The 55,351-nt window shown below is 57.7% G+C and carries 64 protein-coding genes and 1 pseudogene (1 of these 65 cut by a window edge); 27 read left to right on the top strand and 38 right to left on the bottom strand.

Features of this window, described 5'->3' with window-relative positions; genetic code table 11:
• The 7 genes from CU103_RS25080 to CU103_RS25060 form a co-directional block, all read left to right on the top strand.
• A protein-coding gene (locus CU103_RS25080; RefSeq protein WP_106666759.1) for an alkaline phosphatase family protein crosses the window boundary here: on the top strand, positions 1–440 show its 3' end. It extends 1,057 nt beyond the left edge of the window; only the last 440 of its 1,497 coding nucleotides appear in the window; its start codon lies beyond the left edge, outside the window; its stop codon occupies positions 438–440.
• 77 nt (positions 441–517) lie between these two features.
• Positions 518–2,011 carry an amidase gene (locus tag CU103_RS25075; protein WP_106666758.1) on the top strand — a complete coding sequence of 498 codons (1,494 nt, stop codon included), beginning with the start codon at positions 518–520 and terminating at the stop codon, positions 2,009–2,011.
• Positions 2,012–2,029: 18 nt separating this feature from the next.
• Positions 2,030–2,209 (top strand): thioredoxin domain-containing protein, encoded by a 180-nt coding sequence (locus tag CU103_RS31195; RefSeq protein WP_146147862.1) that lies wholly within the window; start codon positions 2,030–2,032, stop codon positions 2,207–2,209.
• Between the two features lie 20 nt (positions 2,210–2,229).
• Positions 2,230–2,436 carry a M14 family metallopeptidase gene (locus tag CU103_RS31190; RefSeq protein ID WP_146147861.1) on the top strand — a complete coding sequence of 69 codons (207 nt, stop codon included), beginning with the start codon at positions 2,230–2,232 and terminating at the stop codon, positions 2,434–2,436.
• A gap of 60 nt (positions 2,437–2,496) precedes the next feature.
• Complete coding sequence (locus CU103_RS31600) at positions 2,497–2,982, top strand: alpha/beta hydrolase family protein (protein WP_170117123.1); 486 nt, start codon at positions 2,497–2,499, stop codon at positions 2,980–2,982.
• 154 nt (positions 2,983–3,136) lie between these two features.
• Complete coding sequence (locus CU103_RS31595; RefSeq protein WP_170117122.1) at positions 3,137–3,505, top strand: Rid family hydrolase; 369 nt, start codon at positions 3,137–3,139, stop codon at positions 3,503–3,505.
• Between the two features lie 156 nt (positions 3,506–3,661).
• On the top strand, positions 3,662–4,948 hold the full coding sequence (locus CU103_RS25060; RefSeq protein ID WP_106666755.1) for an NAD(P)/FAD-dependent oxidoreductase: 1,287 nt from the start codon (positions 3,662–3,664) through the stop codon (positions 4,946–4,948).
• Positions 4,949–4,966: 18 nt separating this feature from the next.
• On the opposite strand, the gene CU103_RS25055 is transcribed toward CU103_RS25060, so the two are convergent.
• From CU103_RS25055 to CU103_RS31585, 7 genes are all read right to left on the bottom strand, one after another.
• Positions 4,967–5,269, bottom strand: coding sequence for a RidA family protein (locus CU103_RS25055; RefSeq protein WP_425350650.1), 303 nt, complete (start codon positions 5,267–5,269; stop codon positions 4,967–4,969).
• Positions 5,182–6,387: a hypothetical protein gene (locus tag CU103_RS32910; protein WP_425350657.1), complete on the bottom strand. Its 1,206-nt coding sequence runs from the start codon at positions 6,385–6,387 to the stop codon at positions 5,182–5,184. The genes CU103_RS25055 and CU103_RS32910 overlap by 88 nt, the downstream gene beginning before the upstream one ends.
• A gap of 252 nt (positions 6,388–6,639) precedes the next feature.
• Positions 6,640–7,419: an alpha/beta fold hydrolase gene (locus CU103_RS25045; protein ID WP_280954631.1), complete on the bottom strand. Its 780-nt coding sequence runs from the start codon at positions 7,417–7,419 to the stop codon at positions 6,640–6,642.
• 34 nt (positions 7,420–7,453) lie between these two features.
• Positions 7,454–7,900, bottom strand: a complete 447-nt coding sequence (locus CU103_RS25040; RefSeq protein ID WP_170117120.1) for a uroporphyrinogen decarboxylase/cobalamine-independent methonine synthase family protein — start codon at positions 7,898–7,900, stop codon at positions 7,454–7,456.
• A gap of 399 nt (positions 7,901–8,299) precedes the next feature.
• A complete protein-coding gene (locus CU103_RS25035) occupies positions 8,300–8,566 on the bottom strand; it encodes a hypothetical protein (protein WP_146147858.1) in 267 nt (88 codons plus the stop codon).
• Between the two features lie 84 nt (positions 8,567–8,650).
• Positions 8,651–9,079, bottom strand: coding sequence for a type II toxin-antitoxin system VapC family toxin (locus CU103_RS25030; RefSeq protein WP_106666749.1), 429 nt, complete (start codon positions 9,077–9,079; stop codon positions 8,651–8,653).
• Positions 9,080–9,086: 7 nt separating this feature from the next.
• Positions 9,087–9,254 (bottom strand): hypothetical protein, encoded by a 168-nt coding sequence (locus CU103_RS31585; protein ID WP_170117119.1) that lies wholly within the window; start codon positions 9,252–9,254, stop codon positions 9,087–9,089.
• A gap of 543 nt (positions 9,255–9,797) precedes the next feature.
• On the opposite strand from CU103_RS31585, the gene CU103_RS25025 reads away from it, so the two are divergent.
• From CU103_RS25025 to CU103_RS25015, 3 genes are all read left to right on the top strand, one after another.
• Entirely contained in the window at positions 9,798–10,088 is a 291-nt protein-coding gene (locus CU103_RS25025) for a hypothetical protein (protein ID WP_106666748.1), read from the top strand.
• Between the two features lie 339 nt (positions 10,089–10,427).
• The gene (locus CU103_RS25020) at positions 10,428–11,387 is read left to right on the top strand and encodes an ArdC family protein (RefSeq protein ID WP_106666747.1); all 960 of its coding nucleotides are present in this window, start codon (positions 10,428–10,430) and stop codon (positions 11,385–11,387) included.
• Between the two features lie 38 nt (positions 11,388–11,425).
• Positions 11,426–11,761 (top strand): hypothetical protein, encoded by a 336-nt coding sequence (locus CU103_RS25015; RefSeq protein WP_106666746.1) that lies wholly within the window; start codon positions 11,426–11,428, stop codon positions 11,759–11,761.
• Positions 11,762–12,509: 748 nt separating this feature from the next.
• Here the strand turns inward: CU103_RS25015 and CU103_RS31185 are convergent.
• Positions 12,510–12,830 carry a hypothetical protein gene (locus tag CU103_RS31185; RefSeq protein WP_146147857.1) on the bottom strand — a complete coding sequence of 107 codons (321 nt, stop codon included), beginning with the start codon at positions 12,828–12,830 and terminating at the stop codon, positions 12,510–12,512.
• Here CU103_RS31185 and CU103_RS25000 point away from each other — a divergent pair.
• The 13 genes and pseudogenes from CU103_RS25000 to CU103_RS32270 form a co-directional block, all read left to right on the top strand.
• Positions 12,821–13,081: a type II toxin-antitoxin system prevent-host-death family antitoxin gene (locus CU103_RS25000; protein ID WP_106666873.1), complete on the top strand. Its 261-nt coding sequence runs from the start codon at positions 12,821–12,823 to the stop codon at positions 13,079–13,081. The two genes, CU103_RS31185 and CU103_RS25000, sit on opposite strands and share 10 nt — an antisense overlap.
• On the top strand, positions 13,071–13,496 hold the full coding sequence (locus CU103_RS24995; protein ID WP_106666743.1) for a hypothetical protein: 426 nt from the start codon (positions 13,071–13,073) through the stop codon (positions 13,494–13,496). Before CU103_RS25000 ends, CU103_RS24995 begins: the two co-directional genes overlap by 11 nt.
• A gap of 971 nt (positions 13,497–14,467) precedes the next feature.
• Positions 14,468–14,794 (top strand): DUF736 domain-containing protein, encoded by a 327-nt coding sequence (locus tag CU103_RS24985; protein ID WP_106666741.1) that lies wholly within the window; start codon positions 14,468–14,470, stop codon positions 14,792–14,794.
• Between the two features lie 90 nt (positions 14,795–14,884).
• The gene (locus CU103_RS24980) at positions 14,885–15,256 is read left to right on the top strand and encodes a hypothetical protein (RefSeq protein ID WP_106666740.1); all 372 of its coding nucleotides are present in this window, start codon (positions 14,885–14,887) and stop codon (positions 15,254–15,256) included.
• Positions 15,256–16,206 carry a Fic/DOC family protein gene (locus tag CU103_RS24975; protein WP_106666739.1) on the top strand — a complete coding sequence of 317 codons (951 nt, stop codon included), beginning with the start codon at positions 15,256–15,258 and terminating at the stop codon, positions 16,204–16,206. The genes CU103_RS24980 and CU103_RS24975 overlap by 1 nt, the downstream gene beginning before the upstream one ends.
• 605 nt (positions 16,207–16,811) lie before the next feature.
• Positions 16,812–17,183 (top strand): DUF2958 domain-containing protein, encoded by a 372-nt coding sequence (locus tag CU103_RS24965; protein ID WP_146147856.1) that lies wholly within the window; start codon positions 16,812–16,814, stop codon positions 17,181–17,183.
• A 25-nt stretch (positions 17,184–17,208) separates the two neighbouring features.
• Entirely contained in the window at positions 17,209–17,505 is a 297-nt protein-coding gene (locus CU103_RS24960; RefSeq protein WP_106666737.1) for a hypothetical protein, read from the top strand.
• Between the two features lie 73 nt (positions 17,506–17,578).
• Complete coding sequence (locus CU103_RS31180) at positions 17,579–17,794, top strand: hypothetical protein (protein WP_146147855.1); 216 nt, start codon at positions 17,579–17,581, stop codon at positions 17,792–17,794.
• 969 nt (positions 17,795–18,763) lie between these two features.
• Positions 18,764–19,531, top strand: a complete 768-nt coding sequence (locus CU103_RS24950) for a ParA family protein (protein ID WP_170117118.1) — start codon at positions 18,764–18,766, stop codon at positions 19,529–19,531.
• Positions 19,528–19,938, top strand: a complete 411-nt coding sequence (locus CU103_RS24945) for a hypothetical protein (protein WP_106666734.1) — start codon at positions 19,528–19,530, stop codon at positions 19,936–19,938. Before CU103_RS24950 ends, CU103_RS24945 begins: the two co-directional genes overlap by 4 nt.
• Before the next feature lie 2 nt (positions 19,939–19,940).
• Positions 19,941–20,339 (top strand): hypothetical protein, encoded by a 399-nt coding sequence (locus CU103_RS24940; protein ID WP_106666733.1) that lies wholly within the window; start codon positions 19,941–19,943, stop codon positions 20,337–20,339.
• On the top strand, positions 20,302–22,365 hold the full coding sequence (locus CU103_RS24935; RefSeq protein WP_106666732.1) for a relaxase/mobilization nuclease domain-containing protein: 2,064 nt from the start codon (positions 20,302–20,304) through the stop codon (positions 22,363–22,365). Before CU103_RS24940 ends, CU103_RS24935 begins: the two co-directional genes overlap by 38 nt.
• A gap of 180 nt (positions 22,366–22,545) precedes the next feature.
• Positions 22,546–22,739, top strand: a pseudogene (locus tag CU103_RS32270) (class I tRNA ligase family protein); the annotation flags it as partial.
• A 43-nt stretch (positions 22,740–22,782) separates the two neighbouring features.
• Here the strand turns inward: CU103_RS32270 and phnN are convergent.
• The 15 genes from phnN to CU103_RS24855 all read right to left on the bottom strand — a co-directional run bounded on the left by phnN (position 22,783) and on the right by CU103_RS24855 (position 36,602).
• Positions 22,783–23,352, bottom strand: a complete 570-nt coding sequence (phnN, locus tag CU103_RS24925; protein ID WP_245448997.1) for a phosphonate metabolism protein/1,5-bisphosphokinase (PRPP-forming) PhnN — start codon at positions 23,350–23,352, stop codon at positions 22,783–22,785.
• Positions 23,352–24,119: a DUF1045 domain-containing protein gene (locus tag CU103_RS24920; RefSeq protein WP_245448996.1), complete on the bottom strand. Its 768-nt coding sequence runs from the start codon at positions 24,117–24,119 to the stop codon at positions 23,352–23,354. Before CU103_RS24920 ends, phnN begins: the two co-directional genes overlap by 1 nt.
• 40 nt (positions 24,120–24,159) lie before the next feature.
• Entirely contained in the window at positions 24,160–25,047 is an 888-nt protein-coding gene (locus CU103_RS24915) for an ABC transporter permease (RefSeq protein WP_106666869.1), read from the bottom strand.
• Complete coding sequence (locus tag CU103_RS24910; protein ID WP_106666731.1) at positions 25,047–25,988, bottom strand: ABC transporter permease; 942 nt, start codon at positions 25,986–25,988, stop codon at positions 25,047–25,049. The genes CU103_RS24915 and CU103_RS24910 overlap by 1 nt, the downstream gene beginning before the upstream one ends.
• On the bottom strand, positions 25,988–26,995 hold the full coding sequence (locus tag CU103_RS24905; RefSeq protein WP_106666730.1) for an ABC transporter ATP-binding protein: 1,008 nt from the start codon (positions 26,993–26,995) through the stop codon (positions 25,988–25,990). Before CU103_RS24905 ends, CU103_RS24910 begins: the two co-directional genes overlap by 1 nt.
• A complete protein-coding gene (locus CU103_RS24900; RefSeq protein WP_106666729.1) occupies positions 26,980–28,011 on the bottom strand; it encodes an ABC transporter ATP-binding protein in 1,032 nt (343 codons plus the stop codon). Before CU103_RS24900 ends, CU103_RS24905 begins: the two co-directional genes overlap by 16 nt.
• Before the next feature lie 7 nt (positions 28,012–28,018).
• Complete coding sequence (locus CU103_RS24895; protein WP_106666868.1) at positions 28,019–28,879, bottom strand: phosphodiesterase; 861 nt, start codon at positions 28,877–28,879, stop codon at positions 28,019–28,021.
• A gap of 123 nt (positions 28,880–29,002) precedes the next feature.
• Positions 29,003–30,550: an ABC transporter substrate-binding protein gene (locus CU103_RS24890; RefSeq protein ID WP_106666728.1), complete on the bottom strand. Its 1,548-nt coding sequence runs from the start codon at positions 30,548–30,550 to the stop codon at positions 29,003–29,005.
• Between the two features lie 186 nt (positions 30,551–30,736).
• Positions 30,737–31,459: a phosphonate C-P lyase system protein PhnL gene (phnL, locus tag CU103_RS24885; RefSeq protein WP_106666727.1), complete on the bottom strand. Its 723-nt coding sequence runs from the start codon at positions 31,457–31,459 to the stop codon at positions 30,737–30,739.
• 17 nt (positions 31,460–31,476) lie between these two features.
• Positions 31,477–32,274 carry a phosphonate C-P lyase system protein PhnK gene (gene phnK, locus CU103_RS24880; RefSeq protein ID WP_106666726.1) on the bottom strand — a complete coding sequence of 266 codons (798 nt, stop codon included), beginning with the start codon at positions 32,272–32,274 and terminating at the stop codon, positions 31,477–31,479.
• A 2-nt stretch (positions 32,275–32,276) separates the two neighbouring features.
• Positions 32,277–33,158 (bottom strand): alpha-D-ribose 1-methylphosphonate 5-phosphate C-P-lyase PhnJ, encoded by an 882-nt coding sequence (locus tag CU103_RS24875; RefSeq protein ID WP_106666867.1) that lies wholly within the window; start codon positions 33,156–33,158, stop codon positions 32,277–32,279.
• Positions 33,159–33,166: 8 nt separating this feature from the next.
• Positions 33,167–34,270: a carbon-phosphorus lyase complex subunit gene (locus CU103_RS24870; protein ID WP_106666725.1), complete on the bottom strand. Its 1,104-nt coding sequence runs from the start codon at positions 34,268–34,270 to the stop codon at positions 33,167–33,169.
• A 2-nt stretch (positions 34,271–34,272) separates the two neighbouring features.
• Positions 34,273–34,905 carry a phosphonate C-P lyase system protein PhnH gene (phnH, locus tag CU103_RS24865; protein ID WP_106666724.1) on the bottom strand — a complete coding sequence of 211 codons (633 nt, stop codon included), beginning with the start codon at positions 34,903–34,905 and terminating at the stop codon, positions 34,273–34,275.
• Positions 34,902–35,384, bottom strand: coding sequence for a phosphonate C-P lyase system protein PhnG (phnG, locus tag CU103_RS24860; RefSeq protein ID WP_106666723.1), 483 nt, complete (start codon positions 35,382–35,384; stop codon positions 34,902–34,904). The genes phnH and phnG overlap by 4 nt, the downstream gene beginning before the upstream one ends.
• A 30-nt stretch (positions 35,385–35,414) precedes the next feature.
• Entirely contained in the window at positions 35,415–36,602 is a 1,188-nt protein-coding gene (locus CU103_RS24855) for an alpha-D-ribose 1-methylphosphonate 5-triphosphate diphosphatase (protein ID WP_106666866.1), read from the bottom strand.
• Positions 36,603–36,730: 128 nt separating this feature from the next.
• On the opposite strand from CU103_RS24855, the gene phnF reads away from it, so the two are divergent.
• Positions 36,731–37,459, top strand: coding sequence for a phosphonate metabolism transcriptional regulator PhnF (phnF, locus tag CU103_RS24850; protein WP_106666722.1), 729 nt, complete (start codon positions 36,731–36,733; stop codon positions 37,457–37,459).
• Between the two features lie 147 nt (positions 37,460–37,606).
• Here the strand turns inward: phnF and CU103_RS24845 are convergent, their stop codons facing one another.
• The 13 genes from CU103_RS24845 to CU103_RS24785 form a co-directional block, all read right to left on the bottom strand.
• On the bottom strand, positions 37,607–38,698 hold the full coding sequence (locus CU103_RS24845) for an FAD-binding oxidoreductase (protein ID WP_106666721.1): 1,092 nt from the start codon (positions 38,696–38,698) through the stop codon (positions 37,607–37,609).
• A 20-nt stretch (positions 38,699–38,718) separates the two neighbouring features.
• Complete coding sequence (locus CU103_RS24840; protein WP_106666720.1) at positions 38,719–39,966, bottom strand: aromatic ring-hydroxylating oxygenase subunit alpha; 1,248 nt, start codon at positions 39,964–39,966, stop codon at positions 38,719–38,721.
• A gap of 443 nt (positions 39,967–40,409) precedes the next feature.
• Positions 40,410–41,420, bottom strand: a complete 1,011-nt coding sequence (locus CU103_RS24835; protein ID WP_106666719.1) for an IS30 family transposase — start codon at positions 41,418–41,420, stop codon at positions 40,410–40,412.
• 766 nt (positions 41,421–42,186) lie between these two features.
• Positions 42,187–43,074, bottom strand: coding sequence for a DMT family transporter (locus tag CU103_RS24830; RefSeq protein ID WP_106666718.1), 888 nt, complete (start codon positions 43,072–43,074; stop codon positions 42,187–42,189).
• A gap of 376 nt (positions 43,075–43,450) precedes the next feature.
• On the bottom strand, positions 43,451–43,771 hold the full coding sequence (locus CU103_RS24825) for a 2Fe-2S iron-sulfur cluster-binding protein (protein WP_106666717.1): 321 nt from the start codon (positions 43,769–43,771) through the stop codon (positions 43,451–43,453).
• A gap of 61 nt (positions 43,772–43,832) precedes the next feature.
• The gene (locus tag CU103_RS24820) at positions 43,833–45,068 is read right to left on the bottom strand and encodes an NAD(P)/FAD-dependent oxidoreductase (protein ID WP_106666716.1); all 1,236 of its coding nucleotides are present in this window, start codon (positions 45,066–45,068) and stop codon (positions 43,833–43,835) included.
• A 19-nt stretch (positions 45,069–45,087) separates the two neighbouring features.
• Positions 45,088–46,023 (bottom strand): 3-hydroxyacyl-CoA dehydrogenase NAD-binding domain-containing protein, encoded by a 936-nt coding sequence (locus CU103_RS24815; protein WP_106666715.1) that lies wholly within the window; start codon positions 46,021–46,023, stop codon positions 45,088–45,090.
• A complete protein-coding gene (locus CU103_RS24810) occupies positions 46,023–46,778 on the bottom strand; it encodes an SDR family NAD(P)-dependent oxidoreductase (protein WP_106666714.1) in 756 nt (251 codons plus the stop codon). The genes CU103_RS24815 and CU103_RS24810 overlap by 1 nt, the downstream gene beginning before the upstream one ends.
• A 16-nt stretch (positions 46,779–46,794) precedes the next feature.
• The gene (locus CU103_RS24805; protein WP_106666713.1) at positions 46,795–48,216 is read right to left on the bottom strand and encodes an aminobutyraldehyde dehydrogenase; all 1,422 of its coding nucleotides are present in this window, start codon (positions 48,214–48,216) and stop codon (positions 46,795–46,797) included.
• Complete coding sequence (gene kce / locus CU103_RS24800) at positions 48,216–49,145, bottom strand: 3,5-dioxohexanoate:acetyl-CoA acetone transferase (protein WP_106666712.1); 930 nt, start codon at positions 49,143–49,145, stop codon at positions 48,216–48,218. Before kce ends, CU103_RS24805 begins: the two co-directional genes overlap by 1 nt.
• 1 nt (position 49,146) lies before the next feature.
• Positions 49,147–49,947, bottom strand: a complete 801-nt coding sequence (locus CU103_RS24795) for an SDR family NAD(P)-dependent oxidoreductase (RefSeq protein WP_106666711.1) — start codon at positions 49,945–49,947, stop codon at positions 49,147–49,149.
• Between the two features lie 135 nt (positions 49,948–50,082).
• Positions 50,083–51,222, bottom strand: a complete 1,140-nt coding sequence (locus tag CU103_RS24790; protein ID WP_106666710.1) for an aromatic ring-hydroxylating oxygenase subunit alpha — start codon at positions 51,220–51,222, stop codon at positions 50,083–50,085.
• Between the two features lie 130 nt (positions 51,223–51,352).
• On the bottom strand, positions 51,353–52,375 hold the full coding sequence (locus tag CU103_RS24785) for a GlxA family transcriptional regulator (protein WP_106666709.1): 1,023 nt from the start codon (positions 52,373–52,375) through the stop codon (positions 51,353–51,355).
• 293 nt (positions 52,376–52,668) lie between these two features.
• Between CU103_RS24785 and CU103_RS32905 the strand changes: the two genes are divergently transcribed.
• Together CU103_RS32905 and CU103_RS24775 are read left to right on the top strand one after the other, a co-directional pair.
• The gene (locus CU103_RS32905) at positions 52,669–52,935 is read left to right on the top strand and encodes a glycine betaine ABC transporter substrate-binding protein (protein WP_425350656.1); all 267 of its coding nucleotides are present in this window, start codon (positions 52,669–52,671) and stop codon (positions 52,933–52,935) included.
• Between the two features lie 14 nt (positions 52,936–52,949).
• Positions 52,950–53,957, top strand: a complete 1,008-nt coding sequence (locus CU103_RS24775) for a GlxA family transcriptional regulator (protein ID WP_106666707.1) — start codon at positions 52,950–52,952, stop codon at positions 53,955–53,957.
• 45 nt (positions 53,958–54,002) lie between these two features.
• Here CU103_RS24775 and CU103_RS32900 read toward each other — a convergent pair whose 3' ends face one another.
• On the bottom strand, positions 54,003–54,161 hold the full coding sequence (locus CU103_RS32900; RefSeq protein ID WP_170117116.1) for a hypothetical protein: 159 nt from the start codon (positions 54,159–54,161) through the stop codon (positions 54,003–54,005).
• Here CU103_RS32900 and CU103_RS32895 point away from each other — a divergent pair.
• Positions 54,155–54,358 (top strand): acetoacetate--CoA ligase family protein, encoded by a 204-nt coding sequence (locus tag CU103_RS32895; RefSeq protein ID WP_146147853.1) that lies wholly within the window; start codon positions 54,155–54,157, stop codon positions 54,356–54,358. The genes CU103_RS32900 and CU103_RS32895 overlap by 7 nt on opposite strands.
• Before the next feature lie 58 nt (positions 54,359–54,416).
• Here CU103_RS32895 and CU103_RS24770 read toward each other — a convergent pair whose 3' ends face one another.
• Positions 54,417–54,890, bottom strand: a complete 474-nt coding sequence (locus tag CU103_RS24770) for a thioesterase family protein (RefSeq protein WP_245448993.1) — start codon at positions 54,888–54,890, stop codon at positions 54,417–54,419.
• Positions 54,891–55,351: the final 461 nt, after the last annotated feature.

Genomic DNA, 55,351 nt, shown 5'->3' with positions numbered 1-55,351 from the left:
ATGCGCGAGCCCCCGACGTCTACTTCTGCTTCCGGGCCGACGACGGCGTCGACGAATTCGGTCTTGCCGGCGGAACGTTCTACGACAACAATCGACGACCTGGATTGGGAGTCCACGGCGGCTTGCATCCGAAAGAACTAGCGGCCGTAGGCATCATCGCGGGATCGGCTTTCCTGAATGGCGGGCAGATCTCACACGTGCCTAGCGGCATCTGCGACATCGCACCTACGATCCTATCGCTGATCGGCGCGAAGGTTCCGGAGAGCATGAACGGTCGCATTTTAAAGGAAGTTCTTGCAACCGCTGCGGACAGGCCGGTTCCGAATGTCTCGAAGCCACATGTTTTCGAGACCGGGCTCAACCATTATCGCCAGTCCCTTCAGCGAGTGAGTGTTGATAAAACCGTCTATATTGATGGAGGCTGGTCTTCTAATTTCTGAACCGAGCCCCCATTGGGCAAGGCCCGAAGATGGCCACACAAGCAGTCCCCACACGCACCTGACTTAAGGAGACAACAGTGACTCGATCGACCAATACATTCCGCAAAGCGGACGCTGCCCAGACCCCGGACTATCGGACCGCGACGGAACTTGTCGCAGGTCTGGCGTCCCGCGAGATCTCGTCCCTGGAATTGGTCGAGCATGCTATCGCTCGCATCGAGGCGGTCGATGGGAAGATAAATGCGGTCGTGGTGCGGGATTTCGATCGGGCTCTCGACGCGGCGCGCGAGGCGGATGCAAAACTTGATCGCGGCGAGCGTACTGCGTTGCTCGGCGTTCCAATGACCGTCAAGGAGCATTTCAATCTGGCTGGTCTGCAGACAACATGGGGAATTCCGAAATATCGCGATTGGCGGTCGGAGAGCGACGCGCTCTCAATTCAGCGGCTGAAAAAGGCCGGCGCGATCATTCTCGGTAAAACCAATGTGCCGAACCAAGACGGTGACTGGCAAAGTTATAATGACATCTATGGGACGACCAACAACCCCTGGAACCTCGCACATACCCCGGGCGGATCGTCCGGCGGAGGAGCAGCGGCAATTGCTGCGGGCTACGTACCACTGGAGCTTGGCTGGGATGGCGGCGGCTCATTGCGAACACCAGCGCATTTTTGCGGTGTGTTCTCGCATAAGGCAACGCTCGATCTCGTGCCTCTTCGAGGTATGAGCCTTCCGGAGGCACCCATCGTGCCGAGGCGCGATGAAGGAGCCGTGATCGGCCCGATGGCGCGTAGCGCGATGGATTTGGAATTGGCTTTATCGGTCATTGCAGGACCTGACGAGTTGTCGGATGGAGTTGGTTATAGTCTTTCGCTGCCATCGGCACGTCATGCAAAGCTTGCTGATTTCCGCGTGCTCGTGATCGACCAGCATCCGCTATGCCCTACCGACGATAGCATTCGTACTGCCTTGAACGACCTGGGCGACCGCCTTCACAAGGCCGGCTGCACCGTGCTGCGCCATAGTTCAATGCTCCCCGATATAGCACACACGTCTCAGGTCTTTGAGAAGCTCAGTTTCGCTAAGAGGAGCGGAAAACTGCTACCTGAAGAACGTAGCGAAATCGAACGACGGGCGCTGGCCTTGGCCCCGCAGGATCAAAGCCTGGTCGCTTGTATGTTGCAGGGCTACTTGATGAGCCACGCCGAGTGGTTGGCTCTTTGCCAGCTTCGAGATGACTTGCGAGCCCGATGGCATGCCTTATTTGAAGATGTCGACGTTGTATTGTGCCCGCCATCATCCGTCCAAGCGTTCAAGCATGACCATTCGTCGATGCTTTCTCGCAAAATTGAAATCAACGGCACGTCGAGGCACTACCGCTGTGATTTACACGCCTGGGCCGGTATCGCCAACATGATCGGGTTACCCTCGACGACCATGCCCATCGCGGAGAGCAACGGACTGCCGATCGGAATGCAGATCATGGGCGGCTTTCTAGAAGACCGGACGACCCTGGGTTTTGCTGCGCTTGTCGAACGAGAGTTCGGCGGGTTTAGACCACCGCTGCTATAGCCCGACGCGGCGGAATTCGTGAGTTTTCCCACGTTGCTCTACGTCAACGTGTTCAGTTCCCGGATCGCTGGCATGACCGGCGATCCGGCAGAGATCAGCCCAGCCGGTGAAGAGTGGGCCATCCATGAAGCCGACAGCAAGAGACAAAGCTCGCCCGTGCCGACGGACCAATCCTCTCGGACTGTCGGCATTCCTTAGCAAACGAAGAGGAAGCAACAATGAGTTCTACCAGCGTCTGGACAGACATCGATCTGGAGCGCGAAGGCCGCTCCCAAGGGTATATCCGAGTACCCTATTCCGGAAACGACACCGGCCACGGCTGGATCCCCGTGCCGGTCGTCGTATTCAAGAATGGAGAGGGGCCAAGCGTTCTCTTGATGGCCGGTAACCACGGCGATGAATACGAGGCCAGGTCCTCCTCATGAAACTTGTGCAGAACCTTTCGGTAGACAGGATTCGCGGACGGCTTGTGATTGGAACGCCGCTTGACGACCACTGACCGCGCAAATGCTGCAGACGACGCCCACATGTCGCGGCGTCTGCAGGGATCAGATGGCGCAAGCGAGCAACGCAATACCGAAGGAAGCAAGAACATGACGACGATCGACCCAGACATGTTGGCGGCGATCAAGAAGCACAAGGAGCTTCAAGAGGCTGACGGTGGGGTTCCCGATGCGTTGATCGGGAACCGCCGGCAGCAAGATCGCCTGGCATCGTATTGGTCCGACGGAGCGCCGGCCATCGCGGACATTGAGAACCGGAGGATCCCCATTCTGGGCGGAGAGCGAGAGATCCGAATCTATCGGCCTCGCAACGTGAAGTCAGATGCGGTCATTCTGTTCTTGCATGGCGGCGGTTGGGCAATCCGGCATCAAAGATTCGGGGCCAAGCTCGGCCACTACCGTCAGGTCCTTCGACGCGCGCAGGTCGGAGATGTCACTTACATCGATGACGGTACGGCCGAGAGTTAGTTTCCTGTCGCCTACTTCGTGGTGCGGTTGGCACGCGGTCATAAAGGCAAACAGCCTTTCGAAGGCCGTCAACTGGCAGTGGCGACCGAGCCGCATCATCCCACACGTTTTGGTCGGCTGCTCGTCGACCGTCAACCAGAATCGGAGCAATCATATGGAAATACAGCGTCTTCCTGGTAAGGCACCCGGCCGATCTGCCGGCTCGGCTTTCGGATCTCTTCTCTTTATTGCAACAGTTGCTCATGATCGAAAGGCTGATCTGGTCCTTCAAAGCCCGGATTTGCTGTCTCGCCTCGAGGAACAACTTGACGCGCTTGGGAGCGACAAGAGCTGTATTCTTTCCGCGACGGTCTATCTCGCCGACATGTCGCGGAAAAACGAATTCGACAAGATTTGGATCGAATGGATAGGCGAGGATCAACGCCATTGGCCGCAGCGCGCCTGCGTCGGTGCTGTCCTGGCCGAGCAGACGGCGGTGGAGATCTCCGTCATTGCGGTGCGTCGTGACGAGATCTCAGTCTGAAAGCTTAGGTAACCCGTCTCTTCTTGTATTTGGCAGAGGCGGGCGTTCGACCGAACAATTGCGGAACACCCCAGTGCGGGGCGGGCTTTTCGACGAACAGGTTTGTCGGGAAGCCAAGACATCTGCGGGACAGCCGCGAAAGGTAGAGATTAGAAAATGCCTCGTGTAGCGATAATTGGTGCCGGCGTAATCGGTGTTATGTCGGCGTATTCACTCCTTCAATCAGGGTACACCGTCACCCTCATTGATCCTGCTGAACCGGGAAGTACCAGAGCATCGAGCTTTGGGAACGGCGGATGGCTCAGTGCAAGCCTGGTCTTGCCGGGCGCCATGCCGGGACTTTGGAAGCAAGTCCCGAAGTTCCTTCTCGATCCAAAGAGCCCTTTGACGATCGACAAATGGCGGCTGCCGAAACTTACGCCATGGCTGTTGAGCTTTCTATGGAATGGCGCGACCGAGAGCCGTGTACGGTCTACAGCTGTTGCGCTCAGCTCCATGGTTGGGAGCTGCCCGAACCTCCATCAAGAGGTTGCCCGGCAGATCGGCGCGCCGCATCTTGTTGAGGCGAGTGGGCTCCTGTACCTCTACCGCAGTCGAGAAGCATATTCGCGCGAGGTACTCCCTTGGGCGCTTCGTCGAGAGATGGGAGCAACATGGACAGAGCTTGACGAGCAGGAGCTGCGGCTCAGGGAACCGAATGCGCCCGACGGATATCGGTTTGGCGTGCTCGTTGACGGAGGTCATGCACTTGATCCTGGCCCATTCGTTGCGGAAGTTGCAAAATTCCTGTTCGCCAACGGCGTTCGCTATCTGAAGGCCAATGCACTCGATTTCGTTTTCGATGGCGGCCGGCTTGCGGCCGTGAAGACGGATCATGGTCAGGTTGAATGCGATAAGGCCGTGATCTCGGCGGGTGCATGGTCCGCCGAACTCGCAGCCTTGGTTGGTGACAGGATTCCGCTGGAAGCGGAGCGCGGACATCACATCATCATTTCCGGTGAAGGCCCAGATCTTCGATACCCGCTCCTACTCACGGATCGGAAGATCACCGTGAGGAAGGTTGCTTCCGGCACCAAGAGCACCGGACAAGTGGATTTTTCCGGCCTGGATGCGCCAGCAGACCCCTTGCGCTTTAAGATCCTTCACGAGCTGGTGACCGAGGCGTTTCCCGCCTTAGGCGAAGGACCGGAGCGGCATGTATCGAAATGGATGGGGCGCCGTCCGTCGTTGCCCGATGGGAAGCCCGCTATTGGGCGAAGCAGACGTTCGGCGGACGTTGTTCATGCATTCGGTCACGGGCACATGGGGTTTGCCTCTGCTCCCGAAACGGCTCGTCTCGTGACGCAACTGATAATCGATCCTGCCGCAGAGGAAAATACGGCCTTCTCACCGCGGCGCTTCGCCCGACAGAGAACGTCGCCGACAGGCAAGGCACCCCACTGATCGTCGGGTGCCTTTGCACTAAACCGCTGCGATCACCGCAATTTCGACGAGGGAGTGCCCCTGTAGGACCGATTGAACGCAAGAGCGTGCCGGCCGTCGGCCTGGGGTAAGCCACTCATTCCATACTGCGTTTAGTTCCCCGACGTCGCGGATGACTTCGGGCATCCAGATCGTCGCCGAAAGCAATCTGGATTTATCTGTTCCGACCTCGGCCAGCCTTCGGTCGATTTCACTCAAAACGTCTTTCGTCTGTTCGGCTCCGGAAGCGGTCTTGTTCGGCGACTTGATACCCGACAAATAGACGACGCCGTTATAGACCACCGCGTCCGACCGGTGAAGAAACTTGCCGCTATCGAAATAGACCGGTTCTTTACGTTGAGTCTGCATGGTTCTTCTTTCTGAGATGTGAGACCGGCACGGCACTGATTGTATCTCACGGAGGCCGTCCGGGTTTTTAAATTTGTTGGCGCACGAGATTTGTCCCAGCGACGAGGGCGCTGACCTTTCCGAAAGCGACCTGCCGCGGCAAGTTCCACATGCCGCAATCCGAACATGGATGGAGGCGCTCGGGAGGAACGATCGCAAGCGCATCCTGTAGTCAACATGTTCCGGGGTCTCGATTTCCCGGTTCGCCAGATCCAGCAGTCCAAGTACGATGTGTTTAGACCCGCAATAGCGCAGGATGTTTGGATTGTGTTTCGGTTGCCATATTCGAGGCTGATGCCCTGGATCGGGCAGTCAGCCAGAATTTCCAGCACTTCCGGGTAGGTCGGGCTGACCTTCTTTATCTTGTGAGCCAGGGCGTAGCCATAACACACGTGGACGATCACCGGCACTTCGATGCTCTTCACCAGCGTTTCGATCGCCTCACGTCCGTATTTCCGAGCAGCACTCAGTCTCGTTTGGAAGTATGGCTCGTCGATCTGAAGAACGTCGGCACCAGCGTTCTGAAGCGCGAGCAGCTCCTGATGGAGCGCTTTTGCAATTGCGATTACCAGAGCTTTTTCATCGCCATAGGCATGATCGCTGACTTGACCGGCAAGCGTTATCGGACCCACAAGGTTTGCCTTTACCGGGCGACTTGCGTGAGCCTTTGTGAATTCGAGCTCGTCGACGGTTAAAGGGCCGGCCCAGGAAATTTCCGAGACAACACGGGCTTTCGTCGCGCTATTACTGAAATATTCATCTAGGCCTGTCGAGTCCGTCTTAAAGCTCGTCACTTCGGAGCTCGTGGTAATGTGGTCTGGATGGGTATAATCGATGCCGGTCAGGCATTTAAGAAAGTGTCGATCATAGGAGGCGCGTTGCGCCTCTCCGTCGTTTACCAGATCGAGACCAGCTCGCTCCTGTTCGTAGAGGGCTAGAAGCGCAGCGTCGTGCTTCGCCTCCGCCAAAACGTCAGGGTCGGGACGCCACCAGCTTCCATCGAGCGCCCGCATTTTCAAGTGTCGCGCCAGCCAATGCGGCTTGGTATAGCTTCCGACGATTTGGGTGGTAAGAGGTTGGATAGGCATGTACGGGTCCCTAAAAACTGAGGTCGGACGGCGCAACCTTCTCGGGGGAGGAAGCTTCTTAACGTCCACAGAGGTGAGTCTGGTTTAGGCTTTCTCGTCGACCGGCTGCGTTTCCAGGAGCAATCCACTCTTGTTTAGAATCGGATACCTGTAGCTGTAGCCCGTGCTCCGACGAGGTCAAAAATCGTCACTCCTCGTCTTCGGTCTCCGTCGGCCACCCGGCGTGCCGTAGACTTCGTTGAAGAATGCAGTCAATTCGGCCGCGACGCGTGACGCATCGTCGATCATCGGCCAGTGGCTGGCTCCGGCGATAGTCCGGTTCGCCAGGCCCCTTTCTCTTATCCAGATTGCCGTTTCGGGGTTCGTGTTCTCTGGATTCCAATAATAGAGACATGATACACCGAGAGCCCGCAGCGGCTCTCCCGGCGCAAGCGCCTCGCTCGTCCGAATAGTATCGAGCGCCAATTCCCATAGACTCCTCGGATCGGCTCCATCGACTGCTTGACGGTATCTGGCGAGTGTCGGATCGCCTTGTGCAAGTTGATCGAGCTCTTTCAGGAAAGCACTCTTGAGCGCCGCCGGATCGCTGTGCGAGGCGGCCTTTCCTGTGAAGTACAGGTCGTGCCGCGTCAGGTTTCCCTCAATGGAAAAGAGCCCGGCAGCACCTCTTCCGAGATGACGGATTGCTTCTACGGCAATCATCGACCCGACCGAATGGCCGACCAGGCCCACTGACGAACCCGGACAAGCGCGGATTATCAGCTCCGCCAGAAACCTTCCGTGCTTGGCGATTGAAAGCACGCCGTCCCGCGCAGGACGTGAGCCAAAACCCGGCAAGTCGACGAGGAGAAGGCGAAACTGGTCGGCTACGCCTGTGGTCAAAAGTCCGGAAAATGCGGACATGTCGTCCCCAAATCCGTGAACGAGGACCAGCGTTCTGGGACCCGTCCCGACCATCCTCAGAGCGTTGTCAGGTGAGAGCAGCATCGCGCTATGGCTTTAGGAGAGGCCGTTGCTCGGAACGGACGATCGCTGTGCCCTCGACCAGCGCCTTTAGTTTGGCGAACGCGATGTCCTTGGGGAAATGCCACATGCCGCCATCCGTGCTCGGATGAAGTCGTTCTAGGGGAACAAAGTTGAGGGCATCACGAATGCGCGCAGCAATGTTTTCAGGAGTTTCGACGTCGTACGTGCCGAGATTCAGCAGACCCACAATGACATGCTTGTCTCCGCATGCCTTCAGCAGATCTCCGGTGTAGCGAGGCTCCTCGTACTCCATGCTGATGCCGTCGATTCCGACGATGCGAGACATGATCTCGAGCACCTCGCGATAGCCGTCGTGGCGCTGCTTGTTTGTGGAGCCGAATGAGGAGCCATAGTTGGTGTGCAGGACCAACGGAACCGAAATGCCGTCGGCCAGTTCCTCGATTGCAGCCACGCCGATCTTTTCGGCTTTCTCTGGAAAGAAATGGAATATTAGTTTCGCTGCGCTTGTTGAGCGTGAGTTCGGGGGGTTCAAGCCGCCACTGGACATCTGACAGTTGCGACGCATCCACTTTAGGCCATCATGAATTTGGCACCGGCCTAACCGCGCCGTTGCCAAGCATCATCATTGCGAGGTCTTCGACGCTTCTACTTATCCTAAATGCATCCTGCTCTCACGCTCGTCGTTCGCTTATCGCGAATTCCAGCACTTCAGGCGGGATTCAAGGTCAGCGACGCTTCTTTAGGTCAGGGTATGGGTCTCGCCCCAACCCTTTTGTAATCTTGTGCCAGTCCCGTCCGCCCATTCCAGGTATCCGCAGCATCTCTGCTGCGGATACCTGCAGCGCCGACCTCACCAGCTCGGGCCGGCACGATGACCATGAGCGTGCTCAACGCCGTCGCACAGTTCGTAATACGATGCTGGTTGGGATGTCCTCGGTTTGAGCTTCAGATTGTCGAAATCAGCGTCGATGATGCCTGTTTCGGTAAGCTGCTCGATCCGCCGTTCTGCAACGGCAACGATAAGCGGCACGTCGCCCTTGTAGGCATCAGCACCTCGGCAGACTTGAATCGCTGTCCGGGCTGAGGCAGTAGAGAAAATCAGGGACGGAAGCATCACCAGCTATGTCTATGATCCGAAGGCGGCGGCATTGGTTCGCGTGTCAGAACCTGATTCGGCGACGATTGGTCGTGCCCAACCAGTCTAGCATCGGATGAGATCGAGGTAATTCGGTCGATCGGCCATACCGACCATGACGGTATCGCGAGAGATGATTGGAATCTTCCGGACACGCGCGGTCGCGATCAGGTAACAATCTCCCGGGTCCTTGTGACCCGTCGCCGTGACCACTTCAGCAGCCTCTATTGCAACCGTCTGGTTGATCGGGGCGACTTTCGCAGTCGTCGCCCGCACCGCGTCGCGAAACCACTTCCCCACGGTTCCATCACCTAGTTGAGGCGCGTTGTTCCGCTTACGTGCAGCAAGCGACAATCCCCATGCAGTGATCGGAGACACGTAGAGGGTTCCGGCTTCCTGGTTTTCACCAATGGCGATTAGGGCGTCTTCGGAAAGCGCCTGTTCCCCGCTCACCAGCCAATAGAGCGCATGCGTATCGAGCAGAACTCCCGGCAAGGACCGCTCAGCCCTTGCGCTTCAAGGTCTGGGAAGCGATAGGCTTGGTCAGGTCGACGCCCTTCTTGATCTGCAAATCGCTGCCTTTTAGCGAGCCAGCGCCGCGCACGGTGACGAATTTCCCCGTCTTCGAGTTGCGTACCGTCACCGTCGATTGTGTCGTTGTTTTTGCCATAAGGTATATATAGCGCGTTTTCCCGCTCAGCGCGAGGCGTCCGCCTCGCTGTGTCAAGGAATTGCAGCCTGCAACTTCGAAAAATCCGCTAAAATCACGCCGATATGACGATGCCGACCTACATTAAACCTTGCTTGCCGAAGCTGGTAGGCCTGGCGCCGACCAGCGACAGGTGGTTTCATGAAATCAACCACGATGGCTAACGACTAGCCGTCCGGATCGATGCCGGCGACATCCGCCTTCTATCGCGGCGCGGCCTGAATTGGAGGTCTCGCTTTCCGATCGTCCACCAATCAGCACGCGAGCTGCGCTACATTGATGGCGATAGATATGCCGGGCAAGCCGCTTCGCGACCGCGCTCTATGCTGCGCGCCGAGCCTCAAAGCAGTCTCGGCCCATTCGGGTGGCGATCGCTCTTTCGAAAAAACAGTCGTGCGTACACCTTACCAATCGCGCTCCGGACTAACCCTAGGAGTTTATGGTAAACAAGGCGTTACCGTGAACGCTTGCCCGACCAGACCAAATCATTTTAAAACTCGGGCCATGGCACAGCACTCTGACGATTTGCGCGATTTTCTCAAGCAAGACGATTTTGGCTACTTCCATATGTCGCTCGTTGACGGCAAGTCCATTGCCTTTGCTCCTTCCATGGATCAGCAAAACCCGCCTGCCGGCAAGGCACTTGTCGCCGCGGCGGATGGCCCGGTGCTCATGCGCCTTACCGAAACACTGAAACTGACCGGCCACAACGTCTTCCTGATGAACATCGAGGACTTCGACGAATTTGCCGAAATGATCCTCGCCGGCGACATCAAACCGGTTCTCCCGAACTGACGCGCAAGCGCGACATTCCTCCATAATGCACTGAGGCTCCGGCCTGGCCTTTCGGCTCGCCGGATCACCACCGCGTATCAGGGGCCTCCCCCTCTTTTGCAACCATCCTGCGGGGGTGTCCCCGTTCTTCCGCCTTGCCGTCGCGGGCTTTGCCCAACGCCGCGCTGCGTCGTGCAGAACCGGCGCGGATCCGCATGCGCGGATTTTCCGCCGGCCCTGCGGGCGGGTGATCCCCCTCCCCCTCCGTCAAGTTGCAAAATTCACCCCAGTCTCGCCGACGGGCAAGGGTTCCGGACGGGGCCTGAACCCTGCCAGTCCATTTCTTTTGGAGAAAAGCCGATGACCGCAACAGCCAAGACACCACGCCGCGACCTCTATCAGGAAATCACCGACAAACTCATTGTGGAACTGGAAAAGGGCGTCTTTCCATGGGCGCGGCCATGGAAAAGCGTTGCCGAGACACCGGAAGCGCAATCGCTTGCCTCTTTCTCCATGCCGCGCAACGCCAGGAGCCAGCGGCTCTATTCCGGCATTAACACCCTGTTGCTGTGGATTGCCAAGGATGAAGGCGCTTATAAAAGCAACCGTTGGCTGACCTTCAATCAGGCCAAACAGCTTGGCGGATGCGTCAGGAAGGGCGAGCGCGGAACCCTTGTTGTTTACGCTGACAGGTTCATTCCGAAAGAGGAACGGCAAGCAGCAAAAAAGGAAAATCGCGATGCAAATCCGGTTTTCTTCCTCAAAGGCTTTACCGTTTTCAACCTCGATCAATGCAACGAACTGCCGGAAGAAGCCTTTGTCACCGTTGCACCGGAATCCGCAACCGTGCCGGAACGCAGCGCCGCCATCATTGCCGCCGCCAAGATTGATCTGCGCATAGGTGGTGACACTGCCTATTACACCCAGCAAGGCGATTTCATCGCCATGCCGCACCCGTCACAGTTTCCAGACCGGCTCGACTTCGATCGGACTTTTTTCCATGAAGCGGTTCATTGGGCTGGTGCAACCAGCCGCCTTGACCGCGACTTGAGCCGCTATCACTCCGATAACAGCGAGCGCGCGCGCGAAGAGCTTTGCGCCGAGCTTGGCGCAAGCTTCGTTGCCGCCGCCATGGGAATTGAACCCACGGTGCGCCATGCGTCCTATCTCAAATCATGGCTCACCGTTTTGAAGGCTGACAAGCGCGCAATCTTTCAGGCTGCGCGGCTTGCCAGCCAATCCGCCGATTACCTGCTCGCCTTTGAAACCAATGCCGAACCCCAATCCGAGGAAGCCAAGGACCTGACTGAGGCCGCTTGATAGCGGCTTCAACCCTTGCCCCGAGAAAGGATCATACCATGAGCATGCTTACCCCCGAAAAGACCACCTTCACGACCACCGACCCGCGCACCGGACAAAGCTACACGTTCGAGAACGCCGAAAAAGTTGGCAACCTCTACATTCACCCGCGACTGCCGCTCGATACGCCCGACTACACCGTTTCCAACGTCAAGGGCGTCATCATCTGCCACACGCGCAATCTCAGCCATGCCCGCACTGCCGCACAGATTATACAGGACGCCATTAGTTCAGATCAGACCAATTGGGACGGCAACACCATTGGAGAAACATTCCGGACCATGGAAGCGCGGCGCATCAGCCGCGACCTCACCCGCCATTTGACCAGGTTTTGATGCGCCTCCCCTCTTTTGATGCAAGGAAAAAAACGGATGATCCGCACACCCGCGAACAGCGCCAAAGCCTTTTCAAAATCTGGATCAGGCACAATCAGGGGATGACCTATCGGTCTTTCCGCAAGACCGTACACGGCACCATCGGCATGGAGTTTGTCATTGCCGTTCCATGGTGCGGCATGTGGCTTGCCATCGAGCCGGACGGTCAAACCCACAGCTAAAAACAAGGACGACAACCATGAACAACACCCATAGGCTCTTCCCGCCGGAACAAATTCAGGAAATCCGCGAGATCATAGATCCATAGAGTTTCGAGGCGGCAAATGTGCACCTTGGGATCGACGATGCACCTCATCCCGACAAAGCCGCCCATGCATGCCGCAAGCTCATCCGTGCCTATGCCAAGGTCCCCGAACGGGTCTAATGGAATGACGTGCAGGACGCGCTTGCATCCGCCCTCGCCGCCTTCGACCTGCCGGAATGGTTTCTGGATGTTCCCATGATTGATGGCGACCGCGGCCCCAATTCAGACTGCGAGGACTAGCCAGATGCTCACGCGACCCGCACACAAGAATCGGAGTTTCCTGCACGTCTTGGTATCGATGCTGACTGTGTCGCCAAGACCGGCTATGTCTATGCAGGAGATACCTACATCGAAGACAATCCTGACGATCCGCGGGGCAAATATTACCTTCTCATCGAAAGGTCCGATTGGATCAGCAGCGATCTGGACCAACTGGAGGCGATTTTATGGGCAATGGCCTACATCCACTTCGATCCAGCATCTTATGAACAGGCTGAAGATGGCGGCCTGTTGATCAGCGGCGAAATGCTCGACAACTATATTGTCGCAATTTGCACGGCTTTCAAAATGCCGGTTGACGGCGATTTGTTCGCCGCACTGTTCGGCGGAGACAATCAGGCAGTGCCGATCAATCGGGCTTTTCGCATTATCGTTGACGCGATCGAGTTGCAGCGTGCAAGACCACGACCATTCTTGCTTATTTGGAATATATGGAATATATAGATATTCTGAATTATCAGCAGAAAGGTTCTGCCATGCGGACATTTAGCACCGTCGAACTCACGCAGCAAATCGGCACTGTAACCCATGTTGCCAGCAAGGAGCCGGTCACGATCACGCAGCACCGAAAGCCTCGCTTCGTTCTGATGAGTATTGAGGATTACGAAAAGATGCAGGGACGCGGCCGACCCCGCCGCGTTTATGGCGTTGGTGAAACACCGTCGGAACTGGCTGACATGCTCGCGACAGAACTTGAACAGCGCATTAACGACGGTTCGTCCGACTATGACGATTGACCAGTATAAGGAAGGCCACATTGTCCGGTATGCCTATTTGTGGAAATGGCAACGCGACCTTGGGCGTGATGAAGGGGAAAAGGATCGTCCGGCCTGTGTTGCCTTGACCTTCAGGAACGATGCGCAAAATCTTACCCATCTCGTCATGCTTGCTATTTCCGGCACACCGCCGACAGCCGACCAGACGGCAATCGAAATCCCGCAACTCGAATTGAAACGGGCCGGACTGACCGATGCGAAGCGGGGCTGGATTACTGTTTCGGAATACAATTACGATATCCTTGAACAGTCATGGGATTTTCCCATCAACAGTCCACCGCAAGGCCGGTTCAGCCGCCCCTTTCTGAAAAAGGTGCAGGCCGCCGCTCTTGTGACCATACGCAGCAAGAAGGGGCGTGTTGACCGCACGCGCTGATCCTTTCTGGGTTTGCGGGAGGCATCGAGCCTCCCCGCAACCCCACACTTCGTTTGAAGCGCGCCGTGCCAAGCTGTACACGCCCGCCTGGATCATCGTGGATGAATTCAACAGCGACGATCTGGAAACATTTTTCGCATTGAGGACGCCGACCCTCTTGGAGCGTTCAGTCGAAAATTTATGGCGCGCGTTGCGGCCGCAGCCGTATTGCCATCCGCAAAGGATTGATCCGGGCCATTCTCCGGCGCTGAGGCATTCCACATCCTGCTTTGCGCAAACATCGGTTTGAACGGTCGGTGTCCCGACACCCCGCAGTGACGATCGTCTTGTCTGTCACAGCGCACCGCAGTCCAAATCATGGCTTGCCCGTTTAAGCGACCAGCCGCCCCTGTCGCTGGCAAAACCATGTGCCGACCGCGACCATGTGGGATCGTTCAGATGGCGCCTGCCGATTTGCTATGAACGGCGCAGCCGAGCAGCGTCCCGATCAATACCGTACAGTGTATGGCACAGCGAATGGCGCTCACCTCGCCGTCCTGCTGTGCAGCTGATGGAGGCTGGAGATATCACTGACCATGCGGATGAGGGCCTTGTGGTCAAAACGTTATCGAGCAGCCGGGAACACGGGAGTAGCCATAATTTCTCTTCGATGGAACGCGGATTCATTCCCATAACGCCCCTGATCGAAGCGCCGCCGCCGTGCCGATCAACCCGCTTCATTTCCCTTTCGGGCGGTATCCCCATAATCGCTGCGCGATCACTGCTGCGCCGCCCCTGCGGGGTGGGTGATCCCCCTCCGCCCTTCAGGTCATTCCGGGGTCAAGCCCCAATCCAGCCATGCATCCGGCTCCTTGCCCCCAAGAGGGCAATCCGCCGTCCGCCTATCTGTTCTGGTGTGACCAGCTCGACTGCTTGGCGCTTTTCCTAGGGGCGTCAACGGGAATGATCCCGGCCAATCAGGAGATTTGTAAATGGCTTCCACACTCGCAACCCTCTCCCGCACCGAAAACGGCTTCCGCGGCACCCTCTCCACCCTGACGATCAAGGCTCCGATCGCCGTCCTCGAAAACCGCACCAAGAAGGATGGCAGCGACGAACCCGACTTCCGCGTCATCGCTACGAAGAACGGCTTTGAAGTCGGCGCCGCCTGGACCCGCACTTCGAAGACCAGCGGCAAGGACTACATTTCCGTGTCCCTCACCGCCCCCGAATTCGGCAAGATCTTCGCCAACATCGCACAGGCGCCCGGCGGCAAGGAAGACGAATACGTCATGATCTGGAACCCCGGCGAGAACTAACGACAGCACGAGAGACCCCGCCTCGGCGGGGTCTCATCCTCTTGATTGCACCGCACAAAAAGGCATTGTTCCACGGAAAGGAACAAGACAATGGCGCAGCTTGAACGCCCGCAAACCACGGAAAACCTTGACTTTTCTGGTCTCGTATGCTATAAAACAGCCTCACGGAGACCTGTCATGGACGCTGAATTCTCAACTGTCATTGCCACCAAAGAAGAAGCCGTCGAACTGTTCGAAAAGTATTTTCGTACGCTTGACGAAGGCGTCTTCGCGCCGATGATCCGGGGTATGACCACGCCTGATGACGAGGGCGTGTTTGCCATCATGCGCGGTTCCGGCAACGACATGCGCCCCTTCACGATGGCCTGCTATCTCGTTAACACGCGCAACATACTCTCTGTTGATGAATCAATGATCTTCGTCGATCTTGAAGCGGCGGCACGCAAGGCGCGTGCCGCCTAATGAGCAACGGCGATCCTTACGTCTATCCCGGCACCAATGTCCTGAAGAACCTGTTCAACGAGCAGGACAAGTCCAAGCTTGATACAAGGGAACAGATTGTAACAGCTATTGCGTTGGATGATCTTCGGAAGAACCCCGTCAAAGGTGAGTTTGACGGGTCGCATCTGAAGGAAATACACAAACGCATCTTCGAAAAGATTTATCCGTTCGCGGGCCAGAACCGCACCATCAATCTCAGCAAGGTGGAGCCGGTATTGGGCGGCAAATCCGTCAAATACGGGAAAGCGGAGTTTCTGGACGAGATGCTGGGCGAGTACACCAAGCCGCTCAAGACATTCAAATGGGACGATAACAACAAAGCCGCTGCCGCCAAGGTCTTCGGCCAGATCATGGCAAAGGTCTGGCAGGCTCATGCCTTTCGTGAGGGCAATACCCGCACGACGTCCGTCTTCATGCACCAGTACGCGAGCGAGCGCGGTTTCGACCTCGACCGTTCCGTTACTGCCCGCTATCCCTCTGAAACGCGAGATATCTTTGCCAAGGCGACTGTCGGCGATCTGAGGGAACTGACAAACATGCTTGTCGAAGCGCGTGAAACTGCACTCGAACGTAATCATCCGACCATTGGCCATCTTGGTGAAGAGGCAGGCCAGGTCTTGAAGCTGATGGGAAAACCACCGATCGCCATTCCCTCTGTCGGCGAAAATGTGCGCGGCCAGGTCCTGGCGACCAGCTACAAAAATGTCCTTGTTGCGCAGGGGCGCGACGTCAAGGCCGTCGCGCTTGCCAATTTTGACAAGGCGCCGGCAAACAATGACCGCATCAACATTGTCGTCAAGGAGCCTGTCAAGACAATCGAGCAGGACAACAAGCCTCAGGAAAAGTCGAACAAGACCCGCACTGTCAAAGTGGCTCCGCCGAAGTCAAAGAACCACGATCGCGGCCGCTGATGGGCAGGGTTTGGCCGTTCCAACAATTCGCCTACAATTCCCGGCCACGATCCGGCGACATGTTACCGGCGAGCTATTCACGGACAATGCAACACTCATGAAAATTCGTAGGCAGCACTAGTCAAACCCGGATCGGAAAGTCACCTTCGCCGAACGGGTCGAAGCGCTCATTGGCTGCATTATCTGTGGAATCACCATGTATAGCAGCGCGTACGGGTTTGCACAGATGCTGGCTTTCTGAGACACTTTATCCATCCTCCTGTTCCCCCCAGCCGAGCTGCTCGTTTGCACCCGGCCAGCTAGCACCAGCTCCTCCTCCTGCGAGCTGGTGTTTCTTTGCAATGGCATTGCCGGCCTGCCGACCGGGTACGGACACGCCCGCTTGTCGCGGGCGTGGTTCCCTCTCTCTATGACTTCCCAGTCTACTTTTCCCTCCTCGCGCCTCAAGGAGGAACGGTCGCCCCCAATTTTTCCATGCCCTGCGCTGCGCGCGGTTCCTGAAAAATCGGTTCCCCCGTTCCCGGCGTGGCCGCCGCTTCGCGGTCCTTGACCCTCTCGTCGTGAAAAGTTTGGGGACTTTCGTCATCGAGACGAAGGAGAAAATCATGACACTTACAATCACTAACCTGATTCCGGCCGAGGCTTTGGCACGGTTGAAGGATAATCATCTGGTGAATGAGCGCGCTGCGCTTGTGGACAACCCATCGGTTGATCTGCGGCCTGTGGTTAAATTGTTCCTTCCAACATCTGCTGCGGTCTGGCTGATTACCGAATTCGACGAAAAGGAGGGCCTGCTCTTTGGCCTCTGTGATCTTGGCCTCGGGTGTCCGGAAATCGGCTACGTGGCGGTCAGTGATCTACTGACGGCCATTGGACCGCTCGGCATCAGGGCCGACCGCGATACCACGTTCATCGCCCAAAAGAGCTTGAATGGTTACGCCGCCGAGGCTCGCTGGCTTGGCTACATCAATGCCTAATCCCTCTCATTCAAAGGATCCGACCATGAAAATCATCCTCATTGCTATCGCACTTTTGTCAGTTGGCTTGTCCGCCAATCATACCATCAACAATCCCGTTCCAAAGCCCATCTCCGATTATTGCGGTGCTGGCAATCGCGGTTGCGCTGCCGCCCTGGAGAAGGACTACATGCACATCGGTTACAAGGGCTTGCCGAACACCTCTTCCTCGACCATCGCGCATTTTGCCCGCGCTTGCGCCACGCATCCGGATTGGCACGATGATTGTGTCACTGCACCGGAAAAGGTGCTTGCGCGCATCGGCTTCACGGCGGACGACTGATCCGCTCCCTCGCCGCTTTGTCCCAAGGCTTTTGCTTAACCGCAGGAGCCTTTCTTCATGACAGGAGATCGACATGACCATAGTATACGGCGGCTGCATCGAACCCGGTGGCATAGAGCTGGAGGACGATACGGTAACCGTGAAGTGTCCCGCCTGCCAGGGCAGTGCTGTTCAAAGGTATTGGGAGTGCTGCGAAGGCGGCTCGATCAACCAGTATAGCGCGCTTGCCTGCAGCGATTGCGGGCATGCTGAGGGCGATCTGCCGGACTGGTGTTTCGACGATAGCTGACAACACACAGCTAGTAAAACTATGCGAGGCAAGAGGGCGATTGTCCGCTTGCCTCGCATCTTCTCCTCTTGGCTGCTCACGCGCATCGAACGCATTCCGCCGCCTTGAGGGGCGAGACTAGCCGCCTCTCCCATCAATCACCCCTCTCCTTTTTGAGGCTTTGCCGGGCGGCCTTTCGGGGCTCCTTGGATGGACGCTGCCGCGACTTTCAAACTCAGGTCGATGATCAAGCCTGTCATTTCGCATCGCCTGTCATGCTTCCGGCTCGTTTCATTTGGGTGATCATCTGCGTTGCGTTCGCCGTTTCTTCCCGTCGCACCATCTCAAACCAACCCCACTCTGGTGTCTGGTTTTCATCGTGACGCTCGGGACAACAGCTCACTTCTGACCTATAAGCCTATGACCGTCGCGCATCTATCTGATTCCAAGCCGACCTACGGCTCACCAACGTGCTTGGTATTCACCTTGGTCTGATCGCTTGGGAAAGAGTTCGCGCCTATAGGCTTATAAATGGCAGGATAGCACTTCTGGTGCCAGATGTGCGTTTCGCCCGCGGGGCGATAAAAAGTGCTCCGCCGACAGTTCGCGAGAACTGCGATTTTCCAAATGTAAGCAAGAACTGTTTGCAGGCGAAATTATCAGACTCCCAGACTCTGAAACTCTCAGACTCCGCAACTCCCAGAGTCTCTGACTTTCAGATTCTCAAACTCTCAATCTATCAGAGTCTCAGAGTTTCAAAGTCAGGGATTCTGTAACTCTGACACTTTCGGACTCACAGAAGCTCAATTTTTCAGATTCCGAAATTCGCGGACTCTCAAACTCTTGATTTCTGATTAACTGAAAACCGAAACAGGGTTGCGTCTTCGCGCAAATCGAATTATCACACTCTAGTGTTAGTTTTTAAAGTCATCAACGATACACCAAGCTCGTTCAAGTCCGCCCATCTGCAATCGCACGGAAGCTGATCACGTGAACGCCAGACCTGATACCAACCATGACAACGCAGCCGGGTTGACGCTCGCCATCACCAACCTCAAGGGTGGTGTCGGCAAGTCGGTCTTGACCAGCTTGATCGCGGCTGAATTTGCCCAGCAGGGCGCCACTGTCCATGTCGTCGATTGTGATGAACAACAATCCACAACGAGATGGCATACGGTCTCGCGGCAGCGTGGTTACAGGCTTAAGGGCATCGGTCTTACGGCCATTTCCGCTGCCAATGACTTTCACGCTGCTGTGGCTGCGCTACCGGCCAGCGATATACGTCTCTTTGACGTGGGCGGCTTTTTCCATGACAGGGCAGTCGAAGTCTACAAACAATGTGACGCTGTTCTCATTCCCGTCATCAACGAGGCGACTTCCGCCACACAAGCTATGGCGATCCGGAGCATACTTGAGACCAACGCCAAAGAGATGCAACGGCCGGTGATCCCCTACAAGGCGATTTTCAATAACCTTCATCCCTTCAATGTCAATTCGCCGGCCGTAGCTGAAACGGCCAAGATCCTGGTCAACGCAAAATTTCCCTTGGCCAAGCCCATTATCAAGACCCGTGACTACTATGCCCGTGTCGCGGCCGGTTGGGGTACCCTCTATGACTGGCGCGCCCAATTCGAAAATAACCCGAAGCTGACTCCGTCATTGAGGCGGAAGGCGCTTGAGCCCGTTTACGGCGCGATTGAAGGCGTCAAAATCCTCAACAATGAAATCGTCCAACTCCTGAGGGAGGCGCAGACATGAATGAGGAGAGCGATGAAGCGATCCCGGACAACAGCATCCTGCAATTTGCCAGAAAACGTCGTGCGCCGTTGGTGCCTGATGTGAGGATTGCGGCTGGAGACGATCCCGGTCTTGCCTTCACGCCACCTTCACAGGCTGCAGCCTACTTCGCCAAGAAAGAACATAAGCAAGTCGCACCTGATCGCGCAAACGCCGGGCCACCCAAAAGATCGGCGGCACAAAGCCGTGTGAAAGATTATGCGGAAGGTGTTGAGCGTACCGATGCGGCACATGCTCGACTGACCTTGCGCTTGACCGAACCGCTACTATCCCAAGTGTGGGGATTATCGCAGCAGTACCGCGAGATCCCGACTAAGACGGTGTATCGCCTGCTCAGGGAAGCGCTGGAATCCAGAAAGTTGCTCTGACTATGCCAAACCCCCGAATATTCTTCCGTGTCAGTCACTCGGTCGCGAACGATCTGCAAGCCCTGGCGAAACGCTTCAGGACCACACCCGGCAGCATCGCCAAACTGATCGTTGTGCGCGAGGTTTTACACATCCCTGCGCTGCTCGACGCGCATGACCAGGCGCTGCAGGAAATCCAGCAGTTCCACCGCGACCTGGTGGCGACGCTGGAAGACTATCTGGAGGAAATGGACGATCCGGAAAAGCGTTCGGGTGTTCACCAAATCATCGCAGAATTAAATGAGCAGTCGCAAACGATCGAAGCCATCCGCAGCGCCGCCTCCCCTCGCCCCTCCCCTCTCATTGCCATGCTTATCGAGCGCCATGACCAAGAGCCCGTCCAAACTTCTTTCGCGTATTGAGGCGGCCAACCGGGCATTGCCGACCTATTTCGAGAACATCGAGGACAAACGCCGTAGTCGTGGCGGCGGCGGCGGAAGTGGATCGAACGGCGGCGGCAAGCGCCCTCTCGGCTCCCCTGCAATACCGTCACAGCGCGCGGCGCACAACTTCGGCGTCGCGACTGCCGTGAGCCGTGCGCAAGGCAACAACGCCGTCGTACTCAAGGTCTTGAGTTACGGTGCCGGCGCCAGTTCCGCCCGCAATGTCCTCACCTATCAGGCCAAGGAAGAAAAGGCGATTGACCATAATGGCCGCGAAGTCGCCGACATCGAGAGAGCCATTGAGGACTGGAGCCGGGAGTTCGAAGGGCGGGAAGGCTCGAAGGATATTCTTGTTCTTAGCTACGAGCTAAACAATGCTGACCGTGAGAAGGTCAACCGCGCGCTTGAACGCGCCGCCAGCGAGGGGTTCCACGATCAGGGCGATACCGAACGCTCATACGCCTTTAGCACCAGTCCGGGCGTTAACGATCAGACGCGGCTGACGCTCGCCCTCATTATTGCCCATGAAAAGCAGAGCCGTGCTGACAAAAACAAAGTTAGCCGACTAAATCCAACACTCGATTCGATCCACAAGATCGATCGCCGTATCGACGGCTTTCTACGCGACGAAGGCATTGAGCCGGTATCGCGGTATCAGGCTAAAACCGCATCCGGACGGAAGGGCCTGAGCGCCACGCTGCACGCAATGATGCGCGGTGGTGCTGCAGTGACGATCTCGACCAAAACCCGCATCAAGGATCGGGAAGATAGTGCCGGCCAGTATGAGCGCGGTCCTGTCCGGCGTAGCGTTACCACGAGCGACCGCAAGGACCTTACGCGGGAAAGTGCAACCATTGCATCCTTAATGTACACCAACCAGAGCCGCGACTTCATGCACCTGCTGATTTCCGGACCCGCCGCCATTGACCGCGACCGATTCGTCAAAGCCGGTGCGGCTTTCCTGCGCTCGCAGTTCGGCACACACCGCTATGCTTATGCGGTTCACAATCGCGACGACAAATCCAAGCACCCCCATCTTCACGTCATTGTCGCCTTGCGGGATTCGCGTGGCAATCGTCTGCACCCGAACATCCGCGACTTCACCGAATGGCGGATGCGCTTCGCCGAAAAAGCCCGCGAGCGCGGTATCCAACTTGAGCCACAAAAGCGTAACGATCGGGCCGGGCCACCGCCGATCAAACGCTGGGAATGGGAACTGTTCCACCGCATGGGCGCCGCTTCCCCGGCAACCCTGGCGGACAAAGTCCGCGCGAAGATCCACGACAAATCGACGGCTCCAAAGCTCGAAGCCGCGCGCGCGCGGTTCCAGGACACCAGGAAGAATCTGAACCGCGTCATTGGCATGCTCGATCGCTTGGGCAAAGACCGGTCAGCATCCAGCACGGCCCGCGAGTTGAGCCAGGATCTGCTTACCGGGCTCACACGCGAATATGATCGTCTTGAAACGGCTATCCGAGACGGTCGCGACCCCGCTCTAGAAAGAGGTGAAGTACACATGCTCAGGACAACGCCCATCTCCCAATCCCAGGCCGACATCGCTAAAGAGCGCGTGGCCAAGGCCGTCATCGATGTCGCAACCAACCTTAACCCGATCGATGGGGAAACTTTCAGCAAAGCGGCCAAGGTCATCACCAAACTGGTCGACCTGCAGCTCGACTCCCGTATCGATGCCCGGATTAAAGATCGTGACACGCAGTCGGCTGCGATGAGCACAAAGAGTGCAGGCGGCAAGGACCGTGTCGACGATCGCGAAGCGCAACCGAAAACATCTACGCGCAAGACGGTAGATATCGGCCGCATCGGCCAGACAGTACAGGCGCGAGACCATGCCAGCAGAGACGAGGAACGAGAACACAGTTCGCTCAACCGAACAGCCGAACGGGAGCACCAGCGATCAAATGACAAGACCGAGAAGTCGAGAGAAAAGGTCCGAACCATCAAAGTGCGGCCGCCACAATCCAAGGATCGCGATCGCGGAAGATGATTGAGGGCTCATTCTTTGCTATCCCAAGGGAAGGTCAAGGTGTAGTACCGATTCAAAACTCGGGATTTTTGCCTCATCGAAGATCACGAACTAAATTGAGCATATGACTGATATCCCCGTCTCCGACAACGGAGATCCGAACGAGGGTCGATGGGAATTGGAGGCGGGCGTTAGCCGCACGGGTACCGCAACTTCGGCACCAAGCTGTGGAATGAACTCGCTTCGCAGAGATGAACGGCGTTAAACGCGATCCGACATTCCGGCCGGAGCTCACCATCAACCGGTGGATTCTGACCGAGCTGTCGAACGCGACCGCGGAGGTGACGACTGCCATCGAAACCCTGCGCTTCAATGAGGTAGCCGCGGCGCTTTTCTATGACGCAGGAGTTTGCCGTAAACGTGCCTTTGTCATCCGTCTCAATTCGCCACTTCAGCGTGTTCGAGGAGTAGAGCTAGAAAGCGCTCGCCAGCAATTTCCGGCGGGCCGGAATTGTCGATATGCAGCACATGGTCACCTTCGATGCTTTGCTGCTCGCTCCGAAGCAGACGCTGCCTGATGCTCTCCAGATTTTCGCGCCCCCGTTCGACCAGACGCAACGCCAAAACGTCCATGGGCGCTGTGACATTGACGACAAGCAATTGCCGGTATTTCCGCCGCGCGTCCGGCAAAATGGCTCGGGAGCCATTGGCCACCACGACATCGCCGCGTTCCAGCCATTCATCGATCTCCGATGGGATGCCGTAGGAAAGGCCGTGCGCCTGCCAGTGGAGCGAGAAGCCGCCCTCGTGAGCACGACGGTCGAACTCGTCCGTATCGACGGGTTCGTGATCCTCGCCCGGGCCTGTCGGGCGGCTGATGATCCGGCGCACGAAGTGGACACGCGGATCGGTCCGAAGCCGATCGCGCCCATAGTCGATGAGGGTATCCTTGCCGGCGCCGCTGGGGCCGACGACAAGGACAAGACGACCAAATAATTCCATGGACATCAGACCGCCAACTTGAGGGCAGAGCCGGTCTTCAGCGCGAACTGCGAGCGGACGACGAAATCCGCACTACGGTGTTCCTGCACGAAGAGCGACAGGGTATCGATATGATAATCCTCTGACAGATACGGCTGGAAGACCGCATCCAGCCGATCCCGCATTCCAGCACGCTGTTCTTCCGGTACACGATCCGTCAAGGTCATGTGGAAGCGGAACCGGTCGCGGACATAAGGGTAGCCCGAGGTGACCAGATTGGTCGTCTCGACGTCGTCGAGTTGATGGCTCATACGTCGCTTGAGATCGTCTGCATCCATCGGCGCCCGGAACCGATCGAATGTCTCGACGACGCGCGACGCGAACCCCCGTAGCGTTGGCAATGGGTGGACCGGAACGAGCGCGAAGAAGCCGCCAATGAGGTCGATCCGCAAGTGACCGATAGGGCAGACTGATATTGTTGCCGCGAAGCCACGCAATGCCCGCTCAAGCGCCTCGACTGAGGTTCCTTCCTTGAGCCGGAATGGCGCCTTTAACGTTGCATGAAACCCATAGCGACGGGGGTCGGATGTGATACCGGGCTCACCGACTCCGGCTCCAACAACGACGTTTTCCCGCGCAAAGGCGTCTCGGCCTAACCATTTGCTTGCTGCTACTGTCAGCGGATGATCCTGTGGCGGCGTGTAATAGATTGCGAATCGAGGTGCGGACAGGTCTTGCATCAGACAGCCACCTTTTCTCTCCGTCGGCTTGGCGAAAGCGCTGCTGACCGACATTTTTGATTTTCAATGGACACTTTGGAGACTGCGTCTTGGCTTATCGTGCAGATTCACCTGCAGGATCCGTCAGATCTCGGAACCAATCGCCGATGATCGAAATCGCAAGCGCAGTGAACATGATGACGGCGCTGGGGGCGAGCACGAGCCAAGGCGCCCGTTCCATATAGTCCCGAGCAGCTCCAACCATGTTGCCGAGGCTCGATAGCGGCGGCTGCACGCCAAGTCCAAGGAATGACAGGCTGGTTTCGAGCAAGATGACTTCGGGTAAATTGAGCGTCATAGCGACGATCAAGCTGGAGGCGACGTTCGGCAGGATGTGCATCGCATACACTCTCACCGGCGAAGCACCGATATCCCGGACCGCGATCGTATAGCCCTGCTCGGATGCCGACAAAGCAAGCCCGCGGCAAAGCCGAGCAATCCGTTCCCAGCCATAGAAGCCCAGGAGCACCGTGAACAGGACGAGGCTGTTGCCAAAAAAGGCGAGTACGGCGAGCGCGACGATCATGAAGGGAATGGCGGCCTGAGCATCAATCAGCATCAGGATGATCTGCTCGAGACGACCCCGGCTATGAGCCGCCACGAACCCGAGAACGATTCCAATGGCGGCGGCGATAAATGTTGAAATTATCGCGATCGTCATACTGGCCCGGACCGAGAGGACCAGACGCGAAAACGTATCGCGGCCAAGCTGGTCGGTGCCCAGAATGTGGTTCCAATCCCCTCCGCTCATGAACACGGGAGGGCGAAGGCGTGCCCCCAAATCAGTCGCTGCCGTATCATAGGGAGCCAAATGATTTGCCGTCACGGCAATGACCACCATGATGGCAATCCAAACAAAGGCCAGAACGATCGAGGGAGGAGACCGCGTCACGCGTTGCCAGGTGCTTCTAGAGCGAGTTGAGGCGACAAGAGCCATACACATCATCCTTTATTCGCACTATTGCCCTGCCCATGTCGCAGGCGGGGATCGAGAAAACCGTAGGCAAGGTCGACGCAGAAATTGGCAAGAACCATGGCGGTGCCGACCATCAGCAGGATTGTTTGCACGACCGCCAGATCTCTGCTTGCCACAGAGGTCACCAGCAGCCGGCCAATCCCCGGCCAGGAGAAAACGCTTTCGGTGATGACCGCTCCAGCGACTAGCCCGCCGAGCATGAGGCCGATAATTGTGACGACCGGCAGGGCGGCATTCGGCACGACATGAAGCAGCACGATGCGCCGGCGCGGGATACCGCGCAGAGTCGCTGCCCGGATATGAGGTTGGCCGAGCACGTCAACAACAGCCGACCGTGTGAACCGAGCAAGCGTGGCGGCGCCAAAGAAGCCCATCGTCAGCACAGGGAGCACGAGATGCGCAAGTGTGCCGGCGCCTCCCGAAGGCAGCCAGTGCAGCGTGACCGCAAACACCATGACCAGCAAAAGGGCGAAAACGAAGCCGGGCATGGTGAAGCAGACGACCGAGCTGGTCATGACAAGGCGGTCCAGCCATGTGTTGCGTCTGAGCGCGCTCAGGATCCCAGCGGGTATGCCAACCACCAACTGCAAGACGAAGCCGGGAACCATAATCGATAACGTCGCCGGAAGGCGCTCAATGACGGCGTCGACAGCACTGCGGCCGTCGAGCATGGATCGTCCGAGATTTCCCTCTATCACCGCTTGCAGATACCTGACGTATTGAACCCATATGGATTGGTCGAGACCCCAGCTTCGGCGAAATTCACGAATGGCCTCGTCAGATGCATCGAGGCCAAGAATATTGATGGCCGGATCGCCTGAAAGCCGAAGGACGACGAAGGTGATCGTCACGATCAGGAGAAGCGTCGCTAGGGCGCGCAGGCCCCGAGTAAAGAAAAACTCCAACATCATATGGTCTCCAATTTCCGGGGCGAGGAAACCGTGGTGTCTTCGGGATGGTGGCACGCTACCGAGCGATTTGCCGCGATGTTGCGCAGTTCTGGACGCTCCGTTTGGCATAGTTTCGATGCCCGAGGGCAGCGTGGATGGAAGACGCATCCGTTCGGGACCTGCATCGGGTTGGGCGGGCTGCCCTGGATGCTCAGGCGGCGTTGCGGATGCGGTTTCAAGCTAGGCACCGCCGACATCAACGCCCGCGTATAGGGATGAACCGGCTGCTGGAAAAGCTCCTGGGTCGCAGCTTCTTCCACAATCCTGCCGAGGTACATGACGATCACCCGATCAGCGACCTGACGAACGATCTTCAGGTCGTGGCTGATGAACAGATAGGTGAGACCCCTGCTTAACTGCACATCCTTCAAGAGATTGACCACCTGCGCCCCGACAGAGACGTCGAGGGCGGACACCGGCTCGTCGCATACCAGAAGCTCAGGATCGAGCACCAGCGCCCTTGCCAGGATCACCCGCTGCCGCTGACCGCCGGACAGTTCGTGGGGGTAGCTGGCAAACTGGTCCGGCCGCAGCCCGACGACTGAGAACAAAGCTTCGGCCTTCTCCCTTCGTTCGGCCACCGAGGAACCGATACTGTGGACCGTAAGCGGTTCCATGACCTGGCGGCCGACCGGAAGTCGGCGATCAAGAAACGATACGGGGTCCTGATAGACCATTTGCATTCTTTGTCTCTGCGCTCTCCAAACTGCGTCATGACGCGTATGCACCGCCGTTCCGTCGAGCAGGATCGACCCATGTGTTGGCGCCATCATCCCGAGAACAAGGCGGCCGGTTGTCGACTTGCCGCAACCAGATTCGCCAACGACGCCGAGCGTCTCTCCCTTTTTCAGCGAAAAGGACACGTCGTCCACGGCCTTCAAGGGAATGCGTGGAGAAAACAGGCCTGCTCCAGATCGGACACTGAAATGCTTCGTCAGCCCCTGCACTTCTAGAAAGGATGGCATGCTGTAACCTCGCGAGGTACTTGGACGATTTCCCTGCCGCATGACGGCGACCTCAGACAGGCGACGGAGTGGTGTTTCGCAACCGGTGTCATTGCCGGCGTCTCCACCGAACAACTCGGCAGGGCCACACCACATCGCGCCTGAAAGGCGCAGCCGCGCGAGGTTTCAGACGGAGCGGGAACTTGACCAGGAATTGCTCGTAGCCGGCCGATCGGCTCATCGATATCGGGAGCGGCGTCAAGCAGACCACGCGTGTAGGGATGCCGTGCCGATCGCCAGAAATCGGAAGATGGCGCCATCTCGGCAAGCCTTCCCGCATACATGACCGCAATGCGGTCGCTGGTTTCGCACACCACGCCCAGATCATGCGAGATGAGAACGATCGACATGCCGGAATCGCGTCTGATCTCTTGCAGCAACTCCAAGATTTGAGCCTGCACGGTCACGTCGAGGGCGGTCGTCGGTTCGTCTGCTATGAGAAGGTCGGGGTTTCCCGAAAGGGCCATGGCGATCGCCACGCGTTGGTTCGTACCCCCGGAAAGCTCGTGCGGATATTGACCGAGACGTCGCTCGGCTCCTGGTATTTTTACCCGATCAAGCAGTCGCTTTGCCTCAGTGCGCGCCGAGCTCCATCCGATCCGGCGATGGTGAACAAGAGTCTCGGCGAGCTGGAATCCAATCGTGTGGATTGGGTTAAGAGACGACGTGGCATCCTGGACGATCATTGCCAAACGCCGGCCGCGGTAAGCGGCCATTTCCTTTTCGGTGACGTCCAGAAGGTTTCGGCCTTCGAATAGAACAGTTCCAGTGGTCGTTGCTTGCCGTCCCAGCACCCGAAGGACCGCAAGCCAGGAAATACTTTTTCCGCATCCCGACTCGCCGACCAGGCCGAGAATCTCGCCGCGGCCGACATCCAGATCGATGCCACGCACAATCTCGATCGGTCCGTGTATCGACTGGAGCCGAACGCGGAGATCTCTGATCTGCAGGAGTGGTGCGACACTGGCATGTTGCATGACGGGCTTACCGGGCCGCTTCTAAGGCTGTCGCATGCTTCTCGATTGAAGCCAGCGCCTGGTAATTCGGGTCCAAGATGTTCTCGTAGGCCGGACCGAAATCCTCGACAAAGACATTATGCGATACGAAGCCGCTATCCGGAATCAGCACATGAAGCTTGAATGCCGGAGGCTCGTTGATGTTCTTGAAGACGCGGACATCACCAAGCTGGAGATGGCAGGAACTGATCACAGAAGGCGCTACTGACGTCAGGGTGCCATTCCACAGGCAATCGATAGCGCGGTGATGATGGCCACAGAGGATACGAACGATCTGCTTGTTCGCTGAAACGATCTCGCCGAGCTCTCTTGCTCCGTCGGTCAACCGGACTGCATCGTAAATACCGCCGCCATAGGCAAACGGCGGATGATGAAAGAAGAGCAAAGTGGGGATGTCGGGCCGCTCCTGAAGGCGGTCCTGAAGATATGAGAGGCGCTCAGAGCAAAGACGGCCGAAACCCTCGCCCTCGACCAGTGTATCGAGGCCGATCAAGCGGAACGCGTCGTGTTCGACGCAGAATTGGACGAAGCCACCTGCGCCTTCCTTTTCAGGGAACACTGTCAGGAAATTCTCGCGAATGTCGTGGTTTCCCAGCGCCATGTGAACGGGAAACGGCAGCTTTTCCGTCATCTCCTTGAACAGGCGGTATTCACCGACCTGCCCGGTATCGGTGAGATCGCCGGTGACGACCATCATGTCCGGCTTTGGATTCATATTGGCGACGCGCTCGAACGCCTGCCCCACCATGGCAGTGTAATCGAGGTTTCCGGAAGCCAGAGGTTTGCCCACTTCGCGGACATGGAGATCAGTAAGATGCGCGATGATCATCGAATAATTGCCTTGCAATAGAGCCGCCGGTGGTCTCAATCGATCTTGGAACGCGGCGCAGAGATTGGACAATGGATCGGCATCACGCGACTTGGGCGTCGCATGATGCCTGTTAAACCGCACTTATGACGGCAGGTTGAATGGGCCAAAATCCATAATCGGCGTGCGACACGGGGTAAAATCGACATCCGGTCGCTTCCCGTAAAGCATGGACGTGTACATCAGCGCCGCCGCAGGAGGGTCGATCTCGGCGAAGATCTCCAGGACGCGCTGGTGAAGCTTGCGTCGTTCGCTCCGGTCGGTCAGCGTCTGCAGTTGTTCACCGATCCTGTCGAACTCTTCGTTGCTCCAGGCCTTGGCGTCGTTGCGGATAAAGCCGTCTGGTCCATAATTGGTCCACAGAGACCCCATGACATCGGGGTAGACCATAACCGCCGTGCCATCAAAGATCGCGTAATTCGGCTGAGCAAAAACCTGCTCCCAGTTTTCGCAAACCTTGAGCTGAACATTCAGTCCAACAGCCTGCCACATCTGTTGAAGCGCCTGCGCGACGTCGAGTTGAGCCGTGTAGTAGTTTGCCACGGTTCGATATTCGATCGGCGCACCGGAATAGCCCGCCTCGGAGAGGAGCTTTTTTGCCGCATCGGGATCATATGCCGGCATCGGGAAATTCTCGATATACATGTCTCCATAGGCCTTCCACTGAAAGCCTCTGGGGACCTCAACAGTGCCGCCAAACAATTGTTCGGCAATGAGTTGACGGTCGATAGACAGATTGAGTGCCTGGCGAATACGAACATTCTCGAGTGGGCCGCCGAATTTGCCGTAATTTACGCAGCGGATGTTGTTGATCGGGCCACCAACAACCTCGAGATTGCGTCCCTTGATGGTATCGACCTGATCGGGCGTTACTTCGGTGATGAGGTGAACATCGCCGGCGGCCAGCGCGTTGACGCGGCTCGCGGCTTCCGGCATCACCTTGAAGACGAGCGAAGAGTGTGGGGGCTGACCGCCCCAATACTTGTCATGTGCGACCAGTTTGATCTGGTCGCCAGCCTTGATTTCCGCGACGCGATAGGGCCCTGTGCCGACAGGAGAAAGCGCCCATTGATCCCAGTTTCCAACCTTCTTGAACGCAGCCTTGCTGATGATCTGGCTTCCCCAATTGGAGAGCCTGAATTCGAAAAGAGGATCGGGCTGTTTGGTCGAGAAGCGAACGGTGTTTTCGTCGATGGCGACAACCTTTTCCAGGCCGCTGAAAAACTGCCGGGATATGCTTTGACCGGGAAGGCCCTCTGTCAGCATCCGTTCCGGTCCGAAGGTAAAAGCAACGTCGTCGGTGGTCATGACCGAACCGTCGTGGAAGTAAACCCCCTTGCGGATAACAACATCCCACGTGCGTGGGTCGACCTCACGCCAGGACTCCGCTAGGCCCGGTACCAGCCGCTCGCCGTTACGGTGATCGACACGGATCAATGTGTCATAGAGGTTCGCGGCAATACGAACGGTGACGAGGGTCGTAAGCCTGAGAGGATCAAGTTGCGGTGGGTTATTCTGAACCGCAATGATCAAGCCAGTTCGTGTCTCAGCTTGAGCGATGCTGGGCGTAATTGTGCCAAGCAGCGGAACAGCACTCATCACTTTCAGATAGTTTCGGCGGGTGATATTCATGGAGTGTTCCTTGACATCAGGATTAACGAGATTGAACTTGTTTAGACATGTCTACATATTGTCTTGCACAGGCAGGTGACAGACGGATGACAAACCAATTGGCAGCTAGGAAATTTGACTAAGCTGTTCAGCCGCGCGATTTCCCGTAAGGAAAGGCAGTGTAGTGAACGCGTTTGTTTTCCAAAATTAAGTGACTAGCTCTGCCGACGCAGTTGCCACGGTCGATTGGGCACCGATCTCGAACAGCCTGTCAGCAACCGCTTCGCGCACCTCAGCATCGTGAAAGATGCCGACGATGGCAGCGCCGCGCGACTTCGCCTCGTTGATCAGGTCAACGACCGTGGTGCGGTTGGCGGCATCAAGCGAGGCAGTCGGCTCATCCAACAGAAGGACTGGATAGTCGACGATGAACCCTCGAGCGATATTCACTCGCTGCTGCTCGCCGCCGGAGAAGGTGGCTGGTGCCAGCGACCAGAGACGCTCGGGTATCCGCAACCGGGTTAGCAGGGTCTTTGCAAGGACGATGGCCTGGTCATGCCGCATGCCGTTGGCAATTGCAGGTTCCGCTACGACGTCGAGAGCACCTACCCGTGGAATGACGCGTAGAAACTGGCTGACGTACCCGATGGTGCGGCGGCGTATTTCAACCACCTCCCAGGGATCGACCGCCAGGAGATCAACTGTGTCCCCCATGTGCTGGATGAGGATCTTGCCGGCGTCAGGCTTGTAGTTGGCATAGAGCGAGCGAAGAAGCGTGGACTTGCCGGCGCCCGATGGTCCGTGCAAGCAGACGCACTCGCCTGATTTTACCGCAAGCTCGATGTTGTCGAAGACAGGAAGGACAATGCCGCCCTGGGCGTGGAGCGTAAAGGTCTTGGCCAGTTCCCTGGCATGCAATCGGATGGTCATGATGTGTCCTTTCCGTCTCAAACCTGTAGGACGGAAGAGACGAGCAGTTGTGTGTAGGGGTGATGAGGATCGTCGAGAACCTGGTCCGTCAAACCGTGTTCGATGACGCGGCCCCGCTGCATGACCATCAGCCGATCAGCAAGAAGGCGGACCACGGCAAGATCGTGGGTGACGATAATGGCGGCAATCCCGAGCTCGCGCACAAGCCCGCGCAGGAGATCCAAGAGCCGCGCCTGCACTGAAACGTCGAGGCCGCCAGTCGGCTCGTCCATGAAGACGAGCCTGGGCCGGGTGACGAGGTTGCGGGCGATCTGCAGGCGCTGCTGCATGCCGCCGGAGAAGGTGCGGGGCTTGTCATCGGTGCGTGTAATGTCAATTTCGACCTTTTGAAGCCAGTCCTGGGCCTCAGCGCGGATGTTGCCGTAGTGGCGGGCGCCAATTGCCATTGGCCGCTCGCCAATATTCCCGCCAGCGCTCACATCCATGCGCAGCCCGTCGCGAGGATTCTGGTGGACGATGCCCCAATCGGTACGAGCAAGGCGGCGCCGCTCGGGCTCGGAGAGCGTCAAGATGTCGACCGGACCGCGACCGTGCATATCATAGGTGATTGAGCCGTTATCCGGCGCGAGCTGGCCGGACAGGCAAGCGAGCAGCGTCGATTTTCCCGAACCACTTTCGCCGACAATGCCGAGCACTTCGCCGGGGCGGATGGTGAACGAAACATCCCGGCAACCAATCTGCCCGCCATACGACTTGGTCAGATCCGAGACTGTCAGAAGTGGTGGCCTCGGGGCCAGCTTTTGAAATGCGTTCATGGTCACGAGTGCTCTCCAACGACTTTCGTCTGTGCCGCTGCCTTGGCCTGATGGGTGGTGCAGAAATCGGTGTCCGAGCAAACGAACATGCGCGATCCTTTATCGTCGGTGATCACCTCGTCGAGGTAGCTCATCGTGGACCCGCAAAGCGCGCAGCATCCCTTCCAGCTCTGGACTTCAAACGGGTGATCATCGAAGTCGAGGCTGTGTGCCGTTGTGTAGGGCGGCACGGCATAGATGCGCTTTTCTCGACCGGCACCCCAGAACTGCATCGCCGGATTATTGGCTATCTTGGGATTGTCGAACTTCGGGATCGGTGAAGGCGACATCAGAAATCGACCATTGACGATCGCCGGGTAGTCATATGTCCTGGCGATGCGGCCAAAACGCGCGATATCCTCATATAGCGTCACCTGCATTGTGCCGTATTCGGCATAGGCATGCATCTTGCGCGTTTCGCTCTCGCGCGGGATCAGTCTGCGCAAGGGCTCCGGTTCCGGAACCTGGTAGACGAGGATCTGACCTTCCTTGAGTGGCGCCTCTGGCACACGGTGGCGGGTCTGAATGATCGTCGCCTGCTCCGTCGATTCGGTGACGGCGACATTGGCGACCGTGTGGAAAAAGCGGCGGATGGAAACGGCGTTGGTGGTGTCGTCGGCGCCCTGATCGATCACCTTCAAGCGGTCGTTTGGGCCGAGGACACTTGCTGTTACCTGAAGCCCGCCGGTGCCCCATCCAGACGCAAGCGGCATTTCACGGCCGCCGAATGGGACCTGATAGCCGGGGATCGAGAGTGCCTTCAACAGCGTTCTGCGGATCATCCGCTTCGTTTGTTCATCGAGAAACGCAAAGTTGTAGCCGTCGCCGCCAAGATCTGTGTTCATCGTCCCGCTCATTCGGCAGCCTCCTTGGTTTGTACAGCGCGGGCAGCTTCGTATTCCGCCCTGAGTTGCCGCACGAGTTGCAGCTCCGCCTGGAAGTCGACATAGTGCGGCAGCTTGTAGTGGGTTATGAGCCCGTTCCCCTCGACATTGTCTGCGTGAGAGAGAACGAATTCTTCATTCTGCGCAGGATGCCGGACGTCTTCGCCGAGCTCTCGGGCTCGCAACGATCGATCGACGAGCGACATTGACATGGCCTTGCCCTCGTTATGGCCGAACGTCAGGCCATAGCCGCGTGTGAATTGCGGAGGCTGCTCGGCGGTTCCTTGAAAGCTGTTGATCATCTGGCATTCGGTGACGGTCACGTCCGCGATGGCAATCGGAAATCCGAGCTCTTCGGGAACGATTTCCACAGTCACCTCTCCGAGCCTCAGTTCGCCAACGAAGGGATGGTTGAAACCGTATCCGCGCGTGGTCGAGTAGGCTAGCCCGAGCAGGAAGCCCTCGTCGGCACGCGCCAGGCTTTGCAGGCGCTGGTCGCGGCCGGCGGGAAAGCTCATGGGCTGGCGGGTGAGATCGAAGACCTCATCGTTGCCGTCGTCATTGTCTTCCTGAAGAACGCCTTCATGGTGGAGCAGATCAACGACACGCGGGACGTTCTCCTCGAGAGGTTCGGCGGCAGATGTGGCCCGTACGCGCTCAAGACCCTCCGCGGCAAGCTCGAAGTCAAGGAGGCGATGGGTGTAATCATAGGTTGGTCCAAGCACCTGGCCGCCGGGAACGTCCTTGAATGTCGCCGAGATGCGCCGGCGAATGGTCATTCTGGACGTATCAACCGGTTCCGACATCGCAATGCGCGGCAATGTGGTGCGATAGGCACGAAGCAGGAATATCGCCTCCATCGCATCACCCTGCGCTTGCTTGAGTGCGAGTGCGGCAAGCTCGCGATCATAGACCGAGCCTTCCGCCATCACCCGGTCGACGGCAAGCCGTAATTGCTCGCTTATCTGGGTCAGCGTCAGTTCAGCAATTGCTGGATCGCCTCGACGTGCTTCGGAAATCATTTTGTGGGTGTTGAGGATAGCCTGCTCGCCACCCTTGACCGCGACATACATCGTTAAGCCTCCACTTTAATGGTACGTGGCAGACCGATCAGGTCGTTGCCGGATGTGAAGAACACGTCGATACCCCTTGGATAAAGTTCCCTGTTGAGATCCCAGTCCGTCCAGAACTGCGGGGGTAGTCCCGCGATACCGACCTTGATGCTTCCGTTGATGCCGGGACCCATCCAGGTCATCGCCGGCCCGTCGGCGAGCGATGGAACCTGAATGATGAGCGTGGTCGAACGGTCCGGGTATTCGACATCGCCTTGATGGAACGCTTGCAGGGGTGGCAGGTTGGCGGGGTCAGAGACGATTGCAAACCGGGCGTTGGCGGCCGTTTTCGTCAGCGGCAGGCTGCAGTGAAAGCGAAGCCATGCGGTTAGCTCGTTGTTGTCCAACCCAGTGTCGAGCCACGCTGGGGTTTCGAAATCCATCAGTGACAAACAGAGGGCTGCAGTTGCCGATGAGAAGGGCCGTGGCGCCGTCAGCTTGCGGTCCAGCGACACGATACGACCTGGATAGGCTGTTGCAACCAGCAGGTCGCGAAACACGGCTTGGGAATCGAAGACCGGATCTGCAAAGCCTGGCTTTAGAGGTGCATCGGTAGAAACGGCGCTCCTGAAAGATGTATCCGATCGAACGGTCATGCCACATTCTCCCCGCGAACCATGGTGAAGAAATCGACTTTGGTGGACGCGGCCTTGCGACTGTTCTCGATCCGTCGTGCCTCGGCGTTTTGGCGCAGCGGTTCGATGATCTTGGACTTGATCTCGTCGTGACGCTTCGGCTGTTGCAACAACGCATCGACAATCGCCGTCAGTTCGGCCTGTTGTTTGTCACGTCCTTGGACGTAGCCGTGGCCTACCGTGCCGTCTGTCAGCTGGACCGAAGCCCGGGTCACCGTCATTTCGCCCAGATTGAAGACGTTTCCCGTCCCGCCAGCGCGACCACGAACCATCACCAGACCAACACTAGGCGCGCGAAGTCGTTCAAAGGCGACGTCACTCACCAAGTCGGCGGCCAACGCCTTGAGCTCGCCTGGGACACTGCGGGACAAAACACCGAGCCAGTCAGAGCGCTGCGCGATAGCAGCCGGCTTGGCGTGAACCTCTGTTCTAGAGTTCATCATATATTTCCTTTTGGTGCTTGACCGTCGTTAGAGATATTGCCGTCCGGCAACCCAGATATTGCGGATAACCGGGACGCCGGCGATGAGGCGCACGCGGATCAGGTCAGCTCTGAGACCGGGAGCGATGCGTCCACGATCTGTGAATCCGAGCAACTCGGCAGGGTTCTTGGTCACCATCGCCACCGCTTCGGCAAGATCGAAGCCTTTGGCGGCCAACTCGAATACGGAATGCAACAGGCTGCCTGGCACATAGTCGGAGGTCAGCACGTCGAGCAGGCCAAGATTGGCGAGCTCCATTGCGCTGACATTGCCGTAATGCGAGCCGCCGAGCATGATGTTCGGCGAACCCATCACGATCTTCATGCCGAGTTCGCGGGCGCGGCGTGCAGCTTCGACCGTGGTCGGGAACTCACTGATTGTGATCCCATCGCGGTGGGACTCTTCGACGTTATCGACCGTCGTGTCATCGTGACTGGCGATGCGGATATTGTGCTCGCGGCAAAGGCGCCCGATCGTTGACCGGCTCGGCGGGACGTACTGTTGTTGATGGTCTCTGCGTTCGGCGATGTAGTGCGCGAACTCGTCCTCGGTCCAGACCCGGGCGTTCTTCTTGGCGCGCCACTCGCGATAGTGAGCCAGATCGTGCCACTGCCGCTGGCCGGGGGTGTGATCCATCATGCTGATGAGCTTCAGGCCGGGATTGTCGATGTGCCGTTCGAACAAAGGCAGCATCGCCGAATCTGAAAGCTCGCAGCGAAAGTGGAAATGATGGTCGGTTTTGAAGAGACCGTCGGCGCGTGCCTTTGTCAGTCCGTCGATCACCTCGTTCAGCATGGCGGTTCGAGCGCGACCGCTGTCGTAGTCGCCGAGCGAGAGAGAATCGAGAACCGTCGTAATGCCGGCGCCCAAGAGCTCCCAATCGTGGGCGAGCAAGGCTGCAAGTGGCACGGGCCATTGAACGCCCGGCCGCGGGTGAATAAACTTTTCCACATTGTCCGTGTGCAGGTCGATGAGGCCGGGCAACAGGAAGTCACCTTCGCAATCCAGCACGTTGATCCCGGCCGTGTTTGCCGCGCTGAAGGACGATATGATTGGTCCCTGGACTTCCAGGTTACCTGCGGTCACGCCATTTTCGCGGACGATCCGCGCATTTTTAAGTTGTAGCTGATGAAGTTTATCTTCAAAAAAAACAGATGGGTCAGGTTGGTGTGCCATGATACGAAATCCATAGTTGCCGAGTTCGTCCACCCGAGGTAAACTGCGCAACATGTTTAGACATGTGTACATGGATGTGCACTTCGCACATTTTTGTGACAGTCGAATGACAGTCGGAAGAAGAAGAAATGTTAAATGAGACGAACCACGAATTGACGAACGAACTGCCGCGATGGAGGCAGATCGAATTGACGATCATGCAAGAGATTGATGCTGGCGCGTATAGGATCGGAGAAAGGCTTCCCGGTGAAAATATCCTTGCGCCCCAATTCGGCGTGACCAGAACAACCGTTCGCAGGGCGTTGAGTGAGCTACAAAACAAAGGCGTGTTGCGCATCGAGCATGGACGGGGCGCCTTCGTGGAGCGCCGTGTCAATTATGGGCTGGGCGCCGGCTCGTCTTTCAAGGCAAACCTTCGGGACGCAAGCCTGGAGCCAGCCGTGGAGATCCTTGCCAAGTTTGAAGTGGCAGCCTCACCGAACATCGCAAATCGGTTGCAGATTCCGGTCGGTGAGCCCGTTCTGATTATCGACACAGTCGGTAAGGCAAGCGACCTGACGATCTCGGTTGCACGCCATCACTTGCCTTTGCGATTGTTTCCAAACGCACTTGAGAGGATATCCACTTTCTCCTGCATCACCGAAATCTATCTGCTCTTTGGATATGAACATACGCGTCGTGCTCATTGTCACATTGAAGCGCGATTACCCTCGCCTGAAGAGGCAAGGCGACTTGAGCAATCGAAGACGGAACCAATCCTTGAAGTCCAAAGTGTAAAGAAAGTCGACCAGACGCCAATCGACTACAGTGTCGCCCGCTACTCTGCTGGCCGCGTTTCCGTGTATTTCGATAATTGAGGCGCGTGCCCTCTCGTTTTGGCGCAGCAAGGTCTGCTGCGCCGACGAGTTAACGACTGACTGATGCAGGCGTTCAGTGGGGAGGGGCCGCCCCAATTCGGGAAGCGGCTGCCAAGGCACAGCGAAGCAAAGCTCTGGGCGCTTAGCTCAAGCCTCAATGTCCAGAGCTGTCAACGGCTGTGAGCAGCAGGCGAGGATGAAGCCATCGGCAATCTCGTCGTCGAGAATGCCGCCATTGTGGCTCATTTCGACATCGCCGGACAGTTTCTTCACCCTGCAGGTGCCGCAAAGACCAGTTTCGCACGCGGCCGGGATCCTGACGCCTGAGCCGCGCGCCGTTTGCAGCACAGTCTGGCCGGCGACGCATTCGGCTTCTACACCCGAGAGCGCGAAGCGAATGGGCGTGATGACCTCGACAGGTGCTTTGAAGTCGCCAGTCGCCAAGAATGGCGCCGGGACTTGTTCTTCAACGGGCGCGGCGAAAGCCTCCTGTCGATAGCGCCTCATGTCGTAGCCGGAGGCTTCGAGCATCTGGCGCACGACCCGCATGAATGGATCGGGGCCGCAGCAGAATATCTCACGTTCGCGGAAATCGGGCGAGAGCAGTGGCAACCGCACGCCGTCGATGCGGCCGATATGGCCGAACCAGCCTTCACGGCTCGACCGCTCCTCGACGATGAAGCTGAGGGAAAGGCAGGGCATATGGGTAGCCAACAGTTCGAGTTCCTTGCGGAAGATAATCTCTTCCGGCCGCCGCGCGCAGTTGACGAAGCCGACATCGGTCAAGGGCGCACAGTCGTATAGCCAGCGCAACATCGACATCATCGGCGTGATGCCTGAGCCGGCAGAGACGAACAGATATTTGGCTGTCGAGTGGCGGTGTAACGAAAAATCACCGCTCGGCCCGTAAGCCTTGACAAATGCTCCTGGTCTTAAATTCTCGAACATCCAGCGCGAGCCAACACTGTCGGCCTGAGCCTTTACCGTCAGCGCAATCGTTAGGGGACGCGACGGTGAGGACGACAGCGTATAGGTCCGCATCAACGGGCCTGATGTGGTCGGCAGCTCCAGCGTGATGAATTGACCAGGCTTGTAGCGAAACCATTTGCCGCGGGAGCGAAAGGTGAAGGTCTTTACGTCTGGAGCCTCGTCTCTGACATCGACGACCTCCAGTTCCTGCAGCCGGTCGTTCCAAGGCATCATCTCATCGAGATCACGGAAGAGGCTAATCTGGTTCATGGCGCACTTCCGCTCTGCGCTCAAGCAACGGCTGCACGCTGCGGCCGGACATGCTCACGGAGCCGCGGCGCCATGAAGGATGCGTACCATTCCACAAACTGGACCACGCCGCCTTCGTGCAACTCCGAGTAGGGCCCTGGCTCGTAGGCGGGCGAACGGATGCCGAAAGCGTTTTCCTCCACTATGCGGCGGTCCTGATCGTTGGTCTCGGTCCAAACATGGGTAAGCTCGGCAAGGTCATAATCGACCCCCTCGACTGCGTCCTTGTTCACCAGCCATTTGGTGGTCACCGCGGTTTCGGTGGCACTGATCGGCAGCACGCGAAATGACACGGCATGGTCCCCGAGAATATGGTTCCAGGTCGTTGGGTAGTGATTGAATACCAGCGAGCCGATCTGGTCTGCGGTAACAGTTGCCGACAGGTTTTGGCGCACCGCCGGCTTGCCGGTCATTGTAAAGCTGACGGCGTCGTCTAGTAGCGGTACTCTGGTGGCACGATACTGCCCGGCCGGATCGACACGAAATTTGCTCGGCATCCCGAGCGCCTCGCATTTCGACCAGAGGGCCTGCGTCTCCGGGTCTTCCTCGCCCGGATGGATACCACCAGTCGTCGGCGCCTCCGGAAATGTCCTGCACAACTCCGGATGGTTGCTGGCGCAGTGGTAGCACTCGCGATTATTTTCCCAGACCAGTTTCCAGTTGCCCTTCTCAACAATCGTGCTCTCGAAGGCGATCTTCGACTCGCCGAGGCGATGCGGCAGAAGATAGGGCTCGATCAGGGCCCGCACGGGTGCGAAGTCGGTAGGCTCCTTGGCCAGGCAAATGAAGATATAGCCGCCAACGCTCTCGCAGCAGATTGGCTTCAGTCCAAACCGGGTCTTGTCGAAACCATCCGCCATCTGGCGCGCAAAGAGCAGCCTACCGTCAAGCTCATAGGTCCATTGGTGATAAGGACAGACAAGCTTCGCGGCCGCACCCTTGTCGGTATTGCAGATCCTGCTGCCACGGTGACGGCAAGAATTGTGGAAGGCGTTGATCTTCCCCTGCCGATCGCGGATTAACACCACCGGGTAGTCGCCGACCTGCACAGTGATGAAGTAGCCTGGCTTCGGAAGTTCGCAATCGTGGCCGATGAACAGCCACTCGCGATACCAGATCAATTCCATATCGAGCTTAAAGAAATCGGAATCAGTGTAAAACGGTTGCTGCAGCGAGAAACCCGGCTTGCGGCTCTCTAGCAGTCTCAGCATGTCATTATGCATATTGATACCCTATTCTTTACTGCGAGCCGTAGCTGATGGATATGGCGCGAAGAAACAGGGGCCGGCCTGTCAGCAGGCAGCTGTCCACTTCTTGTCCTCCCAAATCAGTCGCGTTTGGACGTCTTGCCCGCTGGCGGCCTTGTCAAAAGCCAAAACTACTCACCCTGTTCACGCTCGATAGTCCTAGCTAGAGCCCACAGTGGGGAGCACTAGTTGGCCATCTCGTTTCTTCGTGACATGTTTAGACATGTCTACATTCCTCTGCAATTCGCATAGTTGTGTGACACCGGGATGACAGATCAATCAGATGTACAGTTAGGCGAGCCCCGGTTGCTTGCTGCCGCAGTCAGGATTTACTAAAGCGCACGAAACGGCGCCGCCATGGCTCAAACTTCGTCTCGCTTGGTTATGTGAGTTCTCGCTGAAGCGCGACTTGCGATATCTGAAAGCTAGCCTGCCCGCCGTGTCTGTGCGAGCAGTTTTTGCCGGAAGACTTCTGCTGGCGTTTTATAGCCAAGGCATTTGCGTGGTGTTGCATTCAGTCTGTTGCAGATTTCCGTTAGATCACGGTCGCTGAGAGACAGAGGATCAACCTCTCGCGGCAGCCATTTCCTGGCCCGTCTGTTGGTGTTTTCGACGGTGCCTTTTTGCCAGGGCGACTGCCGATCACAGAACCAGGTTTGCGTTCCGATGCCTGCCTGCAGGTAAGGCCAATCGGTGAACTCGGTGCCACGATCGAAGGTGATCGAACGGCGGGCGAGATGGGGCAGGGATTGCAGCGCCTGGATCAGCCCATCCATAACAGGTTTTGACTGCCGGTCGTTGTTGCGCAGGAATACAGCAAACCGGCTGACGCGTTCAACCAGCGACGTCACGTTGGCCTTTCCGAACTTCTTGCGAAACTGCATGAGGTCACATTCCCAATGCCCGAACTGTTTGCGCTCGGCAACGACGTCGGGGCGGAAAAGAATGTTGACTTCCGGGCTGAAACGACGGCCATGGCGGCGCCGGGCATGCCTCGGCCGGCGTCTGGCCCGGTGCTCCGGCAGGTGCCGCCAAAGCTTGATCGCATGCCCGTCCGGCGAATAGGCGAACTTGTAGATCGTCTCATGGCTCACACAAACCGGATGCCGCTCCAGCTGCAGCCGGCCGGCTATCTGTTGCGGCGACCAGCCATGCATAATGCGCTCGATCACGGATTGGCGCAGATGCGCGAACCGTGCCAGCTTGCGCAGCTTGGCACGCCGGTCCCGCGCCATGTCGTTGGCCGTCACACAATAGTAGCCGTTGAGGTCGGGCATTTGCGAATCTGTGAAAGCATTGCGTCGCAGCTCGCGGAAAATCGTCGAGCGATGACGACCGAGCTTCTCGGCAATGACATCAACACCGATACCAGCCGTTCGCCACCGCGCAATCTTGCGGCGTTCATCCATATCAATCTGGGAGTAGGTGCGTTCCATGGGCAAGTCCTTGCATGTGATAAGCCATTGTTATCTATTGCAAGTCGCACTTCATCCTTGAACCCACCTTATGTTATTAACATATCGCATAAGTTCTATTATGGAACTCAACGGTCATTTCGCGTCAATGCGAAGTCTGAGTTCGAGCACTGCAGGCGAGATCCAGCGTCAGCGACGCTTCTGTAGGTCTGGGTATAGGTCTCGCGCCAACGCATTTGCAATCTCGTGCCAGTCGCGTCCGCCCGTTCCAGGAATTCGCAGCATCTCTGCTGCGGATAGTGCTGCATATCTCCGGCTATCTCATAGTCGATTGGCTATGAGCCGAGCACACCCGACACCAACGTAACCGCTCCTGTACGTGAGATAGATGTGGCTGCCGCCGAAACGGGTTCGGCGGCAGCCACGCGCCTTGGGAGGCAATAACAAGGGCAAACCTGTTAGAGACCGTCTCGCGAGAGCCGCATCGCCTGTTCGTCGCGCAACTCCAGCCAGATCTCGCAACGAGTCAGATGACCAACCGCAAACCCCGGCGAAATCATTCCTGATGGGCATTGTAAGCGTCTTCCCTATCGACTACGTGGCGCATTGGCCATCTTTTTAATTATTTCGGCCTCGCGCATCGCTGAATATGGTTGCCCTTCCATTTTTGGTGGCCGACAGGTGTGCGGGTAGCAGCGGGATCAGTGCTCTTCCCGATTTCTCTGGGCAGACGAGTATCCCTCTTGCGCCGCACTATTTCGTTTTTGATTGCTTTCCGTCATTAGTCCTAAATCCGTTTCCGGAAGTGCTCTGTGGCGACGATTAGCAGACCGGCGCCTATAATGAGTACAGCACCCACAAACACTTCGGCACGCGGCACGTCACCCCAGATGGCGAAGCCCAAAGCGAAGGCCCAGACCAGTGAGGTATATTCGAATGGCGCCACGATCGAGATTGGTGCACGTTTCATGCCTAGGAACAGCAGGAACTGCGCCACGCCGCCAAGGGCGGCAACGCTGATGAGCAGTAGAGATTCCATCCCCCCGGGCATTCGCCACCAGATCACAGCTGGCGCCGCTGAAAACAGCAGGAAATACGAATTGTTGAGCACCAACTGGATCGTTGTGCGCTCCTCCAGCGCTATCTTGCGAAGCAATACCAAGGCAATGCTCCACAAGAGTGCCGCAACCAGTACTAGAAGTACCGGCGGAGAGACGCCTAGGTGCGTTGGATCACAGGCGATAAACACGCCGACGAAGCCGACGAACACCGCTGCCCACCGCACTAGCGGTACGGATTCACCTAGCATCACCACCGACAGCACGGTGACCATGATCGGGGCGGCGAAATAGATAGTGGTGAGCTCCGCGAGTTGGAGCGAGCGCGCGGCGTTGTAGTAGCAGAGCCAAGCCGCGAATATGAATGCGCTACACACCAGCATCGGCCGTGCGATGGGCGAGTTCGCTGTCTCGATAAAGAGCTTCCGCCCGCCAATAGCTCCGCAGGCTGCAAGAATTATAATCGAACGGCAAACCATAATCTGCCATACCGTCATGCCCACGACGAGCAGCTTGATTGAGGCGTCCTGACCGGAAAACAAAAAATACGCGGCCGCAGTGAACAGGATGCCGGCCAGCACCCTTTCGCGATCGCCGAGAATAACGACATCGGCCATAATTGCTCCTAACAGGAAATGAAGAAAAGTCTCGGATGGGCGATTAACTTTTCGTAATGATCATCTGTCACGAAGAATCGAGAGAGACATCATTTCGTTCGACGAAGGGGCGAAGGCGACGTAGGAATTGTTGGTTCAGTCTGGTCTTGCAAATGCATGCTGTCGGGATGAACATCGACGTTGAGCCGTGCGCCATCTTGATCTGAATAGTGATGCCGGAGCGGATACCAATATGCGGGCCAGATGTTGGGACAGGCATAAGCACCAAATTCCGAACTGTCTGGCCCTCGAGGCGCGGAGCACAATCCGTTTATCCAGCCAATGCTGTATTTGGTTAATCTGTGAATGTGTGGTGACACGAGTTAAGCTCATCGCGTCACGACTGACGTTCGGGCACGTGCATGGTCAAACCCTCATGTTCTTCTGACACTTTGATCTGGCACGATAACCGCGACGTGGACCTGACGTCGTACGCGAATTCCAGCATGTCCGCTTCGATGGAACCTGGAGGCCCCACCCGTTCGATCCACTCTTCATCGACGTAGACATGGCATGTAGCGCAGGCACAAGCGCCGCCGCACTCGCTAACAATCCCTGGAATCGAGTTGCGAACTGCGTTCTCCATGACCGTCGAACCGGCCTCAACCTGAAGTTCAAAGGGTGTCCCGTCCTTTGCGATTATGGAAATTTTTGGCATCAATGCTTTCCCCTTGGATGTCGTGTGCGCGTGTCCCCGCAAGGCATCTGCAGCATGTATGTCACGGAAGGAGCGACTTGACATCCGTTGCCGGATCGCTGACTACGGTGGGATCAGGCGACGTTCCGGCCTCGATCAGTCGTTTGGCCACCATGTATACTCGTGGGTCGTTCATCGCATCGACGGCCAGCAGGTCGCCGCCGCGATAGTACCAATAGGAAACGCCGTCTCCCACACTTTTGCGCGTGGCCACATTGTCATAGCCCTGCGAGTAGCCCGCGATCTGTAACTTGACATCGAACTGATCCGACCAGAACCAGGGTTTCGCCTCGTATCCGGACGATTGTCCCATCAGTGCCTTTGCAACAGATTCGGCCTGCTCTATGGCATTGCCGACACTTTCCAGGCGGATCCGCCGGGATCGCCAGGGGAACGATGCACAATCCCCTGCGGCGTAGATATCCGGATCGGATGTCCGGCAGTCCTCGTCCACCGCGATACCGTTGTCGATGGTGAGGCCTGCGGCTTCGGCCAGCTCGACGTTGGGGACGACCCCGATGCCCACGATTACGAAGTCTATCGGAAGTACGCTGTTATCAGCGAGTTCCGCTGAACGAACGTGGCCATCCTCGCCGCTCAATCTCTTCAGCCCGGTGTCTTCGCACAGGACAACGCCCTCCTTGCCGTGAAGATTTCTGAAATAGGCGGACGTCTGCGGGCATGCAACGCGCTGGAGAATGCGCTGCGAGGCCTCGATCAAGGTAACCTCGAGCCCAAGCTTGGCTGACACGGCCGCGGCCTCCAGCCCTACGTATCCTCCACCCACGATCAGGACATGTTGCCCGGGCCGGAAGTGGTGAGCCATCGAATTTATGTCGGCTAGGTTCCTGACGTAGAATACGCCTTCAAGATCTCCTCCGATTTCGGCTGGCAGACTCCTTGGACGCGCGCCCGTGGTCAGGATCAGCCGATCGTAGGGAACGGTGGAACCGTTCGAGAGCCCGACCACCTTACTGACGCGATCGATGAACCCCACCCTCTCGGAAAGCCGAAGGTCGATCGACCTTTCCTGATAGAAGTTGATGGGGCGGAAATAGAGACGGTCTTCGGTCATTTCGCCGAGCAGATAACCCTTGGACAGCGGCGGCCGCTGGTAGGGAGGATGAGCCTCCTCTCCGATCAGAGTTATGGGGCCGGGATGCCCAAGCTCGCGAAGCTTGGCGCAGGCAGTGAACCCTGCCTGCCCCGCTCCAATCACCACGATACGTGCGCCTTGATCGATCGGATTGTTGCTCATGGAGATCACCGTTCTTTCCTTAGTTCGCGCGAAGCGGAGCAATCGCCTTCTGGATGCTTGCGATCAGCACATCCCGCTGCGCGGAGAGATCGGCCGGAGATTGGCCGTTGGCTTCCTGGGTCACGCCGGCGACGAGCGTTTCGGCGAGCGCTTGATCAAGATGAAGGACACCGAGATCGTCCCACCAGCGATTGAAGCTGTCCGTGTAACGTTCGCAGAAGGCCGCCAGACCACCCTCGCCAGCGCCAAGGTGGAAAAGCATGGTAGGGCCCATTGCTGCCCACCGGAGACCAGGACCCGCCCACATCGCCTTGTCGACGTCCTCGACACTGGCGACCCCGGACTTCACGAGATGGATGGCTTCGCGCCAGACCGCTGCCTGAAGTCGGTTCGCAACATGGCCGGGAACCTCGCGGTTGACCCGGATGGTAACCTTGCCCACCTGGGCGTAGAACCGCTCTGCGGCCTCGACCACGCCATCACCGGTGCGTTCGTTCCCCATTACCTCGACCAACGGGATCAGGTGCGGCGGATTGAAGGGGTGACCGAGCACGAACCTGCCGGGATCTTTCCAACCTTGCTGCATCTCGCTCAGAGTGAGGCCCGAGGCGGACGTCGCCACGACGGCATCCGCACCGAGCGAGGGGGCGATCTCGGCGTAGAGCGCGCGCTTGATCTCGATGCGCTCAGGAACGTTCTCCTGGATGAAGGAAGCGCCCTCAACCGCCTCGCTGGCAGACTTGCAGAAACGGACGCGGTTCGGACTGCCGTCTTTGACAAGACCGAGTGTTTCAAGTGTCGGCCAGGCGCGGTCGACGTATTCGCGAACGCTTTTTTCGGCCGAAGGCGAGAGATCGTGGACGGCCACCTCACGCCCTGAAGCAAGAAACAGGGATGTCCAGCTCGCTCCAATTACACCAGCGCCCAGAACTGCGGTTTGTATGAATTCGGTCATCAGAATAATCCAGGTTGAAGGGGCGATGCGGCGGTAAGTCCGCCATCGATGGTTATGCAATGCCCGGTCACGAAGGAGCTTTCGTCGGAGATCAGCCAGACTACTGCCTTCGCCACATCCTGCGGCGTTCCGAACCGGCGGGCTGGGTGGCGGGCCAGCGAATCGGCTCTGGCCTTCTGCGGATCCTTTGCGAGCGCGAACCCACTCTCCGCCATTTCTGTCATGATCCAGCCCGGACTGACCGCGTTGCATCGCACCATGGGACCATGGTCGACAGCGATCGACCGTGTGAGACTGTGAACGAACCCTTTCGAAGCGTTGTAGATCGCCATCGCGGGGTCCGCCACCATTGCAGAGATGGAACCGAGGTTCACGATGTTGCCACCGCGTTCGGCCATCCCCGGAAGCACCTCGCGGCACATGTTGAACACGCCTTTGCAATTCACACCGATAAGCTGGTCCCAGTCGCCATCGGTCGTGTCCGGCACGGTTTTCTCGATCTGAACCCCCGCGTTGTTCACGAGGACGCAGATGTCCCCGCGCTCGGCCGCCGACCCGACGATGTGTTTCACGTCTTCGGAACGGGACACGTCCCCGGTCACCCAGACGACATCCGGGTGGAGATCGGCAGGACGTTCGCCACGCCCGCAGGTGACGACGGTGGCACCGTCCTGCCGCAGGCGGTCGACGATGGCGCGGCCGATCCCTCGTCCCCCGCCCGTCACGATCGCAACTTTATTCCTAGCATTGGTCATATCACTCCGCCTCCTATTACCCGTGTGAAACCATGACGTGGCGGACCGAGGTGTATGCGTCGAGCGCGTGGATGGACATGTCGCAGCCCGTGCCCGAGCCCTTCATTGCCGCCCAGGGCATTTCCGGGGTCGCAACGCCGTGTGTGTTTACCCAGGTGAAGCCGTAGCGGAGGCGGCTCGTCACGTCCATCGCCCGGCCAATGTCCCGCGTCCAGACCGATGAAGCCAGACCGTAGCGCCCGGCATTCGCGACAGACAACGCCTCGTCGACCTTGGAAAAACGCGAGATCGTAATCACCGGCCCGAAGACTTCGTTCGCGGCGATCTCGCAGTCGTGGTTCACATTCGCGATCACGGTCGGTTTGTAGAAAAAGCCCGGCCCATCCGGGCGCTCGCCGCCGACTACGACCTCGCAAGTTTCGCGCGCACGGTCCACGAAGCCCGCGACCCGCTCCAACTGGTTCGCGGAGACGACCGGTCCCATCTGGGTTCCTTCAGCCTTCTGGGCTCCAACCTTAATCTCTGCGACCTGGCGCGCGATCTCGGCTACGAGCGCGTTATAAATGCCATCCTGCGCAATGATCCTGCACGGCTGCGCGCAATCCTGACCGGCATTGAAGAAGCTCCCATAGCGGATGGTCTGTGCAACAGCCTCGACGTCGGCATCGTCAAACACGATCACCGGGGACTTGCCGCCGAGCTCCAGGTGGACGTGCCTGATCTGCTGCGAGGCTGCGCGCATCGCAGCCATGCCGGTAGCGGGCGAGCCCGTCACGGCGATCGCCTCGATCTCAGGGGCGTTCATGAGCCTGTCGCCGATCGATGCGCCTCTTCCGTGGACCACGTTGAAGACGCCCTTTGGAAGAAGGTCCGCGAATAACTCCGCCGTCTTCAATGTGGACAGAGGTGTGATCTCCGAAGGCTTCAGGACGATCGTGCATCCGGCCGCGATGGCCGCGGCGATCTTCCAGGACGCCATCATCAGAGGATAGTTCCACGGTGTGATGGCCGCCACAGGGCCGACGGCCTCGCGGCGGATCATACTCGTATAGCCGGATACGTATTCCCCGGCGACGGGACCCATCATCGTACGAGCGGCCCCTGCGAAGAAACGAAACGCGTCGATCGTGAGCGGCATCTCGTCGTCGTGCGCGGACGGCCAGGGCTTGCCCACGTCCAGGCTCTCGAGTTCGGCGAGCTCCTGGCTATGCGTTTCAAGCACGTCCGCCATCTTCAGAAGAAGCGAGGAGCGTTCGGCAGGTGTGGTCCGCGAGAACCGATCGAACGCGGCAGCCGCGGCCCTTACGGCAGCGTCAACCTGGTCGTTGGTCGCCTCGTTGATCGTCACGATCTCGGTTCTCGTAGCTGGATCGAGAATTGGAAGAGGTTCGCCTTCGCCCGAGACGAACTCGCCGTTGATAAAGAGGTTGGTCTGCATCAGAACGTCACCTTGTCGCCGCCTTTGAGGCCGAGCCGCTCACGCGCTTCGTCAGCGGTGGCGACCTTTAGGCCAAGGTTTTCTATGATCGATCTGATCTTGCGCACCTGCTGGGCGCTCGACACCGCCTTTTCGCCGGGGCCGATGAACAGACTGTCCTCCATGCCCACCCGGAGGTTTCCGCCCAGGAGCGCGGACTGCGTCGTGAACGGCATCTGATGACGGCCGGCAGCCAGCACCGACCATTCGTAGTCGTTACCGAACAGCTTGTTGGCGATCGTGTGCATGTGCATGAGGTTGTCGAGATCGGGTCCGACACCGCCCAGGATCCCGAACACCATCTGCACGAAAAACGGCGGCTTCACCCAACCTTGGTCCACGATCCAGGCGAGGTTGTAGAGGTGGCCCAGATCATAGCATTCGAACTCGAACTTGGTGCCATGCCCTTCGCCGAGCTCTTTCACCGTGTACTCGATGTCGGCGAAGGTGTTCCGGAAGATGAAGTCCCGCGTCATCTCCAAAAATTCCGGCTCCCAGGAGTGCTTCCAGTTGGAATACTTCTCCAACATCGGGAAAATGCCGAAATTCATCGATCCGACGTTCAGGGAGGCCATTTCCGGGCTGGCCTTCGTGGCGGCGAGAAGACGCTCCTCTCGGGTCATGCCCAGCCCCCCGCCCGTGGAGACGTTGAGAACCGCGTTGCACGACTGCTTGATGCGCGGGAGGAACTCCATGAACAGGTCAGGGCGCGGATCCGGCTTGCCGTTCTCAGGGTTGCGCGCATGGAGATGAATGATCGCAGCGCCTGCTTCGGCCGCTTCGATACTGGCCGCCGCAATCTGCGACGGCGTGATTGGGAGGTGCTCCGACATCGTCGGGGTGTGGATGCCCCCGGTTGGCGCACAGGTGATAATTACCGATTTCGACATGTCAGAGCCTCATTTGTTGGACTTGTGCGGAAAGGCCGCCGTCCAGCACCCATAGTTGTCCGCTCGCGTACCTGACTTCGTCGCTTGCCAGCCGGTTCACGAGATTCGCGATGTCGTCCGGGGTGCCATAGTTGCGAATGGGGTGGACGTTCCGGACGGCCTCCTTCAACGAGTCGATCGTCCCGCCCTCGCCGCCCGACCCCGCGCCGGAAAAAAAACTTTGAAGCATCGGCGTATCGACATAGCCGGGGCAGATCGCGTTGACGCGGATGCTTTCGGGGCCGTGATCTACGGCCATCGCACGGGTCAGTGCATGCACCGCGCCCTTCGTCGCGCAGTAGGCCGCCAACCCGGGATCGGCGATAAAGCCGTCGTAGCTCCCGAAGTTGATAATCGAAGCCGTCAACCCGCCCGTCGCTGCCATTCGAAGTAGCGGCAGCGCGTGCTTGGAAGCGAGGAACGTTCCCGTCACATTCACGGCGAAGCTACGATTCCACTCGTCCAGCGTGGTGTGTTCAATGGTTTTCTCCAGCTCGATCCCGGCGGCGTTCACCAAGATATCGAGCTTGCCGGAATTCTTCCCCACCTCGGCCATCGCTGCAATGGTCTCCTCCTCCGAGGTGACATCGAGACGGATGAAACGCGCATCATCTTGAACTGCCGAACTCATGCTTCCGGCGTCCGAAAGGTCAGCCGCGTAGACGACGGCACCCTCCCTGACAAACCTCGCGCATATCGCCCGGCCGATGCCACCGCGTCCCCCCGTGACGAATGCGACTTTGCCTTCGAGGCGTCCGCTCATCACACATCTCCCTTTCGGATCGATTTCATGTGGTCCATCCACAGACCTTCGACGAACTTAGCCCCCATACGGGGAACGACCGGTCCACATTTCGCAGGGCGTGAAATACAGCTCGCTTACGGCCGCTGGCGTCGCTTACGCCGAAGACCTCGCATAGGCATCCAGGACGAGGCCGTGGAAATGATGCACGGCGTGCTCGGACTGCCCGGAGCCGTCCGGATCATTGACGATTCGGCCTTGCGTAAAGGCCGGCGTGTTCATTCCCTTTTGAACGCTTTCGACGATCTTGATGTCTTCGACCTGGAGAACCTCGTCGAGGTACTTGATGGTCTGGAGCTCCATTTCGTTCGGCTCCGTATCCTCAAGAAAGAAATCGTAGGTTTCGAGCGTCCGGTCTGGGCCCGCCGGAATGATGTTGAGAATGATGATCGAAGAACGGCCGGGGTACCGCATGATGCAGGTGTTCGGCCACAGCCACCAAACGGCGTGCGTCCTGACCGTGGCGTTCGATACATCGTAGGCGCTGTTTCCGGACTTGCCCGCATCAGCCATGTGGCTTGAATAGATCCCATGGGTGGTTACCTTGTAGGTGTCCATGTCGACGAGCGTGCAGAAGTCCTTGTGGGCCGTCGGGCAGTGGTAGCATTCGAGGAAATTGTCGACGACGTTTTTCCAGTTCGATTTGATGTCGTAGGTCAGTCGGCGCGCGAACGTGAGTTTGTCGATCTCGGGTGCCCAGTGGCGGATTTCCGTTTCAAGATCACCTGACTGGGAGCTTAGCGACGGCGCGTTCGGATCCAGGTTCACATAGATGAATCCGCAGAACTCCTCGACCTGAACCTGGTCGAGGCAGATTTCCTTCGTGTCGAATTCCTCCAGCGTTTCGGTATGCGGAGCGCGAACGAGCTGACCATCGAGGCGGTAAGTCCATGCATGATAGGGGCACATGATGCGGGTCGAGTTGCCTTCACCCTGCAAGAGAGCGTGAGCACGATGCTTGCAAACATTGTAAAATGCGCGAAGCACGCCTTCACGGTCGCGTACGACGGCGATCGGCTGCCCGGCAATCTCGACCGCGACATAGGAACCCGGCGTACGCACCTTTTCGACATGACAGACCCACTGCCAGGTCCTGGCGATGATCTGCTGCAGATCGACGTTATGCCATCTATCATCGGTATAGGCATCAGCCCTCAGGGACAGCGAGCGTGATGGGTTGGCCGAATATCCTTGCCGGATGGCTAAGAATTCATCTTTCGAAGGTAGCAAAGTCATGGCGGCTCCTCTCCGGATAACTGAGGCAAGGCACTGTTGGCATTGCACGGCAACTTTCCCGCCAAAACAGCTTGGCCTCTGCGCATGGTACGCCATCGATTTAACATATTTGGCCATTGGTTCTGATATGTCACTCTGCACCCGAGGATTTTCTGTGCATGGGCCAGGCACGGAACTCGAATGGTATCCGTCCCTCGACCCGATCCGTCCGCGGTGAAAGGCCAAATCGTTCGCGATATGCCCGGCTGAAATGGACTTGGCTCGCAAAACCTGACGCAATCGCGATTTCGGACATGAGCATGTCCGTTTGTGTAACGAAGCCGCGTGCTCTGTCCAACCGTATATCCCTATAGTAGATGGCTGGCGATTTACCAACATAGCGAAGGAACAGTCTGTCCAGCTGCCGATGCGATATCCTAACCTTGGTGCAAATCTCCGGGATGGACAACGCGTTCTCGAGATGCTGTTCCATGGCGACGATCGCTTGCCTGATTGCATCGGGCACATGGCTGCCCAAAGGTTCCCTGCTCGCCGGATTTTGCGAGGTCCCGGCCGGGCGAAGGGACGGATGGAAGATGTATCGCGCCGCCGCGTTGGCCAAGGCGTCGCCCGAACTCTCGCGGATAATGTGCAAAGCCATGTCCACCGAGGCGACCCCGCCACAACATGTAAAGCGCTTCTCGTCGCGGACGAAGATGTCCTCAGCGACATCGATGTCGCCGTGAAGTTCCTTGAACGCGTCAATGTGCTCGTAATGGACGGTGGCGCGGCGACCGCTCAGAAGACCGGCGTCAGCCAGGAGGAAAGCGCCAGTGTCCAGGGCGCCAATGATGCTTCCCGCTCGCGCCCATTTCCGGAGTGAGGCCAGCAGTTGCGGTGTTCTCCCGGTTTCCGGCGTCCAACTCGCCGACATGACCACGAGATCGAATGGATCGTTTTGGATGTCGCCAAGCTTCTGCGTCTCGACCACAAGCCCATTGCTTGCGACACATGGACCGCCGGGTGCGGATGCCAGGACCCAACGAAATCGTGTGAGACCCTCCAAATAGTTCGCGGCCCGAAAGGGATCGATAAATGCGGTGGTCGCCGCCAGGTTGAAACTGGGCGTCACGAGTATCAGAAGCTGTATGGCAAGCTGTCGTGTATCAAACATTGGCGAAAAATGTGCAGTTGATGACGTGATTAGTTAAAACACGGCTCGGCTTTATGCAACAGTTTTTAGCGGAAACAAAAAAGAAAAACGGGAGGATCACCATGTCTTGGAAAATAGCTTTGGCAAGCGGTATCGCGGCGCTCTCCGCCAGCTGGGTGCACGCGGCGGAATTGGGTGCGGTGAACGAGCTCATCAAGCTCGCAATCGACTAATGGACGGGCAGCAATCACCACTTGCATCGCCGCAACTTGCTCCAGACGGTGGGTCACAAGGTTACGGCCGGTTACCAGAATATGTGGCGAGCGGTTTCCGAAGGGCAACTTGATGCCGCGCTCGAGGTCTGGAGCTCGAATGTCACTGAGCAGTACAGGCCGTTGAACTCCGAAGGCAAGGTCGAAGATCATCTCGGTAGCCTTGGTTTGGTGGCTCGTGAGGGCTTCGTCTATCCGCCTCACGTCGCATCGCTGTGCCCAGGGCCTGCCGGATTGGCAAGCGTTGAAGAATTGCGCCGCATTTGCCACGTAGTTGCGACGCCGCGTCACCGCAGACAGATTTGCTAACTGGGACATGATCCATGGACACATCGGACACAAATAAGTTATTCCTGTTCTACCTGGCTCCTGAATTCACAATGCTGGCTTTCTCGTCGGCTCTGGAAGCACTTCGGCTCGCCAATCAAATCTTGAGTGATAATGCCTACGCATGGCGACTGGTCTCGGCCGACGGCGAAGCTGTCAGAGCGAGTTGCGGCCTCTCAATCAGCGCGGACCTTTCATTAGCTGAAGCAAGAAGGCAAGTCGCTGATGGTCTGGTCGTCCGGATGGCGATCGTGTGTTCGGGCCGAAATGTCCAGCACTACGTCGACAAGTGCCTCGACAGCTGGCTTCGCGAGTGCCGTAAGCGACGTATCCCTCTGGGAGCGCTCTGCACAGGTTCTCATCTTTTGGCACATGCCGGACTCCTGCGGGAGAAGCGTTGCACTATCCACTGGGAGAACTATCCGTCCTTTGCGGAACAGTTTACCGACACCTTGATCAGCCCGCATATCTATGAAGTGGACGATGAAATTTACACCTGCGCCGGAGGCACGACGTCTTTTGAGATGATGCTTCACATCATCGGACAGGACCTCGGCTCCGAAGTCGCTATTGAAGTTTGCCAACAAGCGATAGTTGCAGGTGTCCGCGACAGATTTGAACGTCAGAGACTCCCCTTCTCGCTGTCTGATCGCGTGAAGAATGAAACATTGAAAGCGATCATTCGCATGATGGAAGAGAACCTGACCGAACCTTTGCCGCTGGAGGCTATCGCGAAAAAAGTCCGCATATCGCGACGACAAATGGAAAGGCAGTTCAGTAGCGAGTTCGCCTGCGGTCCTGCTCGCTATTACGTCCGGCTGAGGCTCGAGCGTGCGAAGTCCCTCTTGAAACAGACGGGTATGCCTGTTGTGGAGGTGGCAGTGGCATGCGGATTTGTATCAGCGTCGCACTTCTCAAGAGCCTACCGCACAGCAGAAGGCTTGTCGCCTCACGAGACCCGCAATCCGAGAGGGCCGGAGTGGGCCGCAACGTTACCGGCGTGAATGCCGCCGGAGCAAGATCCACATCGAAGCGCTGTGCATCGGCACTTACCTGCTTGCCAGTGCGGAATCGCTCTCATCGGTCAGGACTTCGACGATGGCGTCCGCGTCGCGCTGTTCGTCAGGCTGGTGCAAGGTGTCGCGCTTGACGAGAACATCATCAATAAGATCAACACCAAGACTCGCACCGGCGCAATTCCATGCCACGTACCGGCGAAAATCGTACAGCTCGACGGTATCCCGCGTACGAAATCTGGCAGGAGCTTGCCGTTCGCGAAATCGTCCACGGGCTTGTGCTCAAGAACAAGGCAGCGCTCGCCAATTCCGGGCATTCAACCTCTACCGCAACCTGCCGGAGCCGCAGCGTGAAGGACCTCTCACAGCGGGCGGAGGGGAATTCTTGAACGCCCGTCTGGAATCAAAATTCGTCCGTCACGAGTCCTTGCGCCGAAGCTACGCGCGTCACTCGCGCGCCTTCCACTTGATCGCAATCGCCCTGCCCGCGCGGACAGGGACACCCAGTGACACGTGCTCGGCTTTCAAGCGTTTCAGGTTTGCGAGGATATCGGGAGGAAATGGCACCACCTTTGGACCTGACATGTCGACATGGAGGGACAGCTGTTCGGAGGTTGCCGCCAGCCATCCGTCGAGGTGACGAAGCTCCTGGTAGAAACGCATGCGCTTCTCGTCGTAGTCCAGCAGCTGGAATGTGGCGGTGACGCTGTGTCCGAAGTGGAGTTCCCGGACATAACAGACGTGCACTTCGGCCGAATAGCTCGTCAAGGCGCGCGTCCGGGCGTACTCGGCACCAAGCCCTATCTTCTCGAACGCGTCATCTCCAGCACGGTCGAAGAGGACGTTGTAATAGGCCATGTTGAGATGGCCGTTGTAGTCTATCCAGTCCTTCTCGATGACCATGACAGGCGAAACAAACATGGGGCAATGCACTCCAACTTTAGCCGCGGTGGCTGTGGCCTCGATACCAGGGTTGCATTAGGAATTCCTGTGCCTTCGGCATATTACTAATTTCCGACCATGTTTCCCTTGGACGGCGTGTTTGGCTGGAACTTTTCCAAAAATGCTACACTCTTGGCACGAATGGCGCTTGCGTCCACCCCGTACTGGCACAAATCGATGTAGGCATCACTTTTCATTGAAAGCGATCCAGACGGATTGGTAAATATCCTTCCTTGATTGACGTGAAATCGTTTTTAGAAGGGAGCAGATCATCGAAACACCCTTTCGCTTCGCTTACTGCGTGGACAGAAACAGTGCTGAAAGCTTGGGGTGGCCGCCGACAATAAACTATGCGCGGTTCGCCGCTGGTTTAGCATTTTCCGACAGGGCTCGCGCCTGTACGATGTCTTGGGGCCTCGCGGTGTATGGGCCGGGCCCCT

Source organism: Phyllobacterium sophorae, assembly GCF_003010965.1.
In the GTDB taxonomy this organism is placed as follows: Bacteria; Pseudomonadota; Alphaproteobacteria; order Rhizobiales; family Rhizobiaceae; genus Phyllobacterium; species Phyllobacterium sophorae.
Note: the sequence above shows the minus strand (reverse complement) of the source record. Positions and strands in the feature narration are given on the sequence as shown.

Coding starts and splice junctions, on each gene's coding strand:
- CU103_RS25015 (WP_106666746.1), top strand. CDS start 11,426: ATGAGCATGCTTACCCCCGAAAAGACCACCTTCACGACCACCGACCCG.
- CU103_RS24810 (WP_106666714.1), bottom strand. CDS start 46,778: ATGACCAATGCTAGGAATAAAGTTGCGATCGTGACGGGCGGGGGACGA.
- CU103_RS31180 (WP_146147855.1), top strand. CDS start 17,579: ATGACCATAGTATACGGCGGCTGCATCGAACCCGGTGGCATAGAGCTG.
- phnN (WP_245448997.1), bottom strand. CDS start 23,352: ATGTCCATGGAATTATTTGGTCGTCTTGTCCTTGTCGTCGGCCCCAGC.
- CU103_RS31595 (WP_170117122.1), top strand. CDS start 3,137: ATGGAAATACAGCGTCTTCCTGGTAAGGCACCCGGCCGATCTGCCGGC.
- CU103_RS24905 (WP_106666730.1), bottom strand. CDS start 26,995: ATGCCATCCTTTCTAGAAGTGCAGGGGCTGACGAAGCATTTCAGTGTC.
- CU103_RS24825 (WP_106666717.1), bottom strand. CDS start 43,771: ATGCCAAAAATTTCCATAATCGCAAAGGACGGGACACCCTTTGAACTT.
- CU103_RS32895 (WP_146147853.1), top strand. CDS start 54,155: ATGCCACGTACCGGCGAAAATCGTACAGCTCGACGGTATCCCGCGTAC.
- CU103_RS24770 (WP_245448993.1), bottom strand. CDS start 54,890: ATGTTTGTTTCGCCTGTCATGGTCATCGAGAAGGACTGGATAGACTAC.
- CU103_RS24855 (WP_106666866.1), bottom strand. CDS start 36,602: ATGGCACACCAACCTGACCCATCTGTTTTTTTTGAAGATAAACTTCAT.
- CU103_RS24820 (WP_106666716.1), bottom strand. CDS start 45,068: ATGAGCAACAATCCGATCGATCAAGGCGCACGTATCGTGGTGATTGGA.
- CU103_RS24975 (WP_106666739.1), top strand. CDS start 15,256: ATGAGCAACGGCGATCCTTACGTCTATCCCGGCACCAATGTCCTGAAG.
- CU103_RS25060 (WP_106666755.1), top strand. CDS start 3,662: ATGCCTCGTGTAGCGATAATTGGTGCCGGCGTAATCGGTGTTATGTCG.
- CU103_RS24875 (WP_106666867.1), bottom strand. CDS start 33,158: ATGAACACAGATCTTGGCGGCGACGGCTACAACTTTGCGTTTCTCGAT.
- CU103_RS32905 (WP_425350656.1), top strand. CDS start 52,669: ATGTGGCGAGCGGTTTCCGAAGGGCAACTTGATGCCGCGCTCGAGGTC.
- CU103_RS24915 (WP_106666869.1), bottom strand. CDS start 25,047: ATGTGTATGGCTCTTGTCGCCTCAACTCGCTCTAGAAGCACCTGGCAA.
- CU103_RS31185 (WP_146147857.1), bottom strand. CDS start 12,830: ATGTCCGCATGGCAGAACCTTTCTGCTGATAATTCAGAATATCTATAT.
- CU103_RS25020 (WP_106666747.1), top strand. CDS start 10,428: ATGACCGCAACAGCCAAGACACCACGCCGCGACCTCTATCAGGAAATC.
- CU103_RS24960 (WP_106666737.1), top strand. CDS start 17,209: ATGAAAATCATCCTCATTGCTATCGCACTTTTGTCAGTTGGCTTGTCC.
- phnL (WP_106666727.1), bottom strand. CDS start 31,459: ATGACCATCCGATTGCATGCCAGGGAACTGGCCAAGACCTTTACGCTC.
- phnH (WP_106666724.1), bottom strand. CDS start 34,905: ATGACCGTTCGATCGGATACATCTTTCAGGAGCGCCGTTTCTACCGAT.
- CU103_RS24985 (WP_106666741.1), top strand. CDS start 14,468: ATGGCTTCCACACTCGCAACCCTCTCCCGCACCGAAAACGGCTTCCGC.
- CU103_RS24935 (WP_106666732.1), top strand. CDS start 20,302: ATGACCAAGAGCCCGTCCAAACTTCTTTCGCGTATTGAGGCGGCCAAC.
- CU103_RS24830 (WP_106666718.1), bottom strand. CDS start 43,074: ATGGCCGATGTCGTTATTCTCGGCGATCGCGAAAGGGTGCTGGCCGGC.
- CU103_RS24995 (WP_106666743.1), top strand. CDS start 13,071: ATGACGATTGACCAGTATAAGGAAGGCCACATTGTCCGGTATGCCTAT.
- phnF (WP_106666722.1), top strand. CDS start 36,731: ATGTTAAATGAGACGAACCACGAATTGACGAACGAACTGCCGCGATGG.
- CU103_RS25025 (WP_106666748.1), top strand. CDS start 9,798: ATGGCACAGCACTCTGACGATTTGCGCGATTTTCTCAAGCAAGACGAT.
- CU103_RS31585 (WP_170117119.1), bottom strand. CDS start 9,254: ATGGCAAAAACAACGACACAATCGACGGTGACGGTACGCAACTCGAAG.
- phnG (WP_106666723.1), bottom strand. CDS start 35,384: ATGAACTCTAGAACAGAGGTTCACGCCAAGCCGGCTGCTATCGCGCAG.
- CU103_RS24895 (WP_106666868.1), bottom strand. CDS start 28,879: ATGATCATCGCGCATCTTACTGATCTCCATGTCCGCGAAGTGGGCAAA.
- CU103_RS24945 (WP_106666734.1), top strand. CDS start 19,528: ATGAATGAGGAGAGCGATGAAGCGATCCCGGACAACAGCATCCTGCAA.
- CU103_RS24815 (WP_106666715.1), bottom strand. CDS start 46,023: ATGACCGAATTCATACAAACCGCAGTTCTGGGCGCTGGTGTAATTGGA.
- CU103_RS24965 (WP_146147856.1), top strand. CDS start 16,812: ATGACACTTACAATCACTAACCTGATTCCGGCCGAGGCTTTGGCACGG.
- CU103_RS24805 (WP_106666713.1), bottom strand. CDS start 48,216: ATGCAGACCAACCTCTTTATCAACGGCGAGTTCGTCTCGGGCGAAGGC.
- CU103_RS24900 (WP_106666729.1), bottom strand. CDS start 28,011: ATGCAACATGCCAGTGTCGCACCACTCCTGCAGATCAGAGATCTCCGC.
- CU103_RS24910 (WP_106666731.1), bottom strand. CDS start 25,988: ATGTTGGAGTTTTTCTTTACTCGGGGCCTGCGCGCCCTAGCGACGCTT.
- CU103_RS24980 (WP_106666740.1), top strand. CDS start 14,885: ATGGCGCAGCTTGAACGCCCGCAAACCACGGAAAACCTTGACTTTTCT.
- CU103_RS24920 (WP_245448996.1), bottom strand. CDS start 24,119: ATGTCGGTCAGCAGCGCTTTCGCCAAGCCGACGGAGAGAAAAGGTGGC.
- CU103_RS24890 (WP_106666728.1), bottom strand. CDS start 30,550: ATGAATATCACCCGCCGAAACTATCTGAAAGTGATGAGTGCTGTTCCG.
- CU103_RS31190 (WP_146147861.1), top strand. CDS start 2,230: ATGAGTTCTACCAGCGTCTGGACAGACATCGATCTGGAGCGCGAAGGC.
- CU103_RS25000 (WP_106666873.1), top strand. CDS start 12,821: ATGCGGACATTTAGCACCGTCGAACTCACGCAGCAAATCGGCACTGTA.
- CU103_RS24835 (WP_106666719.1), bottom strand. CDS start 41,420: ATGGAACGCACCTACTCCCAGATTGATATGGATGAACGCCGCAAGATT.
- CU103_RS24845 (WP_106666721.1), bottom strand. CDS start 38,698: ATGAACCAGATTAGCCTCTTCCGTGATCTCGATGAGATGATGCCTTGG.
- CU103_RS24775 (WP_106666707.1), top strand. CDS start 52,950: ATGGACACATCGGACACAAATAAGTTATTCCTGTTCTACCTGGCTCCT.
- CU103_RS24795 (WP_106666711.1), bottom strand. CDS start 49,947: ATGAGCGGACGCCTCGAAGGCAAAGTCGCATTCGTCACGGGGGGACGC.
- kce (WP_106666712.1), bottom strand. CDS start 49,145: ATGTCGAAATCGGTAATTATCACCTGTGCGCCAACCGGGGGCATCCAC.
- phnK (WP_106666726.1), bottom strand. CDS start 32,274: ATGAACGCATTTCAAAAGCTGGCCCCGAGGCCACCACTTCTGACAGTC.
- CU103_RS25045 (WP_280954631.1), bottom strand. CDS start 7,419: ATGGTCGGGACGGGTCCCAGAACGCTGGTCCTCGTTCACGGATTTGGG.
- CU103_RS24870 (WP_106666725.1), bottom strand. CDS start 34,270: ATGTATGTCGCGGTCAAGGGTGGCGAGCAGGCTATCCTCAACACCCAC.
- CU103_RS24790 (WP_106666710.1), bottom strand. CDS start 51,222: ATGACTTTGCTACCTTCGAAAGATGAATTCTTAGCCATCCGGCAAGGA.
- CU103_RS32910 (WP_425350657.1), bottom strand. CDS start 6,387: ATGCGGGCGCTCGATGGAAGCTGGTGGCGTCCCGACCCTGACGTTTTG.
- CU103_RS24940 (WP_106666733.1), top strand. CDS start 19,941: ATGCCAAACCCCCGAATATTCTTCCGTGTCAGTCACTCGGTCGCGAAC.
- CU103_RS24785 (WP_106666709.1), bottom strand. CDS start 52,375: ATGTTTGATACACGACAGCTTGCCATACAGCTTCTGATACTCGTGACG.